Here is a 57,671-nt window from a genome sequence, read left to right as displayed (position 1 = left end):
AGCGAAACGATTTAACCGCGGAGGAATTCCCGGAGGGTCCTTACGGATCCAGCCTGCGGACCGAAACGCTTGGTAAAAGCAGTCCGTGGAGAGCGGATCAAAGACCACCGAACTCCTTCGATTACGAAAACAGAGGTCTCCACAAAGAGATGAAGCGAGATTATCCTTCGGAAGACCAGATCTTACAAACCGAGTTGGACGAGGATAAAGCCTGACCCGCTCTTGTCGCTAAATCCCCCTCTTTGTCCTTTTAATAGGACAATGAGGGGGATTTTTTGCCAAAAACAGCCGCTGCAAAAACGCATACCACCTCTTCAGCATACATAAAATGGCATGAGAAAACCTGATTCGACGTGCCTTGATTGAAGAGGTTCCGCCATGACGGCGGGTTTACTTCAGCATCAGGTTTCCACTCAACATATCGTTCACTCTTGGCCGTATGCCTAATTACCAATAAGGGAGGCGAGGTGGACACCTTGTAGGAGGGGATCTGAATACCTAGCCTGAAGCGTAAAGATGACTTTGTCGTTTATGTGGTAACATTGTCCAATATGAAACGCTACATCTCGATTGAATTCATTGGGGGGACATGCGGTTACATCATCGGTCAAAGGGGACTGCATTCCGACATCTTCGGTATGCTCGGCAGTATGGCGGCACCCATGGCTATCCGGGCCGTGCTCCAATGGCAGGCACCTAAACCGAAGCGAGCCTCTTCCCGGAAGAGGCTCGCACTTTTGTTCCTTCTACATTAACACGCTTTACAAGTTCTGCTGCAGCTTGCCATCTCCCCCTACGGCATCAGCGGCTGCCTTTGGATCAGCATCGGAACCAGCCGTCTCTTCTTCCAGCATTTCTTTGCTGCCTCTCCGGAACTCCTTGATCGTTGTTCCGAACGCCCTTGCCAACCGGGGCAGCTTGGACGGGCCGAACAACAACAGACCGATCAGTACCAATACAGCTAAACCTGTAAAACCGATATTCAACGGCATGAATCCAGTCTCCTTTAGCCTCTTTTTTCACACTAGCCCATAGGCCTGTTCATAGAATTTGCCCCTGACGGAAATGACAAGGCTTGCCGATCCGCCGCTTTCCTCGGGAAGCGCGGTAAGTAAACTCGCGGCTGGCCCGTCCCCACTCCGAAGCTCCAGTTTGAGGACATTGGAATAGTTTTTCATCCGGTAAGGAACATTCTGAGACGTGTAGGCGGCTGGCCGAATCCAAAGCGCGGTATCCGAGGTCCTGTTCAAGGCTACTGCGGCTTCCGCCTCCTGATAATCCGGGTGATTGTCGATGGCAGCAGCCGTAAACAAGGCATATTTGCTCTGGAATGCTTTCTCCCCCAAGAACATCCCTTTGGAGAAATCGTCGCTTCCCGTTCCGCCGGGAAGCGGAAGGGGCGTCCAGGACCGGTAATCCCATGAAGCCTCCTGAACAGCGTAGCGGAAGAGCGCCTCTACATCGAAGGAGCGTGCCGTCGAAGGCTGCATCGCTCCCGCCTTTGTCAGCCGATGTTCGATGGCTCCGTTATTATTTCGGAGCTCCACTTGAAAATGGTATTCCCTTAGATGGATATGCCCGAGCCTCCGCATTCCCGGAACGATCCATGCACCCTGGCAGTGCTCCATTTCCTGAAACTCCGTTTTTGAGCGATTGTATGGAAACTCACAGTTAATGAGCCGGGGGAGAACCGTGTATTGGCTTGCCCTTACCGGTCCGCTTTCCGCCCGGCAATTAATGAAAGTCGGCCTGATGACCCGATCCAGCACGATGGAGGCACTTTCCCTTGTCTGGATGGAGCAGTTCACGAATCTCGGATGGTTGATCCGGTAAGGAACACCACTTCCGATGAAGCCGTCAATTTTAATCGGTGTGCTGTCCGGTTCGATTCGACTCTCCCAGCCTTGGGCGAACCCGTTGGAATGATGATCCGTACCGGAAAAAAAGGAGTCTGACACAAGCAAATGCGATAATCCGAACTGTCCCTCGGTCCGGGCATCGTCAACGGGAGGGGTAAAGCCTGCGACATCCGGCGGATTGCCTTCGTCACCGCCCAGAACGGCGAGCCCGATTTTACCCTGAAACAAGCAATCTTTAATGGTGGCATATTCAATGGAGCCGTATTCCGCGGTTGCAGATAACCGCCCCGATGCATCCAGAAACACCCCCGCTTTCTGCCAGTAGCCGACAACAGAGACGCGATCCAGCTTCACATGAGTAGCATTATCAATCCACAGCCCAACATCGAACATGGCATGTTCATCCGTAAGCTGGGTCGTAATGTTCCCTAGTGCGTCGCGAATCTTGAAGTCGGACAGGATCTTAAGGTCGGACAGCTGGGTACCGTCAGCATCGGCATCCAGCTTCACCGCGCAGGTGAAATCCCGAAAATCGTCCCTGTTACTGGAATACGTCCGGGAACCGTTTCCCGTAAACATAAGGACGGTGCCGTTCTCCATATCCAGGATGCTATCCGGGACCTCATTGCGCCTTTGCCCAAAAGCATACCACGAGGAAGCACCGCTTCCGCGGACAAACGTATTACGGGGGATGATCAGCGTATCGGTCAATCGAAAAACCCCCGGCGGGAAAAACAAACTCTTTCCTCTGGCTGCTCCCAGAGCCGAACGAACCGCTTCCGTATCGTCGGACATTCCGTCGCCTACTGCACCAAACCATGCAGCGTTAACGCTCCCGTCATGCAGTCGCTTAAAGCGGGCTCCGGCAACGGATGCAACAATCGTTCCGGTATTATCGGGAGAAGTGTTATCTGCAGGATCATATATGAAATGCCCCTCCTGTCCCGGGTCCGTAACGAAATAAATCAAATCCTCTCTCGGCTCCTCCATACCCCGGAGTTCAGCCAAGGTAACGGCAATGATATAACTCATGTTCATTAACAATGGTGGTTTGTTTTTGTCATCGTCTCCATAAACGGCATCGGTTACAGCCGGAGCGCCTTGACCAAAAGCCGTTCTCGCCAATGGACCTTTCAGAAAATGCTCAGCTGCCAATGCCGCCCCCGCAAATCCGAGGGCGGACAGCATACTGCGCCTGCTCATTGGACGGTCCATCAGCGGCTGCTGCGTACGTTCACCTTGGACGTCATCACTTTCATGTCGAATGCTCATCATCGATCCCCCCATCATTCATCTTCTTAAACCTTGACGGTTTGCAGCCAAACCTCCATCGCCTTTTTAGCCTCGAGTGTGGTAACGCCGCTGGATCTCACCGTCGATCCCATGGGCACGCCTTGAAGAGCGGCCAGCATTTTCGCCGAGGAGGGGTAACCGAATCGGAGCAGCGCGTCGAGATATACAAGCTCCCTGTGAAGCTTCTCCGCATGGGCCGATCCTAGCGAAGCCGCCCTCCAGAAGTCTAAAACAGAGCCTGCTCCGGCAGCCGAAACGATGGCCATGATACCCTTAGCTCCTTGACGAATGGCTTCCAGCATGAACGGGGTGTTCGCCTGGTAAACAATCGTACCTTGAGCCACCTCGATCTTACCCATTATGCCTTCCATCGTACAGGTTGTGTCCTTGATCCCGATCACGCTGCCAGTATCCGTTAACCTGGAATAGACCCAGGGTTCTATTGCATAGGGCTCCACCAAGGGCCACTCATAGAGTATGACCGGACATTCCGCTATATCGGCCAGCCCCGCGAAGTGATCCGCGAGCTTGCCTTGGTCGACCCCCATGCCGGCCGGGGGGACAAGAACGACGCCCGCAAGCCCCGTATCCATCACTTGCTTCAGCTCTTCCTGCTGCAGCTTCGGAGCCTCAAGATTGCCCGTAGCCACAACCGGGGTGTTCCCCGCCAGCTTCACAGCCCTTCGCATCAGCTCCAACCGTTCCGTTAATGTCAGCCATTTCATTTCGCTGCTGCCGCATACGGCAAACAAGCCTTGGGGCCGGAAGGACAGCTGCCACTCCACGTAGCGTTCATAAGCCTCCCAATCGATGCTTCCGTCCTCGTGAAACGGGGTTAGCAGTAGGGAGAAGACACCCTCGAACTTCTTGGTTAACTCCGCTTTTTTGGTCAAAGCCCATATCCTCCTATCCATATACGAGAGATCGAAAATTCCGAATGTTGTGGAACGTAATCAAGTTCCCATTATGCGCATCCTTGGCTCTGGCATCGCCCGATCGGCTGGCAATGAGCAGATCTTCCCCGTCGATGGCCATGCTGGCATAATGCCGCGACTGCTTCGGCGAGGCTCCGATCGACACGATAGCCGCAAAACACCAGTCGATGCAATTCGTTGAGTAATGGAGCTGAAGACGGTGCCGCTCGTTGTTCGGCAGATCGAAGCGCTCCGCCGGCAGGCGCTCCTTGCGCGTCATGCTGTCTGTGGACTGCGAGCTGAGCAGCCAATACAACCTGCTCACCTCGTCAAATAACAGATGAAACTTCATTTGCCCTCCGGGGCACGGGACAAACACTGCTCGTTTGCCGGAAGGCGTCGTCTCCAGCATCGTTGTCATTGTGCCGTCGTTGTTCTCCACTACTTTGGCGATGGCGGCAAAACCGGTACCTCCCGTATGAGCTCTCGCCCACAGATGAAACGTCCTGCCCTCGGGATCATACCAGTAATGGTCAGGATCGGTGAATTGAACGACGTTCGTTTCCAGCCAGCCGACGGGCGGGCAATTCAACTGACCCTTGAGGTAATCCGAATTTTCGGTGAAAAAGGGGACGCCAAAATAATCGAGACGATCCGACGGAAAGGCATCGACGGCTGTTAAGCGGGAAGCGTAAGTCCAGCTGACCGGCTCCAGCAGGTCTGCGTCTTCCCGTGCCCGCATGAGGACCGGCTGGATTTCACTAACTGGCCACACCGTCATGTCATGCTGCCGAATATCCTCCATAACCAGGTATACATTCCCCTTGGCATAATGGACATTGCAAGGAGCCTGGTGCCAATCCCCTTCATCGGTCAGCTGGACCGGCTCGGACCAGGTAAGCCCCCCGTTATCGGATCGGATGATCATCAGATTGACGCAGTGCCCTAGAATGTAAAGTGCTCCTCCGGCCAGAAAGGGGCGTGCATGCATAAAGGGGAAGTCATGCGTATGCTGCCAAGTACGCCCTTTGTCGTCCGATACAAACACTTTCCCTTGCGTAATAAACCCTTTGCGTGAACCTTTCGGCCCCGGAAGATCGGGGACTCCCTTTCCTCCGAGATCCATTGTTAATACGAGTCGTCCGCCTGGCAGATTAATAATGGCAGGCGAGTAACAATAAACGGACTGTGGATCCGGCGACTCGAATACGGTGACATAATCATCGGCACACGGCCTAATCCTGTGCGCGGTTTCTTCCATGTTCATGCGGTTACCCTCCCGATTCGGTTGTTATATGGGGCAGTAGCTTAACGCACGCTGCCGCCCCCTTTGATGTCAACTACGGATATAACGGTCATATGCCTGCTGTTTGATTTCGATCATTTCATCCAATCCCATTCGCTTTAAATCTTCTACGTATTTGTCCCATTCAGCTTCAATGCCGCCTTCCACGATCCATTTAGCTTCCATTTTGCGGACATACGTCATGATGTCGGTTGCCAGTACGCCAAGACGTTTGTTCTCTTCCGCCGTCATATACAAATTAGGGTACGTCCGATCCTCCGGAACGATATAAGGCTTATAAATTTCATAAAATCCGTTGCGCAGCTTATCGCTTTCGCTCTTCTCCAGCTTTTGCAGCCATTCGCTTGAGACCAGAAGCGGGAAGGCCGTCGAAGGCGTCGTGCTGCCGATCCAAGTGGAGATATCCATTCCGTCCTGAGGCGGCACGATTTCAATCTTGCCGTCCGACTTCTCCTTCAGATGGGTACCAAAGGGACCGTATTTAAACTGCATCGCCGATTTCGGATCGTTCAATGTGTCCACCAAACGCATCGTCGCTTCGGGGTACGGGTTGTTCTTCGTAATCGAGAAGAAGTTGAGAATGATCCGGTTGTCCTGCCTTCTCCACAGTTGGTGACCCTCCGGTCCTTTCAGCGGAGGCATCGCCACGTATTCATGAACTCTGTCCCCCAGCTCATACGTTCCGTTAAAAGAGGCGATCAAACCGACCTTTGGCGTTTCGTCCTTCGTCTTGGATAGCATCTGTTTGGCATCCTGGGTAAAGGATTCCTGATCCAACAGCCCTTCCTCGTATAAGCGGTTCAGGAACGCGATTGCCATCTTGTACTCCGGAATGGCCGGCTCGAACACCACCTTTTTATCCTTGACGGAGAAGCCGGTAAGCGCATCGGCAAGCCCAAACGCCCCAAACAGCTCATAGTACCCATTCGTCGTMGTGTTGTGACGGAAGGTTGACGGGATTTCATCCGCTTCGCCGTTCCCGTTCGGATCTTGCTCTTTGAACGCCTTTAGCACTGCAATCAATTCATCCGGCGTTGTCGGCACTTCAAGGCCGAGTTTATCCAGCCACGTTTTATTCAACAGAAATGTGTTCCGATATTGAAAATGGGCCTGATCTTCAAACCACGGGATGGAATATATGTGTCCGTCCGGCGCCGTAGCCATCCGCCGTACTTGCGGATTCTCATCCAAAACTTTCTTGATGTTCGGCGCGTATTTGTCGATCAAATCCTCCAAGGGAATCAGAACGCCCTCCGTTCCGTAATCCACCACATCCTGTGTCGTCAGCCCGTTGAAAAATGCGTCCGGGAATTCTCCGCTGGCCAGAATTAAATTTTTCTTCTCGGTCCAGCTCTCAGACGGGATCTGTTCCCACTCGACATCGATATTCGTTTTTTCCTCCAGGTCCTGCACCAGCACCATTTCGTTATAATCCTTGTGATAATGCTGTTTGACAACCGGAATCCGGATGCGGATCTCTTCATTTACGACCGGAAGTCCCGTTTCGTTGAAATTCGCTTCGGTGCTTGGCGCCTGTGCACCTTCCTTTGCTTCATTTCCGCTGCTGCAGCCCGCCAGAAGAAGAGCCGCCGCCACCGCGTATGCCGTAGACCTCGCCATCCATCGTTTCAAGATAACCACCCTTTCGTGATCTTTGGATTAGCCTTTCAAAGAACCAATCATGACACCTTTCACAAAATACTTCTGAACCATCGGATACAGGATGAGCACAGGAATGCTGGCTACGATGATGACCCCGTATTTGATGGATTCCGACAAGCTGTTGCTGGCACCGAGATCCAGGTTCATCAGTTCCTGCACCTCGTTCTGGATGAGTATGTTCCGCAGGACCAGCTGAAGCGGGTACTGAGCTTCATTCCTTAAATAGATCAGCGCGCTGAAGAACGAATTCCAATGGCTTACCCCGTAAAACAGGACTAGAACGGCCAGAATGGATTTTGATAATGGAAGCGCCACTTGCAGAAAAAACTTGAAATCCGAGCAGCCGTCCATGGCTGCCGCCTCCCGGAGTTCATCCGGAATGTTGTGTTGGAAGAAGGTACGGGTAATAATCAGATTCCAGACACTGACGGCCCCTGGTAATATCAAAGCCCACATGGAATTCATCAAGCCCAAAGATTTAACCAGCAGGTAGGTCGGAATAAGCCCTCCGCTGAAAAACATGGTGAACGTAATGAGAAACATGAACAGATTCCGGCCGTACATGTCTTTGCGGGACAGGGGGTAAGCCCCCGTAACGGTTATGGCTACATTGACCGCAGTCCCGACCGTCATGTAAACGAGCGTATTTTTGTATCCGACCCATATCGTCTGGTTCTCCATTATCCTCTGATACCCCTCAAGGGTAAAATCGACAGGAAACAGCCATACCTTGCCCCCGCTTACGCTAATCGGATCACTTACAGATGCGATGATAATAAAATACAATGGATACAGGATCACAATGAGCAGCAGCGTAAGAAACGCATAGTTGAATAAATCGAACACTCTATCCGCCCTTGATCTGGAATGCATGTCGGAGCTCCTCCTTTCTACCAAAGACTCGTTTCGGTCTGTTTTTTGGCGATCCGGTTGACGGTGACGAGCAGGATAAAATTCACGATGGAATCGAACAAGCCTACCGCCGCCGAGAAGCTGTATTGGGTACCCAGCAGCCCTGTCTTATACACATAGGTCGATATCACTTCCGACGAGTCCAGATTCAAGGAGTTCTGCATCAAAAAGGTCTTCTCGAAACCGACCGTCATGATCGAACCCAGCTGCAGGATGAGTACAATGATGATTGTCGGCAGGATCGAGGGGATGTCGATGTAGCGTATTCGCTGCAGTTTAGTCGCCCCATCGATGATGGCGGCTTCATGAAGCCCCGGATCCACCCCTGCCAATGCAGCCAAATAGATGATCGCCCCCCAGCCTGCCCCCTGCCATACGCCAGAAAGAACATGCAGTGTCTTGAACCATTCCGGCGAGCCGAGAAAAAAGACAGGATCCCCTCCCAAACCAACGATAAGATGATTGATCAATCCGCTGCCCGGGGACAGAAAAATCGTCAGCATCCCCACAATGACAACCGTCGATACAAAGTGAGGCGCATAGGTTACGGTCTGGACAAACCGTTTAAAACGGCGACTGGACAGTTGGTTGAGCAGAAGCGCAAGCAGGATTGGTATCGGAAATCCTAGAGCCAACCCGTATAAACTCAAGCCCAGTGTATTTTTGATTAAAGTCCAGAACTGGAAGGAATTAAAAAAACGCTCGAAGTGTTCCAAACCGACCCAAGGACTTCCGATAATTCCCCTTGTCGCCAAAAAGTCTTTAAACGCGATCTGCACGCCGTACATCGGTATATATTGAAAAATCACGAAGTACGCAAGCGTAGGTAAAAACAATAGGTACAGCTGGTAATGCACTCTGATTTTTCGCAGAAACAGCTTCATCCGTCGTATCACCCCCTCTCTGTACACAACATAAAGGGAACGGCGGGAGGTGTAAATTTACCGTTTATGTACAGGATAAACGGGATGTGACAACGGAGTTGACGGCTTCTGCCGCCGATTGACGAACGGCATTGATCAAATATGACCTGCATATGCAAACGTTTACAATTATTTATGCTTCATAGTACGGTAATCGCCTGGCGTCATGCCTTCCTGCTCCTTGAATTTTCTAATAAATCCGGAGACGCTTCCGTATCCAATTTGGTCTACCAGTTCCTGCAGATTCCCTTCCCCATGCGTTAACAGCTCCTTCGCCTTTTCCATGCGCAGCCGGTTCACATAATGAGAGATGGTGAAGCCTGTCTGTTCCTTGAAATAGCGGCTCAAATACGAGGCGGACATCCCCAGCTCATCCGCCAGATTTTGCACCGAGAATTGCGTAGATCCAAAATTATCCCCGATATACTGCTTCATTTTCTCCACTGGTTCCCTATTTCCGCTCTCCTTTCGTTCGCTTATAATTCGGCGGATATCCGCGGAGATGTCCTTTACCAATTCGATCAAGTCATCCACGGTTTCAAATTCCGTCAGTTTCACCACATCCGGATACCTCTCAGCCAGCGCCTCTTCATCAAGTTCCATGTCCTCCAGAATAGCCAGGATCACGTTGATCAGATCAAAACAAATGCACTTGACCATAAATAACGGAAGCTGCTCTTTACGAATCCGATCGATCAGTTGACGAAGAAACGCATCAATGCCGCTGGTGTCGCTTTGGTAGATGAACTGCTTCAGGCGGTTCCATTGGCTCTTCGAATAACCGTTCCGGTTCGTCTCGGCTTCAGAAACGGCTTCGCGGAAAAAAATCAGGCTTCCCTTTCCCTTAATCAGTCTGTAATTTAGCGCTCCGCAGGCTTCGATATAAGATTTGCCCAGCTCCTCCAGCTTTACGTAAGAGTTACCGACCCCGATGGTAACGTCCATGCCGAGTGAACGGCTAAGGGTCTCATGGGTAATCTTCAGCAGCATCTCCATCGTTTCAACAGCTTCGTCTGTTCCCATTACCAATACGAGCTGCTCGGCTTCGAGCCCCTCGATACCGAAAACCTCCGTTCCCTGAGGGAGAGCTTCACACCATCCGTCCGGCAGTCCTGCAACCGACAGGTGTCCGTGATTTTTCGGAAAAAGAAGCACCATGACGGTATAAAACACGCTCTCTAATCGGAGCCCTGCCAGCTCTCCTTTTCCGCGCAGATCATCTTTGCTTTTGTATTCGCCTTTAAGCAGGTTCAGGATCAGATAATACTTGAGCGCTGGACGGCTTCTTTCAATTTTCCGGTTCAATTCATCGTTGTTCTCCGACATCACATCCAGCGCTGATCGAATCGATTCAATCTCGCCAAGCCTACTCCCCGGGGGAATGTTCACTTTACTGTCGGCAAGCCGCTTCAGCATCCGGATCGGCTTATAGTTCATATGGGTGGCAAAGAAAATAAGAATGCTTCCGACCAGCACAAGCAGCAGCAACCCGTAAAATGTCCTGCTTTTGGCCTGCTCCACCTTTAGCATGACCGTATCCTTATCCACCAGCGCGATATAGGTCCAGCCGAACTTGGCGGATTCATCCTGAAACACGAAATATTCACGCTCTTCAAAATTCAGCGTGCCTTGACCCTCGCTGTTTGCTTGCAAACGTTCCAGCAGGATTTCGGCTTTGCCGGGATCCATGCTCTGGGAAGAGGTGATCAGATCCCCCTTCTCGTCCAAAATGAGCGTGTTGCTCCATGCATCCTCAAACTTCTTTTTAATTAATTCCTTAAACCGGTTTTCGTTGATCAAGTATATAACCGTACCAAACGAATCGGATGGATTCGGGCCGATCGGCATCACGTAGGTAATATAGCGTTCACGGCCACCAACCGCTGTTCGTACATCTTCGGATTTCCGTACATGGGGAACGGCTGCTTCGTTAATGTCCCGATAGAATTGCTCCGGCTCCCAGTTTTCGAATGTATAGATTTTGTCCGTGAATTCGGCTGCGTCGTAAGTGCTGTATGGGGAATATACTTTATGATGTCCATGGAAATATAACAGGAAATTGGAGATGAAGGTGTTGGCGCTGACATAATTTCGCAGCTGGGAGATGGTGTCAAGTTCGGTAAACGGACTTTTCGTCACCTGGTAAGGGGTTAGGCGGGTGTTGCCCGAGATATGGAAGGCGATGTTGTGAAGCTCGGTCATCTTGACGTCCACATTCTCCTTCACCTGGGAGAGCAGATTTAAATTGCCCCGGGTTACTTCGTCTTCCAGCAGCTGAATGAAATACTGGTATACAAAAAAACCGACCATCATGACCGGAAGCAGCAATATGACCACATACGTAACGACGTATTTGTACAACAGTTTGGAATTAAACCGACTTAAGCCCATTTGCATTCCCCCTTTATCATCTGTAGGATTTATTTTCATTGTAAGTAAATTATCGCATATGTAAATGCTCCGGCGCTGTCCATAAAACGGCGATAATGATTGGGGCAGGTTTGAAATGATGCTCACCGCGGAAGAAAACCGCTTGTCCATAACGCCTCAACAAAATGCACCTACCCTCTGCACAACTCGTGAAGAGCCAAGCTTTAGATAGATGCAACGAGCCATCATGGCTTATCCGTTCTGGAAAGTATTTCAACACGCCGCTTCTTCCTACCGTTTCTGCTTGTAAAACTCATGATACAGCTTCATCAATGCCCGCTTCTCAATCCGTGACACATAGCTGCGCGATATGCCGAGTTCCTTGGCGATCTCCCGCTGCGTCCGTTCTTCTCCACCCGCTTCCAGCCCAAAACGACCAATAACGACTTCCTTCTCCCGGTCGTCCAATATATCGAGGTTCCGATAGATCTTACTCTTCTCAATCTTTAACTGCACGGCGTCCACGATATCATCCGCTTCTGTCCCGAGGATATCGATCAGTGTAATCTCGTTCCCCTCTTTGTCCGTTCCGATCGGATCATGGAGGGATACGTCCTTGCGGGTTTTCTTGAGTGAACGCAAATGCATCAGTATTTCATTTTCTATGCAACGGGCAGCAAATGTCGCCAGCTTCGTGCCTTTATTCGGCCTGAAGCTTTCAATCGCCTTGATGAGTCCTATCGTCCCGATGGAAATCAAATCTTCCAAATCCTCGCCGGTGTTATCAAACTTTTTGACGATGTGTGCGACCAGCCGAAGATTATGCTCAATCAGTTTATTCCGCGACTGAGGATCGCCTTCGGCCATTCGCTGCAGATGTTTAGCTTCCTCTTCCTCGGTCAGAGGCTGGGGAAACGCGTTGTTTTTCACGTACGAAACGAGCAGGGTCAACTCTTTTATGAACAAAGCAATTGCGGTAAACAATCCAGGCACTTTGGGACACCTCCTGCGAAGTTACAATGCAACCGGCCCTTATCGCGCTCGGTCTCTCGGTCTTCTCATTGTATGTAGGCAACGGCCCAGAAGTGCCTGTACGCGGGAAAGTGATTCGCAAAAACGTTTGCCGATTCCTCAACCAAGCAGCGAACAACAGCGACAAAGAGTCACCCCCCTCAATACATACTAATATATCATGTTATGAATCAGGCCATAACGCCCCATGAATTGCTTTTTCCGCCACGGGATGTTTCTAATATAAATTCATGCTTTTTCCTCAAATCAATCATTCAATATCCAGCATGTCTACATCAAAATGAGGGAAGTTGACTTTTGGCAAATATACAATTAAGAACCGGCAGCATGACCGGCAAGATATTCATTGCATCCATATAATATAACAGCCATAATTTTAATTAAAATAATATATTGACATTAAATTGGTATGTAATTATATTGAATGTAAGCGTTTTATATAACGACCTACAAAATGATTAACAACCCTGAAGAATGGAAGGGAGCAGAGCTTACCATGTATACGTTGGACTATTTTTCTGTATTACATGATTTGAACCGCACGATCATCGAAGGTACCTCAGCTTATCCGAAGCTCGGACATATGTTTAGAAACATGCTGGACAATACCCTAAGTTCAACCATTCAACAACAGCCCGATGGTACCACCTTTGTCATTACCGGCGATATTCCGGCCATGTGGCTGAGGGATTCGGCTGCGCAAATCCGCCCCTTCCTCGTTCCGGCGGGCCAAGACGAGAAGCTGGCCGATTTGATCGAGGGGCTTGTACGCAGGCAAACAGAATTCATCCTGCTTGATCCATACGCCAATGCATTCAATGATTCGCCTTCCGGTCAAGGCCACCAGCACGACCGCACCGCCATGAATCCATGGCTATGGGAGCGCAAATATGAGATCGATTCGTTATGCTATCCCCTCCAGCTTGCTTACCTGTTATGGAAAGAAACCGGCAGGACCTCGCATCTGGATCAAACGTTCCATGCAGCCGCCAGGGTCATTCTGGACATCTGGCGAACCGAGCAGCATCATGAATCGAAATCGCCGTATTACTTCGAACGCTTCGATTGTCCTCCAAGCGACACGCTGCCTCGCGGCGGAAAAGGGGCTGAGGTGGCTTACACGGGAATGACCTGGTCCGGATTCCGCCCAAGCGACGACGCCTGCGCCTACGGATACCTCATACCGTCCAATATGTTCGCCGTCGTTGTGCTTGGTTATCTGGCGGAGATTTGCCGTGAAGTCCTGCGCGATTCCGATTTGGAAGCGGAGGCGGAGAAACTTGCCGATGAGATCCGTCATGGCATTGCGTCGTACGGCGTGGTTGATCACCCCGAATATGGAAAAATTTATGCCTATGAAACGGACGGGATGGGAAACCATCTGCTGATGGATGATGCCAACGTTCCCAGCCTTTTGTCCATTCCATATTTGGGTTACACAAGCGCTGATGACCCGGTCTATCAAAATACCCGCAGGTTCGTGCTGAGCCACGCCAATCCGTACTATTATCAGGGCACTGCCGCTGCGGGCGTTGGAAGCCCCCATACGCCTGATCGTTATATCTGGCCGATTGCGCTGGCGATTCAAGGCTTGACGACTACCGATCGGGAAGAGAAATTTCGGCTGCTTCGGCTGATGGCGGATACCGATGCAGGCACCGGCATGATGCATGAAGGATTTCTGGTCGACGACCCTGCACGTTATACCCGCCCATGGTTTTCCTGGGCTAACATGATGTTTTGCGAGCTGATCATGGATTACTGCGGCATTCGAGTCAAAGCGAATGATATTGGAGGAGGTCATCGAGATCACCATGGGAACCAATAGGAAGCTTCGCGGCTGGGTCATCGGATATCTGTTCATTTTACCGTCCATTATCGGCTTCAGCGTTTTTGTCGCCTATCCCCTGTTGTCGTCCATGTATTACGCTTTGACAGAATGGAGCGGGTACGATTCCCCACGTTTTGTCGGCTTTGAGAACTTTAGATACCTCTTCACCGAGGATCCTGCTTTTTGGCCTTCGATCCGGGCAACGTTTTACTTCGTGATCCTGAGTGTTCCTTTATCGCTAATCCTAGGTTTGTTATTGGCCATGATGCTGAACAAAAACTTAACCGGCATCAAATGGTTCCGGACGATCTTTTATCTTCCCGTCGTCGTTCCCTCCATCGCCACGCTTACGTTGTGGCAATTTATTTATGAGCCGCAATACGGTCTGGCAAATTCGCTGCTAAGAGAGTTCGGACTGCCGCCGGGCACTTGGTTAACCAGCGAAACGACAGCGCTTCCATCCATCGTGTTAATCGGTTTATGGCAGGTCGGATCCAGTGTCATCATTTTTCTGAGCGGTCTGCAGTCGGTGCCCCAGGAAATGTATGAAGCGGCGGAAGTCGACGGCGCCTCCAGGTGGCGGATGTCGCTAAACATTACGCTGCCCATGATCACTCCGATCCTGTTCCTGCAGCTTATCCTCGGCATCATCGGCGCATTCCAGGCGTTTAACCAGGTTCAGGTGCTGACCGGAGGCGGCCCGAACTTTTCCACCTCCCTGCTGAATTACAAAATCTATACCGACGCCTTCAATGGAAGAATGTTTGGTTATGCCATCGCGGAGGTGTGGGTACTGTTTGTCATCATCATGATTTTTACCGTGATTTCTTACCGGTACTCCAACCGGTTCGTTTATTACGAAAGCGACAAATAAGGGGGTAAGAAGTGATGCAAGCGGAAGTACGGCCCAAACAACGAGGAAATTTGAATACAGCGGACATACGCGTAAAGCGAAGAGTACGGTTGAACTGGATAGACGCCATTCGTTTTATCTTATTGGCGATCGGCGCCATTGCGATGCTGTTCCCCCTCTTCTGGATGGTTACCATTGCGCTGAAGAGCAACAATGATGTGTTCAAAATTCCGCCCGAATGGTTTCCGCGGGAATTTCATTGGTCCAATTTTGTAACCGGAACAAAAGAAATCAACTTTTGGCAAACGTTTGGCAACTCCCTGTTTATCGCGATTACCTGCACAATCGGACAGATTATAAGCTCGGTACTGGTGGGCTACGGGCTCGCACGGCTCAAGTTCCCAGGACGTAAACTGTGGTTCTCGCTTTTTATAGGGAGCCTTATGCTTCCCGGATTTGTAGGCATGATCCCTATGTTTAACCTGTACACCAGCATTGGATGGTACGATTCCTGGCTGCCGATCATCGTGCCCGCCTTTTTTGGAAACGCCACGTTCTCGTTCCTGTTTGTCCAGTATATCAAAACGATCTCCGTTTCATTTGACGAGGCTGCCAAAATCGACGGGGCATCGGACCTTTATGTGCTGCTCAAGGTGCTGGTGCCTATGTCCATGCCGGTCATCATGACCATGGTGATCTTTGCATTCCAAGGAGCGTGGAATCAATATTTGGAACCCCTGCTCTATATTATCGATCCAAGCAAATGGACGTTGTCACTGGCGATGGCTACCTATACGGGCACCTATGCGACAGCCTGGAATCTGTTTATGGCCGCGGATTTAATTTATATTCTGCCGATGCTGCTGCTCTTCTTCTTTGGCCAGAAGTTTTTTATGCAGGGACTGGGCTCCATGAATTCCGCGGGTTTAAAGTAAAACTTCCGACCGTATGGGAGGTGATGCCGATTTTGGCTTGACTGAAGTAAAAAACATGGGATGTTCAGTTCATTAAATTACCATTGGGGAGGTCTTTCAATGAGACAGGGTGTTAGAAGGTGGGCCAGCGGAATCATCGCTTTACTGCTATTTTCAAGCCTGCTAGCCGCTTGCGGCGGCAACAGCGGCGGAAACTCAAGTCCGGCGAGCCCCGGAAACACGCCATCCGGGGAAGATAACACCGGGTCCAAAAAACCCGTCGAAGTCACGATGATTACCTGGGAGTCGGCGGCCATGAACGAAAAAATCATGGCATCCATGAAAAAATTCGAAGAGGAAAACCCCGACATCAAAGTGAAACTCATCCCTACTCCATTGGACAATTACGGTGTCAAGATTAACGGAATGATCACGGCGAAGAAAGCGCCTGACATCTTCATGACCGGTAACGACATGCTGCTCGATAATGCCGGCAAAGGACTTCTCTATGACTGGACGGAGCTTGCAGCACAGGACAAAGCGTTCATGGAGGGCTTTTACGACGGCGTGGTAGACAGCTGGTACTATGAAGGCAAACTGGTCGGATTGCCAGGCCTCTTGAACACCTACGGCATTTTTTACAATAAAAAATCATTCCAGGATGCAGGCCTTCCGGAACCGAAAATCGGCTGGACCTACGATGAATTCTTCACGGCGATGGAGAAACTTTCGAGCAATCAGGGCGGTGTGCAGCAATTCGGTTATTACGCCCCCCTTGACCCTTTCCACGTCTCTCTCTATTCGGTTTCCGCCGGCGGCGCTCCCTTCGCTGATGCCATCATTAATCCAACGAAGGTGGAGATCAGCGACCCGTTCAGGGAAGGCGTCGAGAAATATAAGTCAGCCATTGCAAATGGCTATATGAATCCCCCTACCTTTGATTTAACCAATGCCATGAGTTCATTCAAACAAGGTAAAGTCCCGATGACCCTCCAGGGGCAGTGGGTAGCCGATGACTTGATCCGTACGGCTCCGAAAGAATTGGAATGGGGCTACGTCCCGATGCCGGTCGTAAACAGCCAGACCGAGATTTATGACGCCGTAGGCTGGTCCAGTCCGGCAACGCTCCAAAATCCGGAAGCGGTCTGGAAAGTGCTCAAGTACCTGGATTCCAAAATGTACGAGGAAGTCCTCCCTTCAACTCCGGTGGCTCCTGCAGCCTATCAAGCCTCTTCCGCTGCTTATTACGAAGCGCTGAAAACGGCCGGACATCCTGAAGTGGGCGAAGGCCTTGATCATATCCTGAAATCCCAGAATACGCAGCCGGTTCGCTTCCTGTCGACATGGGCAGGCAAAGCGTACCCGTTCATCGAAGCATCATGGAAAAACATTCTGATGGGCAAAGCCCCGATCACCGAACTGGATGTGATTGCCGAAAAAATCAATAAAGTGATTACGACCGGCAAGTAGGTAGTAACCGGGATCGCTAAACTCATGAAGCCGATCATGAATGGAATGGATCGGCTTCGATTTGAAAATAAAGGAGGAACATTCATGTCACTCAGATCAGGTCAACTATTCAAATTTCTGGCGGTGCCTCTGGCTATCGCGCTCATGCTCGGCTCCATGCCCGGCATCGGATCGTCCAAGGCCTACGCCTATACCGCATCGGATGGGGATACAGCGATGAGAGCATTTAACGATACATTCTGGGATCCAAACGCCAAGATGTTCTGGAAGGACTCCAAACGCGAAAAGCATCAGGACTTCTGGGTGGAAGCAGAGCTGTGGGAATTGGTCATGGATGCGTATCAGCATACATCCGATCCCGCCTTGAAAGCCGAGCTTAAAACGCAGATCGACGATGTTTATGACGGCACCGTTGCGAAGTACGGACAAGATTGGACGAATAATCCGTTCAATGACGATATTATGTGGTGGGCGATGGGAAGCGCCAGAGCCTATCAAATCACCGGGAACCCAAGATATTTGGAGGCCGCGAGAGATCATTTTGATTTTGTGTACGATACGCAGTGGGATGAAGAGTTCGCAAGCGGCGGCATTTGGTGGCTGAACAGCGAGCATAATACCAAAAATGCATGCATTAATTTCCCGGCGGCGCAAGCTGCACTTTATCTTTATGATATTACGAAAGATGAACATTATCTGAACGCGGCAACCAAAATATTCAGATGGGGCAAAACGATGCTGACGGACGGAAACGGAAAAGTGTTCGACCGGATCGAAATCGAGCATGGCGCGGTTCCGGATGCTACCCACTACAATCAGGGTACATACATCGGGTCGGCCGTCGGATTATATAAAGCGACCGGAAATGCCGTTTACCTCGATGACGCGGTCAAGGCCGCTAAATTCACCAAAAACCATCTGGTGGATTCAAACGGGGTGTTGAATTACGAAGGACCTAACGGAGATCTGAAAGGCGGCAAAACGATCCTGATGCGAAATCTGGCCCATCTGCAAAAGACGCTGGATGAAACCGGCCAATACCCGGAATTCAGCGCTGAATTCGACGAATGGCTTGCATTCAATGTCGAGATGGCCTGGAGCCACCGCAATTCGGATCATATCGTGGATGGGAACTGGGCGGGACAACTGCTGTCCGGAACCTATGAATCCTGGTCCTCAGCCGCTGCCGTTCAAGCTTTAAACGTGATCAAGCCAATGGAAGCGGAGCTTCGTTACGCCGTTAAAAACCCCTTCGAGAAAATCGAAGCGGAACGCTACAATATCGGGACCGGATTCGTTCTGGAAGGTGCGTTCGAAGGCTCGCTGCAATTAGGCGGAATCCAGCATGGCTCTTATGCCGCTTACAAAAATGTGGATTTCGGATCAGAAGGCGCGATCGGCTTCATTGCCAGAGCGTCCAGCGGAACGGGCGGAGGTAACATCGAGATCCGGCTTGATTCCAAGGACGGCCCCAAAGTCGGGACGTTGAACGTAGAGGGAACGGGCGACTGGAATCGTTATATCGATGCCGTCACCCTCCTTAAGGATGACCAAGGAGCGCCAAGCACCATTACTGGCGTCCATGATCTGTATCTTGTCTTCACCAAGACGAATGACGATTATCTATTCAATTTAAACTGGATTCAATTTACGACCACGGATCCGACGGAAACTGACGCCTATGCCAAACTGAAGGCCGGAAATTATGACAGCAGCGAAGGACTTAGCAAGCATGCCGAATTCGGGTATTTGGATGGAATCCATCACAATGCCTATGCCTCTTATGAAGGAATTGATTTTGGATCCGGCGCGGCTGGTATCACTGTTCATGTGGCGAGCGGCAATCAAGGCGGCACGATCGAGGTTAAATTGGACAGTCTGGATGGACCTACCGCAGGTGTCGTTCAAATTCCGGCGCTGGGAAGCTGGGATAACTGGGTCGATATCATGGCGAATATCGATGACAGCTTGGCTGTAGGCGTTCATGACGTATACCTGGTTTTCAAGGGAGCAAACGGCAGCGACTATCCTCTCAATCTGGAGTGGTTCACCTTTACCACCATGAAAGGAAAAGCAAGGGATGCTTCCGGCAAGCTGGAAGCTGAAAACTATACGAACGGGGTAGGCTTCGGCAGAGAAACCGGCGGCGGGGAAACTTACCTGGCCGGAATGTTTGGTCCGAATAACCCTTATGCCATGTACAACTATATCGATTTTGGCAGCGAAAGCCCCACGCAATTCCATGTCAACGCAGCCAGCGCCACGGCTGGCGGGACGGTCGAGGTCAGACTGGACAGTCTGGGCGGTCCGGTCATTGCAACAGCCACCGTCTCAGGGACCGGAGGTTGGCAGAATTTCAAAGTTTTCTCGACGGATGTTACTGCCCCTGTAACGGGAAAACATATTGTATTCCTGTCTTTTAAAGGCGGAGACTGGTTATATAATTTTGATAAATTCACATTTGGCGATCCGGCCGTATTTACAGAGACTCCACCTCCTCCTATACCAGAAGAGGACCATATTGCTCCCGGGGAGGTAGAGAATGTTCAGGCGAAGCGCGGCGAGGGCAGCATCACGCTGACTTGGGATGGTCCCTATGATATCGATGCTCAAAAAGTGCAAATTACGCTGCGGAGCGATGGACAGCAGGTCGGCGACGTCATCGAGGTGAATCGGGGAATTCAAACAGCGGTGATACAGGGAATCGAGACGGGCAAGGATTACTCGCTCTTCATCCGGTCCGTTGATCGGTCCGGGAATGTTTCGCAGGGAGTCACCATCGAGGTTACCGATTCTCCTTCCTTCTCTCTGACCGCCAATGGAAAGAGCTTGGAAGATGGCGATGCTTTGGAGGATTACATGGTCCTCAGCTTCAAAATCATGGACACTTCCGCCATTCGATTTGCCGAAATAACCATCAACGGCAAAGCCTATACGCTGGATCCATTGACCAAGGATGCCATCGACATCGATCTGGCAGGGAATTTGGGCGACATAACGGCAACCGTTACGACTGAAGATCGGTCCGGTAACAAGCTTCAGAAAACAATCCAGTTCCAAGTCATCACGAGCGTGCATTCCATGAAGCAATTAATCGCCCGATTCGTGGATTCAGGAGATGTACGCGGAGCGATCATTCCTCAGCTGACCAACGCACTTAACCAGGTACAGCATCATCTGGATAAGGGAAGACGGGATCAGGCCGTCAAGCATATGCTGAATTTCACCAAGCACCTGAACAAAGAGGCGATGGGGCGTAACGTCAGTGATCAAGCCAAAACAGCATTGAATACCGATGCTGAGTTCCTGCTCCAAGATTGGCAGGCTGGCTTGAAGTAAACAAAATACGCTAAAGCCGCAACCATGCTAACATATAAAAAAAGTGACTCCTGATGATTTGGGAGTCACTTTTTTCTTTATTTTAGCTGCACCCATAATATCTTGCGGTCCATACGCGCAAGGTCTGTCACACGTAGTACTGATAAGCAGGGGCTAGGTAGGATAGACAGCCTTCACAAGTCCGGGCTGCTTAGCCGTTCAAACAACCAGTCGTACGAATACCGGCCGCTAATTTCGTGTGCTCCGGGGAACAGATCGGTTCGCAGCCTCTCCTCCGCACCGGTGCGCCGATATATTTCCCTGAGCTCATGAGCTGCTGCTTCAAAGCCGGCAGCAGGAAATATCCGATCATGGGTTCCAGACTCCAGAAACAAGGGCCTGGGACAGATCAGTCCCAACCATTCCAGCAGCTCGGCGTGGTTCAGGATGCCGGGGATGTAATTGCATACACAGTGCTGCATCGCCATAATGCTGTCCTTGAAAGTATTAGGGTACCCGGCAAGCACGGCAGCCCGTATTCGTTCATCCAGCGCCGCGCTCAAAAACGAGATTAGCCCGCCTCCCGAAAAACCCATGATGCCGATTTGGTCAGCCTGAACCTCAGGACGCTCGGCCACGTACTCCAATGCCTTTAGCGTCTCGGCTACGCGGAGACCGGCGAGTGTCTTGCCATGCATCATGAGCCCGGTGGACAGTCGGTGGCAGGAGTTCGGGGCATCCGGATTCCGCGCGAGATCCGCATCAAGGCGCCGCTCACCGAAACCGGCAACATCCGGAGCGATCACCACCATGCCTCGTCGTACCAACTGGACAGCAAAATGCCGATGTATACCAGATATATCGGGATCGCTTGACCCGTCCTGCCTCAGCCCGACAATCTCCCTGCTTCCATAGCCATGACCATGAACGGCGACGGCTGCCGGCATCGGCTTCATCTGATTCCCTTCCGGAATTAATACATATGCCGCGAAGGACACGCCCGGTATGGCGGATAGCTCTACCCTCTCCCGAATATATCCGTCACACCGCTCCTGCTCAAGCAGTACAGGTTTGTGCCCTTCATTGGCTTCGAATTCGCCGATCAATTGCCGAAGCGTCTGCTTCAAATGCCCTTTGCGCTCTTCAGCACTCATGGAAATCTGCCTGTCTTTCGTTCGTCCCATTGCTTCGTTATACATGGATTCCAGCAAAGCATCTGCGCGCCACATCCCATATTCACCGCCTTCCATTTACTCCCTGTTTTTAGACAAGGTGTTCCCCTGGATCGGATCACGCATTTCACCTGTATATCTGGGCATCAAGGCCCCATATTCACCAGGACGGCTTCGGGCCCGGTCGGTCTCCGGCTTCCCCCTTTGGGCTCCATGCTGACGACAATCCGCTTCGCTTTCTCTGCTCCGTAACCGTAATAATAACTCTTTCCCTGCGGGCCCTGTACTAGCATAAAACCCGCGCTCGACAGCCGATCCTCATCCTGAAGCCACACCTGATAGTCTTTCTCCTCCAAGGAATGCAGGCCATTGACAACGATCAGCATTTCTCCCGAGCCGCGTTTCAACCATACTGAGCCGCTTCCGTAGAAAGGTTCCATCGGCTGTATGACATACCGCTCGGTATCCTCGCTTTGCATATCGGCAATGCGCTGGCTCACCGCATGTTCGAAGGCCGCATGAGTCTGCCCCTCGTTTCCCTTCATGATGAATAAACCCGCAATCAACAGAATGAGCAGCGCTCCCGACAACGCCTGCAGGACAACGTGCTTTTTGATTCGGAGCCGGCCTTGGATTGACCGTATATAAGCCGCACGCATGAGCCTGCTGCGCACCCGGCTTTGAGGCATAGGATCATCAGAGAATTTATTCTTATTCGTTGACTCACCAAAGGCCATTCCCGCGCCTGCCGGCTGTGTCGATCTGACGAGTGGTTCTCCATGATCACAGCCTCGATCCAGCTGTGACTCATGTTCATCGACAGGATAAGAAGGCATGACGAGATCTACAGCCCCCATTAGCTTCACCCATTCCGCCGCTGTGCCGGAACATATCTCACATTCTTTAAGATGTCGCTCGATATTCATGCTCTCCGCGTACGGCAATCGCTTCATAACGTAATCAACAAGCTTTTCCTCGGGGTATAACGAGCAGTCAACGTTGTCTTGAGCGAGAAACTCATGGTCTTGCCTTGAATGTTTCATGCTGCGAGCTCCCCCCTTCCTCCCCGCTCATCGCATCCAGCCGCCGCCTGACATTGTGAATGCCGTACCGGATTAAAGATTTGACGGTTCCGACAGGCCGGTTTAACAATTCCGCCATTTCCCGGTGGGAGCGCTGCTCGACATAACTCCCGTAAACCGCCATCCTCTGAAGGGGCGGAATCCCCTGAAGCGCCTCCTTTACCTGCTCCAGCTCCACCCGGCGCAAGGCGGCCAACTCTACCGATTCCTGACCTTCGCTCCATACCGTTTCCGGCAGAGCCTCTTCCATCCATTCGGCTTCAGCCATACGCTGCCGTTTGCGCAGCCGATCCATCGCCCTGCACCGTGTTCTCACGGCCAGCCAAGCCTCAACGCTGCCACGTGCGGGATCATACTGATCCGCCTTATGCAGCACTTCCATGAAGATATCCTGGCATAGTTCCTCCGCCTCGGCCGGATCCTTGGTCATCTGCAAAGCCAGCCGGTAAACCAGGCGGGCATGGGTATCATAGAAGCGCCGGAACGCTGTGGCCGAACCTTCTGCAATCTCCTCCAGCCACATCGCAGAATGATCGTTCATCCCCGAACTCCCCCTAACCTGTTCTCCTCTCACACATCATGATGGCCTGCCTGCGCACGGCCATTTTCGATCAATATTTTAGCAAACGCTCCTTGTCTTTTGAATAAATCGGGTCACTTTTCAGCTTCCTTTAATGAATTTTTTAGGTAATTTTAATCTTTCCGATAAATCCAAACCCGGTGCTTCCAACGTACTCATTATGAATCAATAAATTAGGAGGGGTAGTGTCATGAAATTGCTTAGAAAGAGAGCCAAGCAGCTGAACCTGCTGCTCTTGTTCATCCTGGGTACTTACTTGTTTAGTGGAGGAAATACCGCGTTCGCCGCCGGGGAAATCACCTTGTACACACCTTACACCTCGATTTCCGTTCCACCGGGGGAAGTCATCAATTATCCCCTTGAAGTCAAAAACAATACGAGCGGCGTCATTACGGTCCCGCTCCAAATCAACAGCCTGCCGAGCGGCTGGAGCACCAAGCTTAACGGCGGAGGCTGGCAGCTGAAAGAAGTGTCCGTGAAGCCAGGCGAAACGGAATCGGTGTTCTTGGAGGTTACCGTGCCGCTCAAAGTAGATAAAGGCTCCTACCGGTTTCAAGTAACGGCGGGTTCCATGGCCAGTCTGCCATTAACCGTGGATATCACGGAAAAAGGAACCTATCAAACCGAGCTCACAACCGATCAGGCCAACCTGGAGGGGCATGCCGACTCCACGTTTACCTACACGGTGAATCTGCAAAACCGAACCGCCAATAAGCAAAACTATGCCCTCCAGGCCGATGCCCAGGCGGGTTGGAACGTTACATTCACCTCAGGCGGCAAGCAGGTATCCTCCGTCGAAATCGAAGCGGGTGCAAGCCAATCTATCACCGTCGATATCAAACCGCCTGCCGAAGTGACGGAAGGCTCCTTCTCCATTCCGATCCGTGCCTCCAATTCATCGACATCCTCCGAGCTTGCGCTGGAGGCCGTCATTACGGGATCTTATGGGCTGGAGCTTACAACACCAAGCGGATTGCTCAGTACAAACGTCAATGCGGGCGGCAGCAAAACCATTGAGCTGCTGGTCAAGAATACGGGGACCGCACCTCTCTCGGATATTAATCTAAGCTCCGATACGCCGGTGGACTGGGAAGTAAGCTTCAACCCGAAAACGATCGAAAATCTGCCCGCAGGCAAATCCACAACGGTTGAGGCCAAACTGACGTCAAGCGACAAAGCCATTGCGGGTGATTATGTCACCAGCCTGAAGGCTGCCGCGGCTGAAGCAAGCTCCGACGCCCAATTCCGCGTAGCCGTCAAAGGCTCCATGCTGTGGGGCTGGATCGGCGTGCTTGTCATCGTTGCTATTCTGGGAGGCATCTATGTTCTCATTCGTAAATACGGAAGGAGATAACCTTGATGGATACGGTCATTGACATTCACGAATTAACGAAGAGCTACAACGAAACGAAGGCGGTAGACCGTTTATCCCTCCAAATTAAACGCGGCGAGATCTTCGGTCTGCTCGGCCCGAACGGTGCGGGCAAGTCCACCACGATCCTGATGCTGCTCGGACTCAGCGAACCGGATTCAGGAACGATTAACGTGCTCGGCATCAATCCGACAAGAGAACCGATCCCGGTCAAGCGGCGGGTCGGATACCTGCCTGATGACGTCGGCTTTTACGAGGACCGAACTGGATTGGAGAACCTGATGCTAACGGCCCGGCTGAATCGAATCCCCGATTCCCAAGCCCAGGAAAGGGCACTGGAGCTGTTGGAGCAAGTCGGGCTCACGCAGGCAGCCCATAAGAAGACAGGAGCCTATTCCCGCGGGATGCGGCAGCGGCTCGGACTCGCGGACGTCTTGATGAAATCCCCGGAGATTATCATCCTCGATGAACCGACCTTGGGCATCGATCCAACAGGAATGGAGGAGCTGCTGCGTTTGATCCGGAAGCTAAGCCGTGAGCAGGGCCTTACCGTACTGCTATCGTCCCACCAACTGCACCAGGTTCAGCAGATTTGCGACCGCGTCGGCCTGTTCGTGCGGGGACGGCTTCTCGCCGAAGGGGATGTCGAGGGGCTGTCCCGGACCCTGTTCGCCGATGATCCAATTATGATCACGGTGGAGCTGGATGAGCTGCGGCCCGAATTGCGGGATGAGATCAGCGCTATCGAAGGGGTTCACCTGATCGAGGTTCCGGCTGTCGAAAGCGATCCGGCTAAGCATGCGGACACCCGGATCAGAGACCTTCCAGCTAAGGTTCTGATCCGGGCCGATAAGGATTGCAGCCCTGAAATTGCCCGAGCGGTTGTGAATGCAGGTGTCCAGCTATTCTCGCTGAACCGCCAGCAGTACGGTTTGGATGAAATCTACCACCGTTATTTTGCAGGAGGTGATGAACATGGCAGAGCGAAGAGCGCCGAGCGTACAGGATAAGCTGGCTGACATTGGCCGCCGGCTGCAGTCCTACTCTGAAAACTTCAAAAAAACATTTTCCAAGCGAACCAACACGCCCGGTCAATCAGCGACAGGAGAATCAGTCAAATCGACCACGCCTTCAGCTTTCGGCGTGCTGGTCCGCAAAGAGATCGCGGACCATATCCGGAGCTGGCGCTTCATATTACTGCTGGGCATCATTGCCTTAACCTGCGTGGCTTCGCTTTATACGGCTATGAACAGCATCCGGGAAGCTCTCGGCTCGGAGAACGGGGTCGATGATTTTGTCGTCCTGAAACTGTTCACCCTCTCGGACGGAACCCTTCCGACCTTCATCGGATTTGTTGGTTTCTTAGGTCCATTGCTCGGAATCGGCATGGGCTTTGATGCCATCAACAGTGAACGGAACAAAGGGACGCTCAGCCGAATCATGGCCCAGCCGATTCACCGCGACGACCTGCTCAATGCGAAGTTCGCCGCTTCCCTGATCGTGATCAGCATCATGTTTATCACGCTCGGGCTGCTGACCATGGCGCTGGGCACCCTGATTATCGGCATACCGCCAACCTTCGAGGAATTTTTGAGAACCATCAGCTTTCTGGTCGTGACCATTTTTTACGTTGGCTTCTGGCTGAATCTGTCCATTATGTTCTCCGTAAGATTCCGCCAGCCGGCGACTTCCGCCCTGTCAAGCATTGCGGTCTGGCTGTTCTTCAGCTTCTTTTTTGATATGATCCTGCAATTGCTGGCACGGGGATTGGCTCCGGACTCTGCCTCAGCCACGGCCCATGATGTCGTGAGCTATCAGAATCTGATGCTCTGGCTTGGCCGGCTGTCGCCATATACCCTGTTTAATGAAGCAACGAGCACTCTGCTGATGCCGTCCATCCGCAATCTCGGACCGCTCACGCAGGAGCAGGTGTACGGTGCCATCGCTAGTCCGCTGCCGTTTGGTCAAAGCCTGCTGCTCGTCTGGCCGCAAATTACCGGACTGACCGCAGCCACGCTGATCTGCTTCGCCATCTCTTACGTCCTGTTCCTCCGACAGGAGATTAGAGGCCGGTCCTGATTTTTAGGTTATGCGAACAAGCTCATCTGAATTTTTCAGATGAGCTTGTTTTTTTGCATGAGTTCTCAAGTTATGCTGCTCAGTCCTACCTTCCCTGCACGACCGCTTGCGACAGGAATCCGATCTTCTGCAGCCAGCCCGCGCACAGGCCCGTCCATTGCGAAACACTGGCATCTTCTTCCGCAAGACCAAGACCATGCCGGCCCTCCGGAAAAACATGAAGCTCAAACGGGATGCGCTGCTCGCTTAGCGCTTTGGCATACATGAGGCTGTTCTCAACGGGAACCGCGCCGTCGTCAGCGGTATGCCATAGAAAGGAAGGAGGGGTCTCCGGTTTCACCGCAAGCTCAAGCGACAACGCATTTCTCAACTCTTCCGGCGGGTTCTCTCCCAACAGCCTGGACATGGAGCCCTCATGGTAATAATCCTTAAAAGAAATGACCGGGTAACACAGGATGGAAGCGTTCGGGCGGGAGCTCTGCCGGTCCACAGCATCCACGGCCTCCGGGTTTCCTTCGTCGAAATGAGTGCTGGCGCTCGCCGCGAGATGTCCGCCTGCCGAGAACCCAAGGATTCCGATACGATCCGGATCGATGTTCCACTCCTTGGCGTGATGCCTTACAAGCCGGACTGCACGCTGGGCATCGCCCAGCGGATAGGGATGGCGATAAGGGGCCACACGGTAATGAACGACAAAGGCAGATAGCCCAATTGAATTCAGCCACATGGCAATCGGATCACCCTCATGATCCGCGCGCCGCTCGTACCCGCCCCCCGGAAGCACAAGCACGGCTCCGTGAGGGGTTTCATTTTGTAATAGATAAGGTGTCATGCAGGGTGTGAACTTCTCTTCCACCGATTCTTGTCCTGGAATATTCTGTTCCCAAAGCTTCATCATATCCATTCCTTTCTGTCTTCATATCCAGTCGTCTATTCATTCATTTCTTCAACATTTCTTTTAGCTTTAGGCACTCAGAGACCAAGCAAATCCAGTCTCAGCGGTGTAAACGTATCCAAAAGAGCGGAAGGTTCCAGAGCTTTTACCCCATGCTCCGCCCCGCCGGGAATGACGATGGTATCACCCTGCCGCACCAGGGTCGTCTCACCGTTGATATAAAATTCAATGGCACCCTTCAGGCAGTAGCTCATCTGCTCATGGGGATGACTATGCCAGGCACCTTCCGCCCCTTCTTCAAAATGCACCTCCATCATCATCAGCCCCGTTCCGGGTTGAAACACCTTCCTTGTCACCCCGGGCTCCGCTTGTTCCCAAACGCCGATTTCCGCCATGATCCTCCTCCTCTGCTAATCCAAGTACCGAATTACGTGTTCATCGATTCATTAAATAAAAAAAACCTTTATACTTCTTCGCCGAAGGGGCTATGTATTCCTATTATCCAAGTCATAAAAATTCAGAGCGTCATCCCGGCTGACTGATCCAATACATCTAGAGGTCCTGGCTCATAGATCATCTGCCCGTACCTGCTCGTAGAGATGAGAACACAGAATCCGCAATATCCAGCTTTCGTCCCTGCAGCCCCCCGAGCTCATGCAGCGAATAGCGGATAAGAATCGCCTGTGTTCCCGCATTCATGTCCCCTTCAACCTCACCCTTGCCCAATGGAACCGCCTCCGGCATGTCAGGATAATACTCACCTTGCTTCACTTGGGCCACATTCGGTGCCGGCGGGGAATGATCGATTTCCCTGGAAAAGCCGCCGTCCGCCCGCTTGAGCCGCGCCATATTCCGCAAGGTGATTTCCGCGATCTCCAGAACGTCCTCTTCCGGAATCCGCAGCTTCATCGAGGTCAGAAGGCTGATCGGGTTCCGAATGTAACACATATCAACGGCATTCTCGCTCCGCAAAGCGTGCTGCAGGGATCGGTATATTTCCGGCGTCCGTGGCAGAGGAACCTGAAACCGATTATAGAACGTCAACAGCTTGAAGGTTCCCGATATTCGCACATAAGGAGTGCCTTCACCCCACAACCCGGTTTCGGGGTCTTGTATACTTGCAAAATAAGATAGGGCTTCAGATAAGAACGACTCCCGATCCCCCGGCGTCATCTGATATAAATAGGGGGCTGAGTTACACAGCCGGTCGCAGCCGCGCCAGCTGTTCGCAAGACTGATGGAACGCAGCCACTCCGCATAAGCCTTAGGAGAACGGCAGTATGCCTGAGCCCTATTCCGATTGCCCGGCAGCGGATGCAACGGGGATGCGCCCAACGTTCGGAGTGCTCCTACGCTGTAGCCAAGTGCACGGCCCACCATCACATCGTCTTTTCTCATCTTGGGATCAGCATCATAGAAATACCCCGTCCCAGGGTCTTGCTTGGACTGGAAAAAACGCACAAGATCCGCCTTGATGTCATCGGTCAGCCTTTGCCGAAGTCCGCAGCGCTCGATAATGCCCAATGCTTGTGCCGTCGATTCGATGTCCGGCGTGAACGCATCGGAATCCCTGGAACTGCGGGCGTAATAAAAACCGCCGGAAGCAGCGTCATATTGTCCTTCGAGCCATTCGAAGAAACCTTCAAACAGCCTATCGCCCCCCTCCAGAATGTTCTCTAATCCCTTTGTCATGGCCTATCCCTTCTTTCAGCTGCTGATGGCGTTATATGAAAAATCACGAAAAATCACCGTGCCTTTGCCGACGGCATCCAGTCCGATGCGGAGGCTCTGAAACCCGCCAAACGTGTTGTGATGGAATCCTGAAACATCCGCCACTTTGTCATACCGGATCCATTCCACCCCATCGAAGCTGTAATAGAATGAAACGATATGCGCATCGTTAACCAACCGCAAAAAAGCCCTGCGAGTATGGTTCTGCATCGTGCCGTAGCCCTTGAATGACCGGAAATGCCGCACTCCATGCTCGTTGACTCCCATACCAAGATATGCCGCATCGTTATAATAGAGGAGCAGGCGGCCTTCTGCCGGACCCTCCACGATGATCTCAACCTCTGCTGAATAACGCTTATGGCCCGCCATATAGAGCAGCGGAGAAGCTTTTGCCTCCTCGGAGGCGGCCTCGGCTACCAATTCATGATTCCCCGGACGGAACCGTGCAGAAGGCTCCACACCTTCGCACTGCCAGTGCAAACCCAGCTCAGGACCGTCAAAGGAATCCCTGAATGAGGCTCCCTGATTCCCAGCATTGGTTTCTCCTTCATCATGCGGCCGATCATCGTACTGGTCAATAAGTCTCTCACGGCCTCCCGCAGCACGAAACCATCCATCGGAAGTCCATTCGATCGGTTCAAGCAAGGTCTGTCTGCCCAGTGAATGGAACCCATTGGCATAAGCATGGTAGACCATCCACCACTGGCCATCCGGCAAGTCGATCAACGAGGCGTGTCCTTTGGACCACCAGCGTTCATCCCTGGATTCCGTATGGATAATCGGGTTGTACGGAGAGTGTTCCCAGGGCCCCCATGGCGTTCTGGATCTTGACGATACGGCCATATGGCTTGTAGGCGGACCGGCCGTCCCTCCGACGGCTGCCGTCAGATAGTAATAACCATCGTGAACGGTAATTTTCGGTCCCTCCAGGCTGTACGCCTCCACGACCCAATCGTCCGGATACCGCCATCCGTTATACACATGTCTAACTTCACCCGCGATCGCGAGTCCGTCCGCCGTAAGCTCTACAAAATCACCGCCTGACATATGCAAATAACGCTTCCCGTCCGGTCCTGCCGTATGCCCCGGATCAATTCCCTTGATCCCCAGATTGATCGGTTTGCTCCACGGTCCCGCCGGGCTCGACGCGGTAACGACCCAGTTCGTCCGCCCAGCCGGATAATAAATATAATACATCCCGTTATGCACTACGAAATCCGGCGCCCACACATTTCCCTCGTAGTGGGGCAGCGCAGCCCCAACTCGGCTCCAATTGAGCAAATCGCGCGAATGCCAGATGACGAGCCCGGGCGTCAGCTTGTAGGAGGAATGCGTCATGTAATAATCCTCGCCGACCCGGATGATCGACGGGTCCGCATAATTGCCGGCAATGATCGGCGCATATCGTTTCTTTTCCAACACCAACCTTCGCTCCTCTCTATCCCTTGATGGAACCCAGCAGCGCACCCTTCGCAAAATGCTTCTGCAGGAACGGATACACGCACAGAATCGGAAGCGTAGCAATGACGATGACCGCCATCTTCACCGTCTGCTCCGGCGGTCGGACAAATTCGTCCATGCCGGAGGTGTCCGCCGCCAAACCGCTGGCCAGGATGACGATCTGCCGCAGGATGACCTGCACCGGCCATTTGGCCGCATCATTCAGGTACAGAATCGCCGACATATACGTGTTCCAGTAAGTAACCGCATAAAAGAGCGATATGGTCGCAATGGCAGGCATCGACAGCGGAATCACGATTCGAAACAGGATGCCCCAATCGCCGGCCCCGTCGATCTTCGCGGATTCCTCCAGTCCCTCAGGCAGGTTCTGAAAGAAGTTTCGCATGATGATAAGATTGAAGGCATTGATCGCCGTCGGGACAATCAGGGCCGCATACGTATCGATCAGCCCCATCTCCTTCACCACGAGAAACGTTGGGATCATTCCGCCGCTGAACAGCATCGTGAACAAGACCATGAACATGATGAAATTTCGGCCATCCAGATCCCTGCGCGACAGCCCGTAGGCCATCAAGCAGGTTAACAGCATGCTGAACAAGGTGCCTAAGAAGGTGACTCCAACGGAAACGCCAAGCGAGCGAAATACCGTATTGGTTGAAAACACATATTTGTAAGCATCAAGGGACCAAACGGTCGGAAACAGGACAAACTGCTTCTGCGCCAGCTCCGTCACCGTTGTGAAGGATCCGGCGATGACGTGAAGGAAAGGCAGGATGGTAACCAGGCCAATGATCAACAGCAGCGTATAATTCACGATATCGAAGATTCGGCTCGATATCGTTTTATCTTGTACCATAGCGGTCCACCTTTCTGTAGTTAATAGATGCCTTCTTCTCCGGCTTTTTTGGCCAGCCAGTTGGCCAGCATTACCAGAATGAGACCGATCAGCGATTTAAAGAACCCGACCGCCGTACTGAAGCTGAACTGACCTTGCTTAAGACCTGCGGTATAAACATACGTATCGAATATCTCCGCCACATCCCGGTTCATCGAGTTTAAGAGGAGATAGATATGTTCGAACCCAAGTTCCAGCACGTCGCCGATTTTCAAAATCAACAAAACGACGATCACGCTTCGAATCGAAGGAAGCGTAATATGCCACATTTGCCGAAAGCGGCTGGCCCCGTCAATCCGTGACGCTTCGTATAGTCCGGGATCAATCGCCGCCATGGCAGCCAAATAGATGATTGTCCCCCAGCCTGCCTCCCGCCAGATAATCTGCAGGACATACATCGGCCGGAACCATTCGCTGCTCATCAGAAAATTGATTTTTTCGAATCCGGCCATAACCAGCAATTCATTAATGATGCCGCGATCCATCGATAACATGACAAACGAGATGGATACGATGATAACCCAAGACATGAAGTGGGGAATGTACACCAGCGTCTGGATAAATCGTTTAAACACTTCGCGCCGAACCTCGTTGAGCATTAAGGCAAGAATGATCGGCACCGGAAAATAGAATGCCAGGTTCAAGAAAAACAGCAGCAGCGTGTTGCCCAAAATCGTGAAAAACATCGGCTCGGTAAACAGCCGTTCAAAATGCTTGAGCCCCACCCAGGGGCTTCCCGTAACCCCGAGATAAGCCTGATAATCCTGGAAGGCTATGATCAATCCCGACATCGGGATATATTTAAAGATCAGGAAGTATAAAAATCCCGGCAGAATCATGAGGTAGATCGCCCGGTTTTTTATTATTCTTCTCATTCGACCGGTCTCCGGTATTTTACGGGCGCTCTTGCTCAACCCGGTCTTCACTGCGGTTTCGCTCATGATCTCAGACTTCCTTTCTGTCCCGAAGCCTGCCGGAGACTGCAGCATTGCAGTCTCCGGCCGTTCGGGATGCTGGCTTGTTCATTATTTGGAAGATTCGTAGGAAACGTTGAACTCATCGATGATTTGCTGACCGCCGCTCTTAAGCCAGTTATCCACCACAGCCTGGAATCCGGCCTCATCGATATCGCCAAGCATAAATCGATACGTGCCGTCTTTAATCATCTCCTGCAGCTGTACGCCCTTTTCGTTAAATGTCTTGGAATCCAGTGAAGCCGAAGGATCCTCTATGAGGTATTCATTATTCTCCATAATCATTTCCTCGGATTTCGCTTTGACCGGGAGCATATGCTTCGCCTCATAAAATCCTTCAATCGTTAATGGTCCGCCGACCTGCATGGCTTGATAAGGCTTCACTTCGCGATCAGTCAGCTTCGTGTCTTCCGAAGGGATCACCTTGCCTTCCTCCAGCTTGTGATGCTGTCCTTCAACCCCCCAATAGATGAGGTTGCCAAGTTCCGGACTCATCAACTGATCCATGAAGGCAAGCACATCCTTTAGCTCTTCTTCCGATTTGATAGCTGTTTTCGGAAAGAGAATCACCGAGCCATAGCCGGGAACCGACCAGATTCCGAAGCCATTCGGGCCTCCTTCGATTTTATTCTGAACATCGAGCTCCGCATCCGGATTCACTTCGACGACCTTGGGATGAAGGCTGGATACGTCCCCCATCGCTCCGATATAAACGCCCGACTTTCCGGTAATGAACAGATTTTGTTGATCGGTTTTGCTGGTAACCGGGAAATCCTGATTGATCAGGCCTTCCTGGTGAAGTTTCTTGAAGAATTTCATCGTCTCCATATATTCGGGGAACATAAATTCGGGAGCCAGCTTGCCGTCCTTCTCGCCCCAGTTATTCGGCGTGCCGAGCCACGAGCTTATCGTTTTGAACGCACCATAAATCAGATCATTTCGATCCGTCAGCGGGATGGTGTCATCTTTGCCGTTGCCGTCAGGATCCTTCTCCTTGAACTGCTTCAGCATATTATAGAATTCGTCCACATTGGTCGGGGAGCTGAGCCCAAGCTTGTCGGCCCAATCCTTGCGGTAAATGATGCCCTGGCGTGACAAAGGCACTTCACGGTAAAGCGCATAGATTTTGCCGTCCACCGCCGTGTTCTTTAACACTTCAGGTTTCAGCTTGCTGAGGTTCGGATACTGATCCAGCAATGGCCCGATTTCCCAAAATTGCCCGTTACGGATCGCATCACGCATATTCACAAGCGAAGCGGCATTCTTCAGATACGTCACCTGCGGCAGCGTTCCGGTTGCAAAGGAGGCATTGACCTTTTCATCATAAGTGCCGTCCGGCACCCACTGAATGTCGAGCTTGGTGCCCGTTTTCTCTTCCAGCAGCTTCTCAATCATGTCGGAGGGAACTTCAGGGGTATGGAGGTTGGCCATAATCGAGATGGATACCGGTTCGTTCTTGTTCTCGCCTTGGGCCGAACTTCCGTTTGAGCTGCCGGTTGCTGCAGGGGCGGAGTTGCCGCCACAGCCAGCCAACACGGATAAAGCGGTTACAATTGCCAGGATGGTACTGGCTTTCTTCTTCTTCATCTTCTGACCTCCGTTTTAAATTTGAATAGGGACTGACAAGAAACAGCTTAGTTGAGGGAAGCCCGGTACGTATATAATCCTGAGATTGGATATGGAGAGTTCGGTCACGCCCGACATTTAATGCTGTGGAATCAAATCTAATGATTATGTTGTCAATGAGATCGCTCACGCATTAACAAAACAAAAATACCGCCGGGGACATTAATCCCCTAGCGGTATTTATCATGTAAATAGGGTCCGACCGTGCTTCGGTAGGAAGCATTATATTCCTCGATAATCTGTCTGCCCCCCTCTTCCAGCCAACGGTCGATCTCGGCCTCGAAACCCTGCTCATCGATCATTCCTAACATAAATTGATAGGTGGCATCCCGTATGCGTTCATTCAACCTGACGCCGATTTCGTTATACATTGGAGACTCCAGCGGTGCGGTGGGATCGTAAATGAGGAAACTCTCATTATCGTAAATCAGCCGCTCGGCTTTATCCTTAACCTGATTCGTGTTAACCGGCTGCAGCATGCCCGGTATGGTGCTGAATCCTCCGGCCATCAAAGCCTGATAGGGCTTTACATCCTTTTCCCTTAACTCAAAGGCATCCACCGCCATCGCTTTGCCATTCTGAACGGTATAATGGATCCCTTCGATTCCCCAATACATCAGGTTTGCAAGTTCAGGACTCATCAGCGCGTCATAGAAGGAGAGTACGCTCTTCAACTCCTCTTCCGTAGCAATCGCGGACTTCGGAAACAGAATCACCGTCCCGTACCCCTGCGAAGCCCATATCCCGTACCCTTCCGGCCCGAGAACCCGATTGTGAACGTCCAGCACTGCCTTGGGATCATTCGCCAGCAGCCTTGACTCCAGGGACAGGACATCTCCCATCGCGCCGATATAAACCCCGGCTTTTCCCGTTACGAACAGCTCCAGCTGGTCGGTCTTGCTGGTAATCGGGAAGTCTTCATTGATCAGTCCTTCGTTATGAAGCTTCTTGAAGAACTTCATCGTTTCCATATATTTCGGAAAGACGAATTCCGGCTGCAATGAATCGTTATACCATCCCCAATTGTTCGGTGTTCCATAATAGGAGCTGATTGTCTTGAAAGCCCCGTAGATTAAATCGTTGCGATCCGTCAAACCGATGGTGTCATCGATACCGTTATTGTCCGGATCGTTATATGTAAACCCTTTCAACATTTCATATAAATCATCAAGCGTTTCCGGTGCCGATAGCCCCAGGCGATCTGCCCAGTCCTTACGGTAAATGATGCCTGAACGGGCTAAGGCTCGCTCCTGGTACAGGCTGTAGAGTTTACCGTCGATGGCCGTATTCTTCAAAACCTCGGGCTTCAATCTCTGCAAATTCGAATAGTCCTTAAGATACGGGCCGATTTCCCAGAATAGCCCGCTCCGAATCTCATCCCTGAAATAGGATAAGGATGCGGCATTCTTCAGATACAGCGCTTGCGGCAAAGTCCCTGTTGCAAGCGAAGCAAACACCTTCTCATCGTAACTCCCGTCGGGTACCCACTGAATGTTAAGCTGCACGCCCGTTTTTTCCTCGATCCATTTCTCGATCCGATCGGAGGGAACCTCGGTGGTGTGCAGGTTGGCCATAATTGAAATGCTGGTTTTGCGATCAGAAGACGTACTTCCGCCATCCGCTCCCGATGATCGTGCCATGCTGATGCACGCGGCCGACACCATCAGGATAGCAAGCGTAAGAATGACATAGTTTGACAGACGGGTCATCAATCCGTTCTACCTCCGTTCCCCCATGTTTCTTGCGGATCCCGTGTGTTTGGGATGATCCTACATATGTACATCTTTTTTCATGACAAACCGTGATGATCAAATACAGTGATTATTCTTTTTGAAATGATTATTGAATGTAACCCGGGTTGCCCATACAATGATTATACACTTTGTTAAACAGGAAGGTGTACCTATTGCATCCAAAAAGTAGCTTTTATTCTAAAATGGTCCTGTACGGCTGTTTCATCAGCATCATTCCTCTCGTGGCCCTCGGCTTCTTCTCGTTCATGAAATCATCCACCTCCGTCCAAAATCACGTCAACAGCAGCAATATCCAGATTATGAATCAAACGAACAGCAATCTCGAACAGGTGCTGCGGACTGTGGATTATACACTGAATTACGTCATTAATTCCAATATTCTGCAAAGCGCGTTGTATCGGCCCCTGTCCTATTATGACTTCCAATTGTATAACAAACTGAGAGAAGAGATGAGTCTGCTGCAATCTCCGGAGACCAAGGTTACAGACGTCATCCTTGCGAACACGACAACCAACTGGCTGATCAATAACCGGGGCATGTACAAATTTAATGAATACGCTTCCAAGGATGCGCTGTTGACACTCATGGAGCTTCAAGGGAACTCCAATTGGGTGATGCTCGAGACGGAATCTCTCGGGTCCAGCGATACGCTCAGTTATGCCTGCCCCTACACGATTGCGCTGGTGAAGAAAATGCCGCTCTCCTCCTCCAGCGCCCGGGGTGTCGCACTCGCCACCATTCCCAGCTGCAGTCTTGCGGCTATGATGGATACCCCTTCCGAAACCCGGGAGGTGATGGTTCTGGACCATAATTACCGGATCGTTGTACATCCCGAGCAAGGAAAGCTCGGGCAATATCTGACCGATACCGGGTATACGGAGACGGAGCTGGACCATTTTGACAGTAAATCGGGGCAGTTCGAGACGAAGATTGACAACAAGCCGGTGTCCGTAACGTTCGTCCGGTCCGATTTTAACGGCTGGTTGTATGCCTCCTTTACCGAAATGTCCGCCATTACCAAGGAGTCCCGCTCCATCGGCTGGTTTACGCTGTATATCTGCATGCTGATGATCAGTTTCAGCATTCTGCTGGTATGGCTTGGAACGCGGAAGATGTACACGCCAATCCGGCACATTTTTGAAAATATCGTGGAGCGTCTGCCAGAAATCCAAGCCAACAAAAAGAGCGAGCTGCAAATCATCGATGAGCATATCCGGGATATGTTCAATTCAAACACGAAGCTCCGCAGCGAGCTTCGGCAGACGAGCCAGCAGGTGCGCACCTTTTTCCTCCAAAAGCTGTTTTTGGGCAAGAGCAGTCCGCCCGAAGTCATGGAGCAGATCGAGCTGTTTGGCTTCAAGGAGCAAATATCCGCTTGGGAGCATCTGGCGGTATTCACCCTCCAGATCGACATGCTGGACGAAACCCGCTATGAGCGCAAGGATAGTGACTTGCTGCTGTTTGCCATCAACAATATTATCGAGGAGATGATCCCCTCCTCCCATCGCCTCCCCTCTGTCATTATCGATCTCACGCAGGTTACGCTCATCGGACGAGGCGGCATCACGCTGGAAGAATTCAATGACTATATCTACACATTATCGGAGGAGATCCAGAAGACGACGCGCAGTGTTCTCGATCTGGAGGTCAGCATCGGCATCAGTCTGCCTTACGAGAACCTATCCAAAACGGCACGCGCGTACCAGGAAGGGCTCGAAGCCCTTAAACACCGCATCAAGCTGGGAACCGGTGTCATTATCCCTTATTTCAGCCTGAACTCGGGCAAGCACACCCGGGTCTATTTCTACCCGATGCAGGTGGAGAACGAGCTGATTGATGCCATCAAGCTGGCTGATGAAGATCGGGCAGTGGAGCTTCTAAAGCAGTGGCTGCTCGAAGTGTTTCGGAAGGATCGGACCCCGCATGATTATCAAATCTCGCTCATCCGGCTGTTAAATGATTTGATGATCGTAATGCAGGAGAACGGGATCATGCTCGAGCAGCTCGACATCCGGGACAGCTCTCTCGTGGAGGAGCTTCTTCGGCTCTACACCAATCACGATATCGAAAGCTGGTTTAAATCACGCATCATCCGGCCGATGGTTAGTGTATTCCGGGATCGCCAGGACTCTCAATACCAGAATCTTTCCGAGCAGATGATCGAGATTATCCGCAATGAGTTTGATCGCAATATTACACTCGAGGAATGTGCTTCCCGCCTCCATTACAACAATTTTTATCTTAGCAGCGTGTTCAAAAAAGAAACCAATATGTCCTTCAGCGAATACCTGTCCCAGTACCGCTTCAAAATGTCCAAGAAATGGCTTGTCGAAACCGACATGCCCATTAAGGATATTGCGGAGAAGCTAAGTTACAACAATTCGCAGAACTTTATCCGCTCCTTCCGCAAGCTGGAGGGGATGACGCCCGGACAATATCGCAGCAAATACAAAACCGGACAATAAGCCTTAAAAAACGGCATCAGATTACCAAAAAAGGTCACCTGTGTCCCGTACTTTTCCTGCAGGAGAGAATCTACAATTAGAATAGTCACTTGTTTGTGGTGCTATCTTGTGGATCATTTATGAAACTATCCCAAAAGGAGAATCTGTCAATGATACGAGAAATGCAGGCCGATATCGTCATTCTCGGCGGCGGGACAGGGGGAACTGCCGCTGCGCTTGCCGCCGCTAAATCAGGAAAGACGGTCATCATGACCGAGGAGACCACTTGGATCGGGGGACAGCTAACCAGCCAGGCGGTTCCGCCCGACGAGCATCCGTGGATTGAATCCTTTGGTTGCACGCGCAGCTACCGGCAGTTCCGCGAAGGCGTCCGCCAGTACTATCGCGAATACTTCCCCATGACTCCCAAGGCAAGATCCAATGTGCAATTAAACCCCGGCAGCGGCATCGTGAGCCGGCTGTGCCATGAGCCGCGCACGGCCCTCGCCGTCCTACAACAAATGCTGGCCCCGTACATTCACAGCGGTCGGCTTAAGATCCTCTATCAATATGCGCCAGAGTCTGCCGACGTTTCAGGGGATCGCGTGAACAACGTAACCGTTCGTCATCTTGAGACGCAGGATCAAATTACGCTTCACGCTCCGTTCTTCGTGGATGCCACCGAGCTCGGCGATTTGCTTCCGCTGGCGGGCATCGAATATGTTACCGGCGCCGAGTCCAAATCCCAAACAGGGGAACCGCATGCCGTTGACGGCGATCCGCTGCCGCAGGACATGCAGGGCTTTACGTATTGTTTTGCCGTGGATTATCTGGAGGGGGAGGACCACACGATCGAGAAGCCTGCCCTTTACGATTTTTGGCGGGAATATAAACCCGATTTCTGGCCGGATAAGCTGTTAAGCCTGACCGCCGTCAAGCCGTCCACAAATGAGCCGGTCGAGTATGAGATCTTTCCGGGACACGGTAAGTTTCCGCTCTATCAATACCGGCAAATCCTGGACCCGAAACATTTCGCGGAAGGTACGTTCGAAAGCTCGGTATCGCTTGTGAACTGGCCGCAAAACGACTACTGGCTGGGCTCCATTATCGATGTTCCGAAGGAAGAGGCCGACCATCATATCTATCAAGCCAAACAGCTTAGCTTGTCCCTGCTGTATTGGCTGCAGACCGAGGTGCCGCGGCCGGATGGCGGGAAGGGTTATCCCGGACTTCGCCTGCGTCCCGATGTGGTCGGAACGGAAGACGGGATGGCCATGTATCCTTACATCCGTGAGTCGAGAAGAATTCAGGCCGAGTTCACGGTCCTGGAGCAGCATGTGGCAACCGAATCGCGGCCGGACGGCGCTTCGGAAACGTTCCCTGATTCCGTCGGTATCGGCTGTTACCGGATCGATCTGCATCCGAGCACGGGCGAGCGCCCATACATTGATATCTCGTCCCTGCCGTTCCAAATCCCGCTGGGCAGCTTAATTCCGAAACGGATGAAGAATGTGCTGGCTGCCAGCAAAAACATCGGGGTCACCCACATTACCAATGGCTGCTACCGGCTGCATCCCGTAGAATGGAACATCGGCGAGGCCGCCGGATATTGTCTCAGCTACTGCCTGGACCATGATATTCTCCCGACGGAAGTCCGGAACGACGAAGAAAGACTCGCCAGCTTCCAGCAAAAGCTCGTCAGTGAAGGCATCGAGCTGGCATGGCCGGCACTGCGCCCTGTCTGATCCACCACTATTATAGAACGCCAAGAAACCAGCTCAAGGGCACCGTCCTTGGGCTGGTTTTTCCCGGTCCCGTTCATAACTTATATCTCGTAACTCATAACTCCTCAGCGGTTACGAATTGGACATCCTCAGGGAAATGACGGCTAATGCCGCACACCGACAGCTTGTAACCTTCTTCCACCGCATACTGTTTAAAATAGTAGGTCTCTCCGTCCTCGCCAAGCACAGGTGCCCACCCGCTTCCTTGCAGCTCCAATGCAAAAGAATCCAACGGCAAATGCAGGCCTTTGCCAACGGCCTTGATATAGCTTTCCTTTAACGTCCATAGATCAAAGAAGCGGGAAAGCCGGACGGAAGGATCACAGTCTAACAGCGCGTTAAACTCGGTTATATGAAAATAGCGTTTGGCGATATCCATATCGATCGCCTCCATTTTCTCCACGTCAATCCCGACCGGCGTGCTGCTAACGGCGCATACAATCCAATGCCCGGAATGGGAGACATTAAAATGCAGGTTGTCATGCTCCTTTAAGAACGGCTTGCCATAAGCGTTTCTTATGATTTCCATATGCATCGGGTCAAGTCCCAGCTTATCCCGAAGGATTCGGTGGACCATGGCATCACCAAGTACTGACCGCTGGTAATCGCTCGCTCTTCTGAATTTGGATACATAATCCTGTCGATCGGGAGTTAACGTCTTGAACAAGGCACGGAACGTCTCATCGCGAATTTGGTCCGAATTCTTGATTGCATATACTTCAATATGACTTGGTTGGTCAGCATGAAAAGTATTCATAACTCCCTCCTTTCAATATAAAACATAGTCACGTGTTCACTTCGATATGTACGTTCAGATCCCCTGCTTGCTTTATTAGACTCCCTCTTCCCAATTCCAACTGTAAACGGACGAACAGATCAATAGATTGACAAAGGAAAGAATTCCCGAACATAATGGATGAATATCTTACAAGGAGAAAGGTGGGGGGGCGAGTGGACATGCAATGGGTTTTGGATCAAGCGGTCGACTTGTTTAAGGAGGAGCTCGGCGACAATCTGGTCGGCATTTACTTACATGGCTCGTTAGTTATGGGCTGCTTCAACCCGGACACAAGCGATATCGATCTGCTGCTCGTGGTAGCGGACAAGCTTACCCGGGATCATATGAGACGGCTGGCCAAAAAAATCATAGCGTTCCACGATGGAATGCCCAATCGACAGGGGTTGGAGCTGAGCCTAGTCCTCGAATCCGGTCTGCAGGAGCTCGTCTATCCGCCTCCATTTGAATTCCACTATTCCGCCTTTCATCGCGAGAAATACCTGACCGAAGACGATTACCTATGCGGCGGATTCCAAGACGCCGACCTGGCCGCCCATTACACCGTGATTTTTCATCGGGGCATTGCCCTATACGGCAAACCCGTTCAAGAGATCTTTACCCACGTTGACCGGCAGCATTACATACAAGCCATTCTCCATGACGTGGAGGGTGCGGTACAAGACATCACTGACTCTCCTATGTACTACACGCTAAACCTGTGCCGAGTGCTGTACTATCTAAAGGCCGGCGTGGTTTCCTCTAAACAAGAAGGCGGTGAATGGGGTCTGCGCACCCTTCCTCCCAAGTATCATCGGATTATAGAGCGTGCCTTGTATCAATATAGCGGGGGAGCACAGAATCCTGCGGATTCCGAACCGGATGAACTCATCGCGTTTGCCGGCAATATGCTGGAGCAAATCCGAAGGGTTCTGGAATAGGGAGTGCGCGGGATCAACTTGCCGGACATAGTCCCAGTCAGGATTTCACTCTTACTCATACCACACCATCACCCCCTCCAACAAGAAAAAAACGAGCCCTTAATTGGGCTCGTTTTTTTAGATTATCCATTTCCAGAATGGTCTTTGTATTCTTTAAGATGATATCTAATAATGAAAACTCCAAGTATTAGAGCTAATATAGGAACTATTACAAACCAATAATGTCCAGTTAAAGAAATTAGGACTACTCCTACAATACAAATAATCAAGTAAATAACATCAGCTATAAGCCGTCTTCTTATATATGTAATTCTTGATGTATTTTTCATATTGAAGACCTCTCTTTTATCCCAGGATAATTACGTTGTAAATGGCCCTGAAAATCCTTAACCATCGGGCATGATCTTAATGGTATTGCCTTTATCTATCACCGTAAGCCCGTAATGCAGAAGGATGTCATTTTCATGCATCACCATTCCCTCAATCCCTATCAGTTTGAATTATCGGGGGGACCGCTCCCCGCCCAAGGGTTTGGGCGTCTATCATTGCACTTTTTAATTATGCTTTTTCCTCCCTTGGAAGGACGCCACCAATTGCAATTGAATCAGCACTTGTTCAAGGAGCTCTAACGGGTCATTTGAGTCCTCCACCTGCTCACAAATTTCGATGGCTTCTTCTACTGCTTTACTGAGTTCATCTGCACGTTTTTTCTCTTCTTCTGCTTGCTGGAGCCAGTATTTTAAAACCTCCGGCGAAATAAAACTCTGGCCTTTGTCATCTAGCCTATTGCAGTACTCCATATCCTCATGCCAATCTCTACTCATTCCGCTACCTCCTGAACTTCTAATTCCATTTCACTCACGCTTTCTTCTGCTGGGAACTCCGCATTCCAAAATTCACACTTGGCTTGTACATATACTACCTCTTATTCACTGGAACTTCCATTTAATCCCTGCGTATTTATCTTTAAGAATTTGATTCGATACGAGTCCAACAAATCCACTTGAAATGAGGTTCATCATATGAAAAAGATTTACTGGCCCGGAAGAACAAAATTGGAGCGAATGGAGATAACCACTACTCTCATATTTGATGTTATTCTCTACATTCCACGATGGATCATGAAGCTGTTATGAGGATTTCCCCTACCCCAGGGCGACCAGTGCGACTTCTTCAAAAAAGGTAGCACTTCAAGTTCACTGCTACGTTACTTCAAAAGCCTTACGTACAACAAAGACCCGTTCGTTATTAACGAACGGGTCTTCTGCGTTTAACGGTTAATGAATTCAGCCATTTGCAGCATTCGAGTTAATACGACCGCTCCCTCAGCCCGGGTAGAATGGGCTTCCGGAACGAACCGGTCAGAAGAACGTCCTTCCATCAACCCGGATTTGACGATGGCCGACACGGCCTCTTCGGACCAGGACGCAATGCGTTCGCGATCCTTGAACCCTTCCAAAATGGTGTCCGTATTTCCTGTCTCCAGATCCGTACCGGCAAGCTTCAGTGCACGGAGCAGCAAGACACTCATCTGCTCACGGGTGATCTCCTCGTTCGGACGGAACGTACCATTGCTGAAGCCTTCGATCAGCCCATGCTCCACTGCCGTAGCGACTGCGGCTGCATACCAATCGTTTGCCTTCACATCCTGGAAGCTCGCATGATCTCCCTGATCCTTCAATCCGAGCGCACGGACGAGCATCGCCGTGAACTGCGCTCTCGTGATCGCCTCGTTTGGACCAAAACGCGTATCGCTTAATCCCTCGATCAATTGTTTCGAGGCCAACAGCGTAATGTCCTCGCGGGCCCAATGGCTGCTTAAATCCTCAAACGTCTTCGCATTGGAAACTACGGAATAGGCCCCGCTCTCCCTCCACTTAAACTCCGCTTCGGATTTGCCTTTCGACGTGCGAATGAGCGCCGGTACGAAGACCAGCTTGCCGGATGCCGGATCCATCCGCAGCACCGTCGTTTGGGATGGGCTGACGACACTGGATAGAACCTTGGTAAACTTAGCGTAAGGTCCCTTAAGCGCCGGCAACGCAGATAACGTATCCCCCTGTTTCCAAGCCAAGTTTATGGAAAGTGACGCATCCAGCTTGGAGGCTCCTGCCTCCAACGCTGCCTTTACCCGATCCTCTTCTTCTTTTGAAGCTAAACCAACGCGAATTTGCAGACTTTCCGCCGTACCCCGTTGTTGCAATGTTTCCGTCAGCGAATGCAGCGGAATTTCCAATCGGCCTTGGGAGGATTCCAACACGATGGAGCCCCCCGGCAGGTCCTTCACGGCAGCACTCAACCCCTGAACAGGCAAGTGAAGAACGACGGAATCCGAAGCGTCGGTCACCGAATACGTAAGCACGCGTGAAGCCGCCGGCAGCTTGCTGAGCCGTTGCACGTCGCTGAGCATGCCCTTCTCGCTCGCATCCGCTACGATAACCGTCCCACCGCCCGGTGCCGTCTCTTTCTTGATGCTCAACCGCTCGGGCTCCGACGGTTTAGGAGGTGGTGTTGTCGATCCTCCACCGGGTGAACCGGATCCTCCGCCCGGAGTACCCGGATCGGATCCGCCGTCTCCTGTAGTAGTCCGGATGACCTCAAACGTCTTGCTGTTGGTTTTGAATTCGTCAACGAACACGTCCACCGTAATCGAATTGACGCCCGTTTGCAGCGGTACATTAGCTGTAAATTCACCTTTCGCCGACAGAGTCGCATCGGCACCATTCACCTTCACGGTCGCTTGGCCGGGTCCGAGAACTTCCACAAGCCCTTTCAACGCAAGCTGACTGTCGCGCGTCTCTTTGCCCTCGTCATCCATCAGCCCGCTTAATACGGCCGAACGAACCTGGTCGCCCGTATTGTAAGCATTGGCCACGAGCTGACGAAGCGTTCTTGTACCTGACGGATCCAGGGTGGAAATGACAAAACCTCCCTGCGGTATAACACTGTTATTCTCTTCCGGCGCTCCCCAGCTCCAGTTGATCGCTTGGTTCCGGTTGACTACGCGCGTCACGTGACCCGTGTTATCCACAACCACTTCAACCCCAAAGCGGTTCGTGCCCGTGGAGTATCCGAAAGCTTCCGTCATCACGTTGACGTTGCCCTCGATCCGGTTGATATTATAGAAATTGCCTTCCAGGAACGATTCCGGACTTCCCGGCAAGCTCATCCCGAGCTGGTAATCCTTCACCCACTCCTTATCTTGGAGAGCAGCCGCCGCGATCGGCCAGTTGACCTGGGATGCATCAAACAGCATCAGTCCGTTCGTGGACTTCAGCCCCGCCTGGAACACTTCGCGCTGTACGGCCGGCGCCTGCACATTGTTCATGGCAATGCCTGCATACAGCGGAATTTCACCATTCGTTACGATATTGCCGAGCGTAATATATTTCTGGATTTCCTGGCTGGTGGTTTGATAAGCCCCGATCATCAGAAAATCCAAATACTCGATATACCCGGTTTGATAGTATTCCGGCGTATACACCGATTCGTCCGGCATGCCGAGCGCGGGATTGAACCGGAAGTTCTTGCTGCCCCAGTTCACGCCGTTCAAATAATACGTTTCATACCAGGATCCAACATAAGAGGATACTTCGATCTTTCTACCTGTTGAAACTTCATAGGAATCCACCAGATCCTTCACTTCGCCGAAGAAGCTCTGAATCGTCCCTGAGCGGAATTCCCACCAGTCCTGAATCAGCGGGCCGTATACCCGAACATTGTTTTCATAGTAAAAGATATCGTTTGGCCATTGGTTAAGCTGCTTGTCTCGGGCCTGCAAAAACTGCTCGAACTTTACGCGGGTCTCGTCGCTGAAGTCGGCCCCCTCGTTGTCATATCGGCTCCGGTCATGGACAACGCCGTCCACATCATAGTTCTTAATGATTTCTTCGAATGTTCGAAGCTGATAATTGCGAACCTCGTCATTGGACGGGTTGACGAAGGCTACCAGGCCCTGCTTTTTGCTCTCGCGCAGTCGCTTGATCTCGCCGTTGTTCTCCGCGAAATATACACGTTCCTCCCAATCGAGGTGATCGTTCAGAACCGCATACTCGTTATGGGCAATCGATCCTTCGGCAAACACGTTGATCGCCGCATGAATCTCTAATCCCAGTGCATGACCATGATCAATAAACTCCTGCAGGAGGTCCAAATCCGGGCTTGCGCCTGCTTTTTCAGGTGCCTTGATCTCGCTGACATAAGGTCTGCCCGTCAAATCGTTCTTTTTATAAGAGACATAACCTTCAACGCCCTTCACATCAAATGCCACCGAGGTAACGCCCGTTTCCTTGGCTTTTTGCAAGAATGCCAAAACATCCTCGCTCGTTTTAAACTTTCTGACATTGGAAGCCTGGTCCACCCAGAGAATGACTTCTTTTTCCGGGGAGAAATCAGGTCTTGCAAACACCGCAAGATGACGCACATCCTGCTCAATGTCATTTTTCATTACTTTGACTTCGATATAATTGGTGCCGTTTGTTAACGTGTAGTTATGCGTGAAGGTACCATCCGCTTCAAAAGGAACCTCGATACCGTTCACAAGAAGTTTGATCGCGGTAATGTCGTCCATGTTGTCGATGCGCCCCGTGATGGCGGTGCTGCCTTCCGTTACGGTGTACATCATCTGGTTATCCAGCGTGAGCCGTGCAATAAGACCATTGCCGCTCATGATGTCGCGTACCTGAACCACTTCGCTTGATCATATCCCCGACCTTAAAATTCTCGGCCAAATAGCGCTTGATGTTATTACCTGCGTAGCTGTTATCCTGTGCCATCAGCACATAACCGCCTTCGGGAATTTCAAGCTCGGTCGGCCCTGTCCATACAGGCGGCTTCCCGTTGATCGAAGGATTGATCACCCGTAATACGCGGTTGTTGGCATCCACCTGCACGGCGACATTGGTCTGAGGAATCGTGATGGAATTGCCGTAATCTCTTGTAAAAATCGCCACGATGTTTGGCACGCCCGTGACATCCTTGTCGACATAGTCCAGCTTCTTCCGCGGACCTTCAATGTCGATCGTAATATCCTTCGGTGCCGCTTCGACTTCAATATAATCCTGGTTCTCGATCGGTTCGTACACGATATTCAGTGTTTGGACTGCCAGTTCGCCATCTCCCTTAAACAGTTTCACCTCAGCCTTGTTCGGGCCCGGCTCCAAATAAACATTCGTGCGAAACATGCCTTCCGCCGTAATCGCAGTTTCATCGCCATTAACCGTTACGCTTAAATCCTGATCCGCAGCATAATTCGCCACAAAACCCGCAATCTCAATGACCGGAATATCCACAGTCGTATCAGTTTGCGTAATCAGATGCAGCTCGGGTGGCAGCGGATCCGGCCCTGGACCCGGCCCCGGCTGCTCCGGCAGGAAATCAGCCGCTGTCACTTCTTCGCCCGCCCGCATCAGCTTTACCGTATCTCCCGTTTTGTTATGATTGAAGAGAGGTTTCTGAAAAACGGATTGATCCCACGCATGGGTGCCGCCAGCCACTACAACGTAACCACCGACCGGAATTGGAAGCAATGTTCCCGGATCCCAAGAAGTCGGAGGATCGCCGTTCGGTCCAACCACATTCTGGACAATGCCGCTCGCATCCACAGAGACCGCGACATGAAGCGTAGGCACCCATACCTCATCTTTATATACGGAACCCGTAACCGTTGCGCCGCTGGTATACAGCGCCAAATAATCATTTTTCCCTTCCACCGTATCGCCAGCCACGTTGATATCCGTGAACTCCAGACTCTCTCCGCCTTGGGAGACCAGGGTAACCAGTTCGGGAGCCGCGCTTTGAACCGGAGGAATTTCGTTATCCGCGAACGCCGAAGACCCAACCGGAACAATGAGAGAAACGATCAGTGACAGACTGAGAAACAGCGCGATTCGCCTGCGAAATAAACGATACATCAAATGATTACCACCTTTCTCCTATTCAGAATGAACGATCACGTGAATATGAAATTCAACGGTCACCCCCTTTACGAATTTTGAAAAAGCAGCCGCCAGCGCAGACTGCTTTTTCAAATGAATCATTTACTTCGTGGACTGAAACCATTCATTGGCTGCAGCCACCATATCGGCTCCACCTTCGGCTCTCCATTGAGCCAGGAATTGATCGTAAGCATCAATCGGCTTCGCTCCGGAAATGAATTGCAGCACATTGTCATCGAGCAGGGTCGTCAATTTCAGCAGGTTTTTGGATACAGCTTCAATTGGCGGTGCCGTTGACATCGGATCTACAACGATGATGCCTTCGGCATTTTTCTGGAAAGCTTCGAAATGCGCTTGCAGAATCGGATCCTTACGAACTCGTGCCTGCCAGTAGATTGGGTACTTCTCTTCGTCTACCCCTGTCAAGAAGCTGCTCGCATTATTCAATTCATCATTGAAGATCGGCAGAATCGGATAGTACTTTCCGTTCTTCACTTCATGATGGACGCCTTCTTTACCCAGCGCGATGCCTTTGAATGTCTCCGGCTCCAACTTCGCGTTCAGGAATTCCATGGCGGCTTCCTTGTTCTTCGAGGATTTCAGAATGGCTACATACCAAGTGGTGTTCGCTTTGGCTCCGACCACCGCTTTGCCGTCCTTGCCTTTCAGATAAGGAATAATGGACGTTTTGGCTTCCGGGAAGTTTTTCTCCAGCGCAGCAATCGTTGTTCCCGCATTCCACCAAGCCAGCTTATACATGGCCGCATTGCCGCCCGAGAATTTCTCGATGGACTTCTGTGCGGTATTGATCGGCGTTTCGGTGTCCAGTAGGCCTTCTTTATACAGTTTGTTCATAAAGGTAATGTATTCTTTCATCTCCGGCTGCTCGGCACGATGCAACAGCTTGCCATCGACCTCTTTCCAATCCGTCAAAATGCCGAATGTCGTGGCAATGTCTCCGTACAGGGAATCCTTGCTCATGGTGAGCGGAATTACCTTTTTCTTCTCTTTGATCGTTTTGAGCACATTGTAAAGCTCATCGGCAGTCGTAGGCATGGACAGTCCCAATTCGTCCATCCAATCCTGTCTTACCACAAGTTCCTCCCCGATGCTTACGCCAGCTCCGGTCTCGGGAATGCCGTAAATCTTCCCGTCGATGGTGGCACTGCCGAAGGATTCCTGCTTAATGGATTGCTTAATATAGTTGCCGTGGGATTCCAACAGCTCATCAAGCGGCTCGAGCGCTCCCGCAGAGGCCAGATTGTAGAACTGCGCTGCATTCAATTTCACAAAATCATAGTTATCTTTGCTGGATACGAGCAGGTTCAGCTTCTCATCCGCGTTCTCGGCCGGCAGCAGTTCGTATTCCACATTAAATCCGGTTCTTTCCTGGATGTACTTGGCCACATATTCAGTCTTCGGATCAAACAATCCATATTGCATGATCATGCGCAGACCCGGTTTTTCGGCCGTAGTCCCACCGTTCCCCTCGTCTTTTGGCGTGGTTGCCGGTGTATCCGTCGGCTGAGCGGCCGGCGTGTCCGTTGTGCCGCCTCCCCCGCCGCCGCATCCGGACAGCGCCAGCGTGAATCCGAGAATCCCGGCCAGTACCGCGGATTTTTTAATCTTGATCATGGATAACCCTCCTTGTGATTGAGAAATTCAATGAATTCTGCCATCTGACAATACGAAGCGCATCACCACCTTTATGAAGTAAGCTCTGATGAATCTAGCCTTTAACCGAACCTACCAGCACGCCTTTAACAAAATACTTTTGCAGGAATGGATACACCAGCAAAATCGGGATCGTTGCCAGCAGGATCGAGGAAGCTTGTATGGACTGAGGTGTTGCGTTAATCGCGGCGTCGACATTATCCTTCAGGAAGTCCCCGCTGGACGAAACCAGCAGCTCCTTCAGGTACAGCTGCATCGGCTTGATCGCCGGATCGGTAATGTAGATCATCGCCGCAAAATAGTCATTCCAGAAAGCAACCGCAAAGAACAATCCGATCGTTGCCATAACGGGAAGCGAGAGCGGTACAATGACCGAGACCAGGATGCGGATATTCCCCGCGCCATCCAGCTTTGCGGACTCCTCCAGCTCATCCGGAAGCCCCTCGAAATAGTTTTTAATGATGAGCATGTTGTACACGTTCACCATCGCCGGCAGGAATAACACCGGGAAGGAGTTCACCAGATTCAAATTTTGCATGAGCAGGTACGTCGGAATCAGTCCGCCGCTGAAGAGCATCGTAAATACGAAGATCAACAGCAGCCCTTTCCGTCCCCGCAGCCGGTATTTGGACAACGGATAAGCTGTCAGGGTGGTCAAAAACAAGCTGCAAGCTGTTCCGATGATCGTCAGAAAAATGGATACCTTGAGCGAATTCAAGAACATGGAATCCTGCAGCACGTACTTGTACGTTTCGAATTGAACCCCGACCGGGAGCAGCCCAACCTGACCCGATATGACGGCTCCCTCGCTGCTCAAGGATTTCGCGATCAGGTTCATGAAAGGCAGCAGGGTCGTTAAGCCCATCATGATGAAGAACGTATAATTGAATACCGAGAAGCATTTCTCCGAAAACGACGTTTGGATGACACCTCGGGTGGTGTTTGTTCCTTCCAAAGCTTTTTTGTGATCCATTTGCGCCACCCTTTCTTTACCAGATCCCGCGCTGTAAGTATTTTCTGCTCATGGCATTGCCCATGATGACCAATGTGAAGGATATAACGGCTTCGAACAAGCCAACCGCGGTCGAGAAGCTGTAATCCTGGTTCCCGAGACCCTGCCGGTATACATAGGTTCCAATGACATCCGATACCTGGTACACCACCGGATTGTACATGACGAGAATCTGTTCCGTTCCCGCTTCCAGCACGTTTCCGAGCCGCAGGATAAACATCAGGACAATAATCGGGGCAATCCCCGGGAGCGTAATGTGCCACAGCTGCTTCCATCGTCCGGCCCCGTCGATCTTCGCGGCTTCATACAGCATCGGGTCGATCATTGTAAACGCTGCCAAGTATACGATGGTGCTCCAGCCCGTTTCCTTCCAGCCTGCCGAGGTGATCAGCACGCCTCGGAACACGCTGTTATCCAGGAAAAACGCAATCTGCTCCATCCCTAAGGATACCAAAACTTTATTGACGATTCCTCCGTTCGTTGAGAGGATATCGATAAACAATCCGCCGACGATGACCCAGGACAAGAAATGCGGAAGATAGATGACGGTTTGCACCGTGCGCTTAAATACCATATTCCTCAGCTCATTGAGCATCAGGGCGATAATGATGGGGAGCGGAAACAAGATCACGATTTTCAGGAAGCTGATGATGACCGTATTTTTAAATACCTGAGCAAAGTCCGGCGACGTGAACAGCTTCTCGAAGTGCTTCCATCCCACCCACGGGCTGTCGGCAAATCCGGTGAATATGTTGAAATCCTTAAATGCAATCGTTATGCCGTACATCGGCGTGTACTTGAACAGCAAAATGAACAAGATGCCTGGTACGAGCAGCAGATAAAGATCCCACTCTTTCCATATGTCCGACCCTAAACGGCCCCAGTACCCTCGTTTTTTCTTCATCTCTCTATACGGTGCCGGCGATGGTTCTATCGTGGGTTTCATCGACTCGTCTCCCCCTTTCTATTGATTCAATCTCCTTGGTTACTACAAATTGTAATTGCCGGCGCAGGGACTGAGTAGGCGAGGATCATTACTATTTATGGTAATATGATGTTGTGTTGGGGCATGGACGTCAGTAATTATGCCATGAGGTTGCGGTAGGTGTTTCATGGGGTGTTAACTTGTGACGATCAGAACATAAAATCGTGGACATGAGTCAGCACAAACCATTGACTCATTATCAAGATGCTTGCTCATCACTCCGCATGCGGATTGTTCTTCCGATCCCTGTTACCCCCAGATTTCTTCTGAATGAATAAAACCATGTTGAAATCCGGGAATAAAGGGGACCGCTGCCGCTTCTCCAGAACAATTCCGCCTGCTCCGTTGAAGCTTGCTCAAGAATGAAGTTGGCATTTCGAAGCACACGGCTTTGCCGTGCTTCATCGCCAAGCAAGGCCCACGCTGCTCCGCTCCGAGCTTGGCCTACCTAGCCTCAACCATGTTGCGCGGGTGATTACTTCCGCCCAGCCGATAGTTAAGGCTGGGAGTAAAACCAAACAAGCCGTTCGGGATGTATGCCCCGAACGGCTCGTTTGGTTTGTTTATGTAAACTGCGCGCGCTCTGCTGCGCTGCGCTTCCCCTCTCCTCCCAAACCAAGGGGGGAGGCTTTTTGGGTGGACCCTCGCGGACCAGTGGAGAGGGAGTGTCGGTTTCCGAAAAAGCGTAGCGGTCGGCTGAAAGTTTTCCACCGGAAAACTCGCATCGAAAGCATAGGCTGGAGCCGAAAATCTTCCGCTGTAATCATAATTCCAGGAAATTCGACGACAACAGCGATTGGAGGAACGATACGACCGCGGAGCGGACTCTCACACCTCTACTTCCCCCAACCAAGGGGAGTGGCTTTGGGAGTGGTTTGAACCCACGCGGACCAGCGAGGAGCACGGATCGATTCCGGAAAAGCGAATGCGGTCGCCCGAAAGTTTTCCATCGGAAAACTCGCATCGAAAGCATAAGCTGGAGCCGAAATTCTTCAGCTGCAATCATAATTCCAGGAATTTCGGCGACAACAGCGATTGGAGGAACGATACGACCGTGGAGCGACAAAGAGCGAAGGAGTTTTACGCCCCTACACCTCCCAGCCGATCCCCATCAATCACCCCTTAAACTCCCCCGGATTCACCCCCCAATATTTCCGAAACACCTTGGTGAAATAACTGACATCGCGGTACCCGACCAGCCGGGCGGCATCGTACACCTTAAGTCCTTCCTGCAGCAGCGACTTGGCCCGCTCCATTTTGCGTTCCAGCACATAGGTCGAGAAGACAACCCCCATTTCCTGCTTGAACAGCCGGCTAAGATAGGAAGAATTGACATAAAGCCGGTCCGCCACCGTATGCAGCGTAATTTCCTGATCCATTTCCTCTTCAAGCAGGTTCAGAATATCTTTCACCACCTGATTGCTCGTCGTTTTCCGCTGCTCGCTCATAAAGGAGACGATATGCTTCACCGTGCGCTCCAAGAGCGACCAGGTTTGCATTTTGGTGCTCAGCAGCTTGACGTTATGAAAATATTCGATATCCTCGCCGACGACTTTTTTTACCGTCCAGCCCTGTTTCTGGATCATCCGGGTAAAGAAGCTGTTCATGTACAGAACCGCCTCATGAAATTCGTCCGAGGATTCGGATCTGGAGAAGGCTTCTTCCCATAACCCCTTCAGCGCCTCCAGCGCTTTCGTCTCGTCGGCCGTTTCCAGCGCGATCTCCAGCGTCTTCTCCAGATTCTGCTGCACGATCACGCCCTGGATATCCCGCTGGAGCTGCTCCCGGTAAGGAATCGCAAGGTCGTGTCCATACACGACGCGCTCCTGAAGCGCCCGGCAGGCCTGCGCATACAAGAGACTCATCTCCTCGATCGTCCCGATGGATGCACAGATGCCTGCGCTTGCCGTTAACTTCAGCACTTCCCTCGTCTGAGAGAGCAGCTTGGATACATCCGCATTCAGCCGCAGCATAGCCTCCTTGGCGTCTTGGTTTTCCTCCACGATCCACACCATCAGCAGCATACTGCCGGAATCCGACGTGATCCAGAGAGAGGGATGGGACAACAGCTCCTTGGCCAGGCACTGCATCGTAAACTGCAGCAGCTCGACATCCCCCCGTTGAAACCGGGTCTCACACTCCGGCAGCGGGTCAAGGTCCACCACAGCTACCGCAATACGGTCGTCCTCCTTCAACGGAATATATAATTCCTTGCTCTTATTAAGAACATCCGGTTTTGTATATTTACCGCTGACCCATTGAATAAAAAAGAGATTTTGCAAGTGCGGAAGATTGTCCTTCCATTTCTGTTCCAACGCCGCCTTGCGCTGCCACTGCTCCAAATCCTCCCGTAGCTGCTGCCTCGCTTCAAGGACCGCTTCGAGAATATCCTCCTCGCCGGCGGGCTTCAATAAATATTTGGACACCCCGTATTCCAGCGCCAGCTGCGCAAACTCGAAGTTGTCATGTCCGCTCAGAATGATCATTTTCGTCAATCGGCTGATATCCTGCCGGCTTCGAAGCTCGCCAAGGAGCGTCAATCCATCCATTTCAGGCATCTGCACATCGATCAGCATTATATCCGGTTTCTTCCGACTTACAAGGTCAAGGGCTTCGACACCGTTGGACGCCATACCCACCACTTCAATTCCATGCTTGTCCCACGGGATATTGTAAGCCAGTGCATTACGCAGCCGGGGTTCGTCTTCCACAATCATGAGATTCATTCAGGTCCTCCCTTTCGAGCGATCTATATATGAGTACCTACTTCAGGTTAACTTCCTTGCAGCGATCCAGTGGAATGGAGATCGTGACAGTTGTGCCTTCGCCTGAGACACTGTGAACCGTGAGTTGAGCTTCCTTGCCATAATACAGCTTCATTCGGCTCAGCACGTTCCGAAGACCGAACAGATCCTTCACATGCTCTTCATCCTGAGAAGACGCCGGCACGCTTCGCGAACTCATCATCTCCAGCTCATGCTGGATATAACGCAGTCGTTCTTCCTTAATCCCCGGCCCGTTATCCTGTACGCTAATAACCACGGTCTGCCCCTTTTCGATCCTGCTGGATATGACCAGGCTCCCTCCGGAGGATTTACCCTCCATGCCATGAATGATGGCATTTTCCACCAAAGGCTGGAGCAGGAGCTTGAGGAGCGGAACATCCTTACTCTCTTTCGAAATGTGATAATCCACGGTGAAATTGTCCATGAAACGAAGCTGCTGAATTCGTAAATAGTAGTGCAGATGGGTGATGCTCTCCTCAATCGTGAACACCTGCCTGCCCTTATTTAGGCTCAGCCGAAAAAACTTCGACAGATTCATCACCATCTCGCTGATCTCATCCGCATCGTAGTTTTTGGCCGTCCAGTAAATCGAATCGAGGGTATTGTATAGAAAATGCGGGTTGATCTGGGATTGCAGAAACTTCAGCTCGGTAGTCGTTAATCGCAGCTGCTGCTCATAATGATCCTCGATCAGATGCTTCTGTACGACGGCCATCTTGTTAAACGACTGAATGAGAAAGCCGAACTCGTCCTTCCGCTTGGTATCGACATGAATATTCAGCTCCCCGCTGCTGAGCCGCTTCATCCCACGCGACAACTTCAACACAGGGGAGGCAATTCCGCTGTAAACCACCCATGAAATAATGATGGCCAGCAGGATGCTCAGCCCGATGATCGCAACCGTGAACAGGCGCAGCTGATCAGTCTCTTTGTACAGCTCGCTTTTCGGCTGAACCAGCGCGAGGCGCCATGCGGAGTAATCCGAGTCAATCGCTACGGTCATATCCTTGTCGGAAATGTTATCCTCATGCACTCTGCCTGTCTCCACCACCACTTGTCCCTTTTCGTTCAACAGGGCGATACGGCTGTTCTCGGAGGGAAGCAGCGTCTTGATGATATTTAACAGCTTGCTCTTGTTAAAGGACACCACCAGCAGATTCGACTGCCGCTCGCTGTTGTACAGGTCCATCGCACGAATCAAGGAGACGCTGTCCGTATTCGTCATCTGGCCAAAAGTGATGCCCTCCGCCACTGGGGATTCCGACATCACGTAGGAAATCCCCGTTCCGTTCCTCCGGGCAGCTTCGACAAGCCATTCCCGCTGCGTCTCACCCGTCAGCTCTTTGACGCCATAATGAGTAGAGATTAACCTGCTGGACGCCGGATGATACACCGAAATTTGGGATACAAACCGGTTCACCGAAACGGAATTCAATAACTGATCCAATATATCCGAGAAATCCACGATCGAATGAGGGGAGAAGTTGGTGCTGTTTTTGTTCAACAGCTCATTCATTCCAGGATCGCTTGCAATCAGGGTGGATATCTCCTCCACGTTTTGCAGCGCCAGATCAAAATGATTCATCGCTGACGAAAGCGCCATCTCCGTCCGCTCGACCGCCTGTTCATACAGAATATCCCGGGACCGTTCCACCGCAAACAGGCTGATGATGACCAGCGGCAGCAGGATCAGCAGAAAATAACCGGTTAAGCGGGTTTGAATATTTTGCGAAAACCGATCCCGTACCCAGCGAATCAACGCCATCATTCGAGTCCCCCCTCCTTTGGCGGCCGACATCATTGTTTGGAGTACCATTCATTCACTTCCTTCGTGATTTCATCTCCTCCTTCTTCCTTCCACCTCTTCACATAGTCATCGAAGGCATCCAGCGGTTCCAGCCCCATAATGATCTTCGTAAACACGTCCTCCAGATTTTTAAGCTTATTGCTGTACTTCGTCATGGCAGGTGTGGGAACGCCATAGAATGCATTCGGGGTTATATGCGAATGAATCATCTGCAAGTTGTTGTATAGGTTGAAATCGCCTAGTGAGTCAAGCCGCTCCTTAAACAGCATTTGGTCCGGCACATCAACAAGCGACTGATAAATTCCACGGTACAAATGCTTGTCGTGAAGTGCAAAATCCGTAACGATCGCCCCGTCCTCCCAACGCCAGATTTCGTTCTCGAAGCCGAGCTTCAGCGTCTTATAGTCACTGGCGATAAAGTCCAGAAACCTAATCACTTCGGCTGCGTTCTCCGATTCGGCGGGAATGACATTGTAGCCGCGGATAATGTCCTTGCCCTCTACCCCTTTGAGTCCGTCCGGTCCCGTCGGATACGGTAGCGGAATCCACTTTGCCTCCGGATCCTTGCTCATATTGGCCGCAATCGGTCCCCGCGTATCGTACCATGCTGCGGAGAAGAGGCCCACCGTGCCATTTTCTATTTTTTCGAACAGATTATTTTGCAGGTTAAGAGGAAACTCTCGATCGAGCAGATTCTCCTGATACAGCTTGGCAAAAAACGCGAGGGTCTCCTTTGTTTCAGGCAGAATACTTCCGTTCACCAACTGCCCATCCCGTTCAAACCACGTATTCCGCTGCGTGCCGAAGGCGCCGAAGAACGGGGAAGACCTGCCCAACTTCGATGTCAGGGTAAGGCCGATCGTATCCTGCACGCCGTTGCCGTCCGGATCATCGAGCGTGAAGGCACGGATGACTTCGTAATATTCCTCCAGTGTTTCAGGCGGTTCCAGGCCAAGCCGATCAAGCCAATCCTTTCGGACATACATTAGCTCTGCCCCGGTCACCTCATTCAAGCTTGGCACCGCATAGATTTTACCGCCATATCGAACCCGATCCCAGACCTCCGGCGGAATTTTCTCTTTTAGATGGGGACCATGCTTGTCGATTAACTCATCCAGCGGCATAAATGCCTTTTGTTTGACATAATTGTCGAACCACACCGGTTCATACGTATGAAGCATATCCGGCAAGTTGCCGGAGGACATAATGACATCCAGCTTCTCGTTGTATACCTCAGGCGGCGGAAGAT

43 protein-coding genes (1 of these 43 running past the window's edge) are annotated in these 57,671 nt (G+C 51.4%); 13 read left to right on the top strand and 30 right to left on the bottom strand.

The window, feature by feature from the left end; all coding sequences use genetic code 11:
• Together ACPV3A_RS12300 and ACPV3A_RS12295 are read left to right on the top strand one after the other, a co-directional pair.
• Window positions 1–215: the 3' portion of a hypothetical protein gene (locus ACPV3A_RS12300; protein ID WP_426199805.1), read on the top strand. It extends 61 nt beyond the left edge of the window; 215 of the gene's 276 nt are visible here — the last part of the coding sequence; its start codon lies off the left edge, out of view; the stop codon is at window positions 213–215.
• Between the two features lie 336 nt (window positions 216–551).
• Complete coding sequence (locus tag ACPV3A_RS12295; RefSeq protein ID WP_233354796.1) at window positions 552–755, top strand: hypothetical protein; 204 nt, start codon at window positions 552–554, stop codon at window positions 753–755.
• A 6-nt stretch (window positions 756–761) separates the two neighbouring features.
• Here ACPV3A_RS12295 and ACPV3A_RS12290 read toward each other — a convergent pair whose 3' ends face one another.
• From ACPV3A_RS12290 to sigK, 9 genes are all read right to left on the bottom strand, one after another.
• Window positions 762–992: a twin-arginine translocase TatA/TatE family subunit gene (locus tag ACPV3A_RS12290; protein WP_339295982.1), complete on the bottom strand. Its 231-nt coding sequence runs from the start codon at window positions 990–992 to the stop codon at window positions 762–764.
• A 27-nt stretch (window positions 993–1,019) separates the two neighbouring features.
• Window positions 1,020–3,131 carry a glycosyl hydrolase family 28-related protein gene (locus ACPV3A_RS12285; protein ID WP_426199804.1) on the bottom strand — a complete coding sequence of 704 codons (2,112 nt, stop codon included), beginning with the start codon at window positions 3,129–3,131 and terminating at the stop codon, window positions 1,020–1,022.
• A gap of 26 nt (window positions 3,132–3,157) precedes the next feature.
• Window positions 3,158–4,045, bottom strand: a complete 888-nt coding sequence (locus tag ACPV3A_RS12280; protein WP_426199803.1) for a dihydrodipicolinate synthase family protein — start codon at window positions 4,043–4,045, stop codon at window positions 3,158–3,160.
• Between the two features lie 13 nt (window positions 4,046–4,058).
• Window positions 4,059–5,333, bottom strand: a complete 1,275-nt coding sequence (locus ACPV3A_RS12275) for a sialidase family protein (protein ID WP_426199802.1) — start codon at window positions 5,331–5,333, stop codon at window positions 4,059–4,061.
• Window positions 5,334–5,402: 69 nt separating this feature from the next.
• Window positions 5,403–7,004, bottom strand: a complete 1,602-nt coding sequence (locus ACPV3A_RS12270; RefSeq protein WP_426199801.1) for an extracellular solute-binding protein — start codon at window positions 7,002–7,004, stop codon at window positions 5,403–5,405.
• A 27-nt stretch (window positions 7,005–7,031) separates the two neighbouring features.
• A complete protein-coding gene (locus tag ACPV3A_RS12265) occupies window positions 7,032–7,907 on the bottom strand; it encodes a carbohydrate ABC transporter permease (protein WP_194541587.1) in 876 nt (291 codons plus the stop codon).
• Window positions 7,908–7,924: 17 nt separating this feature from the next.
• Window positions 7,925–8,830 (bottom strand): ABC transporter permease, encoded by a 906-nt coding sequence (locus ACPV3A_RS12260; RefSeq protein ID WP_194541586.1) that lies wholly within the window; start codon window positions 8,828–8,830, stop codon window positions 7,925–7,927.
• A gap of 168 nt (window positions 8,831–8,998) precedes the next feature.
• Complete coding sequence (locus ACPV3A_RS12255) at window positions 8,999–11,260, bottom strand: helix-turn-helix domain-containing protein (RefSeq protein ID WP_426199800.1); 2,262 nt, start codon at window positions 11,258–11,260, stop codon at window positions 8,999–9,001.
• Between the two features lie 270 nt (window positions 11,261–11,530).
• Entirely contained in the window at window positions 11,531–12,232 is a 702-nt protein-coding gene (gene sigK / locus ACPV3A_RS12250; protein ID WP_006208952.1) for an RNA polymerase sporulation sigma factor SigK, read from the bottom strand.
• 535 nt (window positions 12,233–12,767) lie between these two features.
• On the opposite strand from sigK, the gene ACPV3A_RS12245 reads away from it, so the two are divergent.
• The 5 genes from ACPV3A_RS12245 (at window position 12,768) to ACPV3A_RS12225 (ending at window position 20,678) form a co-directional block, all read left to right on the top strand.
• Window positions 12,768–14,099, top strand: coding sequence for a glycoside hydrolase family 125 protein (locus ACPV3A_RS12245; RefSeq protein WP_426199799.1), 1,332 nt, complete (start codon window positions 12,768–12,770; stop codon window positions 14,097–14,099).
• Window positions 14,086–14,976 carry a carbohydrate ABC transporter permease gene (locus ACPV3A_RS12240; RefSeq protein WP_071222856.1) on the top strand — a complete coding sequence of 297 codons (891 nt, stop codon included), beginning with the start codon at window positions 14,086–14,088 and terminating at the stop codon, window positions 14,974–14,976. Before ACPV3A_RS12245 ends, ACPV3A_RS12240 begins: the two co-directional genes overlap by 14 nt.
• Before the next feature lie 14 nt (window positions 14,977–14,990).
• Window positions 14,991–15,890, top strand: coding sequence for a carbohydrate ABC transporter permease (locus ACPV3A_RS12235; protein ID WP_326093915.1), 900 nt, complete (start codon window positions 14,991–14,993; stop codon window positions 15,888–15,890).
• A 99-nt stretch (window positions 15,891–15,989) separates the two neighbouring features.
• Entirely contained in the window at window positions 15,990–17,339 is a 1,350-nt protein-coding gene (locus tag ACPV3A_RS12230) for an ABC transporter substrate-binding protein (protein WP_426199798.1), read from the top strand.
• An 84-nt stretch (window positions 17,340–17,423) separates the two neighbouring features.
• Window positions 17,424–20,678 carry a carbohydrate-binding protein gene (locus ACPV3A_RS12225; protein WP_426199797.1) on the top strand — a complete coding sequence of 1,085 codons (3,255 nt, stop codon included), beginning with the start codon at window positions 17,424–17,426 and terminating at the stop codon, window positions 20,676–20,678.
• Between the two features lie 173 nt (window positions 20,679–20,851).
• Here ACPV3A_RS12225 and ACPV3A_RS12220 read toward each other — a convergent pair whose 3' ends face one another.
• From ACPV3A_RS12220 to ACPV3A_RS12210, 3 genes are all read right to left on the bottom strand, one after another.
• On the bottom strand, window positions 20,852–21,886 hold the full coding sequence (locus ACPV3A_RS12220) for a dienelactone hydrolase family protein (protein ID WP_426199796.1): 1,035 nt from the start codon (window positions 21,884–21,886) through the stop codon (window positions 20,852–20,854).
• 89 nt (window positions 21,887–21,975) lie between these two features.
• Window positions 21,976–22,872, bottom strand: a complete 897-nt coding sequence (locus ACPV3A_RS12215) for an anti-sigma factor (RefSeq protein WP_426199795.1) — start codon at window positions 22,870–22,872, stop codon at window positions 21,976–21,978.
• Window positions 22,847–23,452 carry a sigma-70 family RNA polymerase sigma factor gene (locus tag ACPV3A_RS12210; RefSeq protein ID WP_426199794.1) on the bottom strand — a complete coding sequence of 202 codons (606 nt, stop codon included), beginning with the start codon at window positions 23,450–23,452 and terminating at the stop codon, window positions 22,847–22,849. Before ACPV3A_RS12210 ends, ACPV3A_RS12215 begins: the two co-directional genes overlap by 26 nt.
• A gap of 229 nt (window positions 23,453–23,681) precedes the next feature.
• On the opposite strand from ACPV3A_RS12210, the gene ACPV3A_RS12205 reads away from it, so the two are divergent.
• Genes ACPV3A_RS12205 through ACPV3A_RS12195 form a run of 3 tightly spaced genes read left to right on the top strand, consistent with a single transcriptional unit; the run spans window position 23,682 to window position 26,942 of the window.
• Window positions 23,682–24,845 carry an NEW3 domain-containing protein gene (locus ACPV3A_RS12205; protein WP_426199793.1) on the top strand — a complete coding sequence of 388 codons (1,164 nt, stop codon included), beginning with the start codon at window positions 23,682–23,684 and terminating at the stop codon, window positions 24,843–24,845.
• 5 nt (window positions 24,846–24,850) lie between these two features.
• Window positions 24,851–25,873, top strand: a complete 1,023-nt coding sequence (locus ACPV3A_RS12200; RefSeq protein ID WP_426199792.1) for an ABC transporter ATP-binding protein — start codon at window positions 24,851–24,853, stop codon at window positions 25,871–25,873.
• Entirely contained in the window at window positions 25,839–26,942 is a 1,104-nt protein-coding gene (locus ACPV3A_RS12195) for an ABC transporter permease (protein WP_426199791.1), read from the top strand. Before ACPV3A_RS12200 ends, ACPV3A_RS12195 begins: the two co-directional genes overlap by 35 nt.
• A gap of 85 nt (window positions 26,943–27,027) precedes the next feature.
• Here ACPV3A_RS12195 and ACPV3A_RS12190 read toward each other — a convergent pair whose 3' ends face one another.
• The 8 genes from ACPV3A_RS12190 to ACPV3A_RS12155 all read right to left on the bottom strand — a co-directional run bounded on the left by ACPV3A_RS12190 (window position 27,028) and on the right by ACPV3A_RS12155 (window position 36,233).
• Window positions 27,028–27,837 carry an alpha/beta hydrolase gene (locus ACPV3A_RS12190; RefSeq protein WP_426199819.1) on the bottom strand — a complete coding sequence of 270 codons (810 nt, stop codon included), beginning with the start codon at window positions 27,835–27,837 and terminating at the stop codon, window positions 27,028–27,030.
• A gap of 77 nt (window positions 27,838–27,914) precedes the next feature.
• Entirely contained in the window at window positions 27,915–28,232 is a 318-nt protein-coding gene (locus tag ACPV3A_RS12185) for a cupin domain-containing protein (protein ID WP_194541578.1), read from the bottom strand.
• 178 nt (window positions 28,233–28,410) lie between these two features.
• Window positions 28,411–29,529: a hypothetical protein gene (locus ACPV3A_RS12180; RefSeq protein WP_426199790.1), complete on the bottom strand. Its 1,119-nt coding sequence runs from the start codon at window positions 29,527–29,529 to the stop codon at window positions 28,411–28,413.
• A gap of 15 nt (window positions 29,530–29,544) precedes the next feature.
• Window positions 29,545–30,987: a family 43 glycosylhydrolase gene (locus ACPV3A_RS12175; protein WP_426199818.1), complete on the bottom strand. Its 1,443-nt coding sequence runs from the start codon at window positions 30,985–30,987 to the stop codon at window positions 29,545–29,547.
• 19 nt (window positions 30,988–31,006) lie between these two features.
• Window positions 31,007–31,885 (bottom strand): carbohydrate ABC transporter permease, encoded by an 879-nt coding sequence (locus ACPV3A_RS12170; RefSeq protein ID WP_071222846.1) that lies wholly within the window; start codon window positions 31,883–31,885, stop codon window positions 31,007–31,009.
• A gap of 20 nt (window positions 31,886–31,905) precedes the next feature.
• The gene (locus ACPV3A_RS12165; RefSeq protein WP_233355169.1) at window positions 31,906–32,799 is read right to left on the bottom strand and encodes an ABC transporter permease; all 894 of its coding nucleotides are present in this window, start codon (window positions 32,797–32,799) and stop codon (window positions 31,906–31,908) included.
• Window positions 32,800–32,949: 150 nt separating this feature from the next.
• The gene (locus tag ACPV3A_RS12160; protein WP_426199789.1) at window positions 32,950–34,485 is read right to left on the bottom strand and encodes an extracellular solute-binding protein; all 1,536 of its coding nucleotides are present in this window, start codon (window positions 34,483–34,485) and stop codon (window positions 32,950–32,952) included.
• A gap of 209 nt (window positions 34,486–34,694) precedes the next feature.
• Complete coding sequence (locus ACPV3A_RS12155; protein ID WP_426199788.1) at window positions 34,695–36,233, bottom strand: extracellular solute-binding protein; 1,539 nt, start codon at window positions 36,231–36,233, stop codon at window positions 34,695–34,697.
• Window positions 36,234–36,430: 197 nt separating this feature from the next.
• Between ACPV3A_RS12155 and ACPV3A_RS12150 the strand changes: the two genes are divergently transcribed.
• Together ACPV3A_RS12150 and ACPV3A_RS12145 are read left to right on the top strand one after the other, a co-directional pair.
• Entirely contained in the window at window positions 36,431–38,743 is a 2,313-nt protein-coding gene (locus ACPV3A_RS12150; RefSeq protein WP_426199787.1) for a helix-turn-helix domain-containing protein, read from the top strand.
• 149 nt (window positions 38,744–38,892) lie between these two features.
• Entirely contained in the window at window positions 38,893–40,467 is a 1,575-nt protein-coding gene (locus ACPV3A_RS12145) for an FAD-dependent oxidoreductase (RefSeq protein ID WP_426199786.1), read from the top strand.
• 94 nt (window positions 40,468–40,561) lie between these two features.
• Here the strand turns inward: ACPV3A_RS12145 and ACPV3A_RS12140 are convergent, their stop codons facing one another.
• Window positions 40,562–41,263, bottom strand: a complete 702-nt coding sequence (locus ACPV3A_RS12140; RefSeq protein ID WP_426199784.1) for a 4'-phosphopantetheinyl transferase family protein — start codon at window positions 41,261–41,263, stop codon at window positions 40,562–40,564.
• A 200-nt stretch (window positions 41,264–41,463) separates the two neighbouring features.
• Between ACPV3A_RS12140 and ACPV3A_RS12135 the strand changes: the two genes are divergently transcribed.
• The gene (locus ACPV3A_RS12135) at window positions 41,464–42,222 is read left to right on the top strand and encodes an aminoglycoside adenylyltransferase domain-containing protein (protein ID WP_426199817.1); all 759 of its coding nucleotides are present in this window, start codon (window positions 41,464–41,466) and stop codon (window positions 42,220–42,222) included.
• A 554-nt stretch (window positions 42,223–42,776) separates the two neighbouring features.
• Here the strand turns inward: ACPV3A_RS12135 and ACPV3A_RS12130 are convergent.
• The 9 genes from ACPV3A_RS12130 to ACPV3A_RS12090 all read right to left on the bottom strand — a co-directional run.
• Window positions 42,777–43,046 (bottom strand): hypothetical protein, encoded by a 270-nt coding sequence (locus ACPV3A_RS12130; protein ID WP_339295966.1) that lies wholly within the window; start codon window positions 43,044–43,046, stop codon window positions 42,777–42,779.
• Window positions 43,047–43,492: 446 nt separating this feature from the next.
• Window positions 43,493–46,912 (bottom strand): S-layer homology domain-containing protein, encoded by a 3,420-nt coding sequence (locus ACPV3A_RS12125; protein WP_426199782.1) that lies wholly within the window; start codon window positions 46,910–46,912, stop codon window positions 43,493–43,495.
• Window positions 46,851–48,134 carry a hypothetical protein gene (locus ACPV3A_RS12120; protein ID WP_426199780.1) on the bottom strand — a complete coding sequence of 428 codons (1,284 nt, stop codon included), beginning with the start codon at window positions 48,132–48,134 and terminating at the stop codon, window positions 46,851–46,853. The genes ACPV3A_RS12125 and ACPV3A_RS12120 overlap by 62 nt, the downstream gene beginning before the upstream one ends.
• 126 nt (window positions 48,135–48,260) lie before the next feature.
• Complete coding sequence (locus ACPV3A_RS12115; protein ID WP_426199779.1) at window positions 48,261–49,793, bottom strand: extracellular solute-binding protein; 1,533 nt, start codon at window positions 49,791–49,793, stop codon at window positions 48,261–48,263.
• A gap of 94 nt (window positions 49,794–49,887) precedes the next feature.
• Window positions 49,888–50,805: a carbohydrate ABC transporter permease gene (locus tag ACPV3A_RS12110; protein WP_194541567.1), complete on the bottom strand. Its 918-nt coding sequence runs from the start codon at window positions 50,803–50,805 to the stop codon at window positions 49,888–49,890.
• A 16-nt stretch (window positions 50,806–50,821) separates the two neighbouring features.
• Complete coding sequence (locus ACPV3A_RS12105; RefSeq protein WP_071222838.1) at window positions 50,822–51,790, bottom strand: ABC transporter permease; 969 nt, start codon at window positions 51,788–51,790, stop codon at window positions 50,822–50,824.
• 1,154 nt (window positions 51,791–52,944) lie between these two features.
• Window positions 52,945–54,555 (bottom strand): response regulator transcription factor, encoded by a 1,611-nt coding sequence (locus ACPV3A_RS12100; protein ID WP_426199776.1) that lies wholly within the window; start codon window positions 54,553–54,555, stop codon window positions 52,945–52,947.
• Window positions 54,556–54,592: 37 nt separating this feature from the next.
• Window positions 54,593–56,383, bottom strand: coding sequence for a sensor histidine kinase (locus tag ACPV3A_RS12095; RefSeq protein ID WP_339222673.1), 1,791 nt, complete (start codon window positions 56,381–56,383; stop codon window positions 54,593–54,595).
• Between the two features lie 29 nt (window positions 56,384–56,412).
• Window positions 56,413–57,671: extracellular solute-binding protein (locus tag ACPV3A_RS12090; RefSeq protein WP_426199773.1), on the bottom strand; the 1,259-nt coding region annotated here is incomplete at its 5' end.

The sequence above is a fragment of the Paenibacillus sp. Dod16 genome, from assembly GCF_049893405.1.
Classification (GTDB): domain Bacteria; phylum Bacillota; class Bacilli; order Paenibacillales; family Paenibacillaceae; genus Paenibacillus_AQ.
Note: the sequence above shows the minus strand (reverse complement) of the source record. Positions and strands in the feature narration are given on the sequence as shown.

Excerpts from the sequence above, each read along its gene's own strand:
- ACPV3A_RS12130 (WP_339295966.1), bottom strand. The coding sequence starts at position 43,046 with ATGAGTAGAGATTGGCATGAGGATATGGAGTACTGCAATAGGCTAGAT.
- ACPV3A_RS12105 (WP_071222838.1), bottom strand. The coding sequence starts at position 51,790 with ATGAAACCCACGATAGAACCATCGCCGGCACCGTATAGAGAGATGAAG.
- ACPV3A_RS12140 (WP_426199784.1), bottom strand. The coding sequence starts at position 41,263 with ATGAATACTTTTCATGCTGACCAACCAAGTCATATTGAAGTATATGCA.
- ACPV3A_RS12195 (WP_426199791.1), top strand. The coding sequence starts at position 25,839 with ATGGCAGAGCGAAGAGCGCCGAGCGTACAGGATAAGCTGGCTGACATT.
- ACPV3A_RS12160 (WP_426199789.1), bottom strand. The coding sequence starts at position 34,485 with ATGAAGAAGAAGAAAGCCAGTACCATCCTGGCAATTGTAACCGCTTTA.
- ACPV3A_RS12255 (WP_426199800.1), bottom strand. The coding sequence starts at position 11,260 with ATGGGCTTAAGTCGGTTTAATTCCAAACTGTTGTACAAATACGTCGTT.
- ACPV3A_RS12290 (WP_339295982.1), bottom strand. The coding sequence starts at position 992 with ATGCCGTTGAATATCGGTTTTACAGGTTTAGCTGTATTGGTACTGATC.
- ACPV3A_RS12220 (WP_426199796.1), bottom strand. The coding sequence starts at position 21,886 with ATGTGGCGCGCAGATGCTTTGCTGGAATCCATGTATAACGAAGCAATG.
- ACPV3A_RS12165 (WP_233355169.1), bottom strand. The coding sequence starts at position 32,799 with ATGAGAAGAATAATAAAAAACCGGGCGATCTACCTCATGATTCTGCCG.
- ACPV3A_RS12210 (WP_426199794.1), bottom strand. The coding sequence starts at position 23,452 with ATGAACGATCATTCTGCGATGTGGCTGGAGGAGATTGCAGAAGGTTCG.
- ACPV3A_RS12135 (WP_426199817.1), top strand. The coding sequence starts at position 41,464 with ATGCAATGGGTTTTGGATCAAGCGGTCGACTTGTTTAAGGAGGAGCTC.
- ACPV3A_RS12205 (WP_426199793.1), top strand. The coding sequence starts at position 23,682 with ATGAAATTGCTTAGAAAGAGAGCCAAGCAGCTGAACCTGCTGCTCTTG.
- ACPV3A_RS12230 (WP_426199798.1), top strand. The coding sequence starts at position 15,990 with ATGAGACAGGGTGTTAGAAGGTGGGCCAGCGGAATCATCGCTTTACTG.
- ACPV3A_RS12145 (WP_426199786.1), top strand. The coding sequence starts at position 38,893 with ATGATACGAGAAATGCAGGCCGATATCGTCATTCTCGGCGGCGGGACA.
- ACPV3A_RS12275 (WP_426199802.1), bottom strand. The coding sequence starts at position 5,333 with ATGAACATGGAAGAAACCGCGCACAGGATTAGGCCGTGTGCCGATGAT.
- ACPV3A_RS12115 (WP_426199779.1), bottom strand. The coding sequence starts at position 49,793 with ATGATCAAGATTAAAAAATCCGCGGTACTGGCCGGGATTCTCGGATTC.
- ACPV3A_RS12120 (WP_426199780.1), bottom strand. The coding sequence starts at position 48,134 with ATGTATCGTTTATTTCGCAGGCGAATCGCGCTGTTTCTCAGTCTGTCA.
- ACPV3A_RS12245 (WP_426199799.1), top strand. The coding sequence starts at position 12,768 with ATGTATACGTTGGACTATTTTTCTGTATTACATGATTTGAACCGCACG.
- ACPV3A_RS12170 (WP_071222846.1), bottom strand. The coding sequence starts at position 31,885 with ATGGTACAAGATAAAACGATATCGAGCCGAATCTTCGATATCGTGAAT.
- ACPV3A_RS12215 (WP_426199795.1), bottom strand. The coding sequence starts at position 22,872 with ATGAAACATTCAAGGCAAGACCATGAGTTTCTCGCTCAAGACAACGTT.
- ACPV3A_RS12100 (WP_426199776.1), bottom strand. The coding sequence starts at position 54,555 with ATGAATCTCATGATTGTGGAAGACGAACCCCGGCTGCGTAATGCACTG.
- ACPV3A_RS12200 (WP_426199792.1), top strand. The coding sequence starts at position 24,851 with ATGGATACGGTCATTGACATTCACGAATTAACGAAGAGCTACAACGAA.
- ACPV3A_RS12240 (WP_071222856.1), top strand. The coding sequence starts at position 14,086 with ATGGGAACCAATAGGAAGCTTCGCGGCTGGGTCATCGGATATCTGTTC.
- ACPV3A_RS12285 (WP_426199804.1), bottom strand. The coding sequence starts at position 3,131 with ATGAGCATTCGACATGAAAGTGATGACGTCCAAGGTGAACGTACGCAG.
- ACPV3A_RS12190 (WP_426199819.1), bottom strand. The coding sequence starts at position 27,837 with ATGAAGCTTTGGGAACAGAATATTCCAGGACAAGAATCGGTGGAAGAG.
- ACPV3A_RS12225 (WP_426199797.1), top strand. The coding sequence starts at position 17,424 with ATGTCACTCAGATCAGGTCAACTATTCAAATTTCTGGCGGTGCCTCTG.
- ACPV3A_RS12110 (WP_194541567.1), bottom strand. The coding sequence starts at position 50,805 with ATGGATCACAAAAAAGCTTTGGAAGGAACAAACACCACCCGAGGTGTC.
- ACPV3A_RS12185 (WP_194541578.1), bottom strand. The coding sequence starts at position 28,232 with ATGGCGGAAATCGGCGTTTGGGAACAAGCGGAGCCCGGGGTGACAAGG.
- ACPV3A_RS12095 (WP_339222673.1), bottom strand. The coding sequence starts at position 56,383 with ATGATGGCGTTGATTCGCTGGGTACGGGATCGGTTTTCGCAAAATATT.
- ACPV3A_RS12295 (WP_233354796.1), top strand. The coding sequence starts at position 552 with ATGAAACGCTACATCTCGATTGAATTCATTGGGGGGACATGCGGTTAC.
- ACPV3A_RS12260 (WP_194541586.1), bottom strand. The coding sequence starts at position 8,830 with ATGAAGCTGTTTCTGCGAAAAATCAGAGTGCATTACCAGCTGTACCTA.
- ACPV3A_RS12265 (WP_194541587.1), bottom strand. The coding sequence starts at position 7,907 with ATGCATTCCAGATCAAGGGCGGATAGAGTGTTCGATTTATTCAACTAT.
- ACPV3A_RS12180 (WP_426199790.1), bottom strand. The coding sequence starts at position 29,529 with ATGACAAAGGGATTAGAGAACATTCTGGAGGGGGGCGATAGGCTGTTT.
- ACPV3A_RS12235 (WP_326093915.1), top strand. The coding sequence starts at position 14,991 with ATGCAAGCGGAAGTACGGCCCAAACAACGAGGAAATTTGAATACAGCG.
- ACPV3A_RS12155 (WP_426199788.1), bottom strand. The coding sequence starts at position 36,233 with ATGACCCGTCTGTCAAACTATGTCATTCTTACGCTTGCTATCCTGATG.